52 protein-coding genes, 1 tRNA gene, 1 pseudogene and 1 riboswitch (1 of these 55 cut by a window edge) are annotated in these 56,599 nt (G+C 73.8%); of the genes and pseudogenes, 17 read left to right on the top strand and 37 right to left on the bottom strand.

The window, feature by feature from the left end; translation table 11 throughout:
* From groL to JT721_RS13870, 5 genes are all read right to left on the bottom strand, one after another.
* Positions 1–1,275, bottom strand: the 5' portion of a protein-coding gene (gene groL, locus JT721_RS13890; RefSeq protein ID WP_205473826.1) for a chaperonin GroEL. 357 nt of this gene lie to the left of the window's left edge; the window shows 1,275 of its 1,632 coding nt (coding positions 1–1,275); its start codon is at positions 1,273–1,275; its stop codon lies off the left edge, out of view.
* 204 nt (positions 1,276–1,479) lie between these two features.
* On the bottom strand, positions 1,480–2,631 hold the full coding sequence (locus JT721_RS13885) for a hypothetical protein (protein WP_205473823.1): 1,152 nt from the start codon (positions 2,629–2,631) through the stop codon (positions 1,480–1,482).
* A complete protein-coding gene (locus JT721_RS13880; protein WP_205473821.1) occupies positions 2,628–3,140 on the bottom strand; it encodes a SigE family RNA polymerase sigma factor in 513 nt (170 codons plus the stop codon). The genes JT721_RS13885 and JT721_RS13880 overlap by 4 nt, the downstream gene beginning before the upstream one ends.
* A 39-nt stretch (positions 3,141–3,179) precedes the next feature.
* The gene (locus JT721_RS13875; RefSeq protein ID WP_205473819.1) at positions 3,180–4,037 is read right to left on the bottom strand and encodes a hypothetical protein; all 858 of its coding nucleotides are present in this window, start codon (positions 4,035–4,037) and stop codon (positions 3,180–3,182) included.
* A 17-nt stretch (positions 4,038–4,054) separates the two neighbouring features.
* Positions 4,055–4,879 (bottom strand): SGNH/GDSL hydrolase family protein, encoded by an 825-nt coding sequence (locus JT721_RS13870; protein ID WP_205473816.1) that lies wholly within the window; start codon positions 4,877–4,879, stop codon positions 4,055–4,057.
* Positions 4,880–5,067: 188 nt separating this feature from the next.
* On the opposite strand from JT721_RS13870, the gene JT721_RS13865 reads away from it, so the two are divergent.
* Positions 5,068–5,421: a YciI family protein gene (locus JT721_RS13865; protein WP_307828056.1), complete on the top strand. Its 354-nt coding sequence runs from the start codon at positions 5,068–5,070 to the stop codon at positions 5,419–5,421.
* Positions 5,418–6,665: an RNA polymerase sigma factor gene (locus JT721_RS13860; RefSeq protein ID WP_205473813.1), complete on the top strand. Its 1,248-nt coding sequence runs from the start codon at positions 5,418–5,420 to the stop codon at positions 6,663–6,665. The genes JT721_RS13865 and JT721_RS13860 overlap by 4 nt, the downstream gene beginning before the upstream one ends.
* Here the strand turns inward: JT721_RS13860 and JT721_RS13855 are convergent.
* The 8 genes from JT721_RS13855 to JT721_RS13820 all read right to left on the bottom strand — a co-directional run bounded on the left by JT721_RS13855 (position 6,625) and on the right by JT721_RS13820 (position 14,580).
* The gene (locus tag JT721_RS13855) at positions 6,625–7,602 is read right to left on the bottom strand and encodes a glycosyltransferase domain-containing protein (RefSeq protein ID WP_205473811.1); all 978 of its coding nucleotides are present in this window, start codon (positions 7,600–7,602) and stop codon (positions 6,625–6,627) included. The two genes, JT721_RS13860 and JT721_RS13855, sit on opposite strands and share 41 nt — an antisense overlap.
* Before the next feature lie 4 nt (positions 7,603–7,606).
* Positions 7,607–8,413: an FkbM family methyltransferase gene (locus JT721_RS13850; RefSeq protein ID WP_205473808.1), complete on the bottom strand. Its 807-nt coding sequence runs from the start codon at positions 8,411–8,413 to the stop codon at positions 7,607–7,609.
* Between the two features lie 34 nt (positions 8,414–8,447).
* On the bottom strand, positions 8,448–8,723 hold the full coding sequence (locus JT721_RS13845; RefSeq protein WP_205473804.1) for a MoaD/ThiS family protein: 276 nt from the start codon (positions 8,721–8,723) through the stop codon (positions 8,448–8,450).
* A 44-nt stretch (positions 8,724–8,767) separates the two neighbouring features.
* Positions 8,768–10,003, bottom strand: a complete 1,236-nt coding sequence (thrC, locus tag JT721_RS13840; RefSeq protein ID WP_240340764.1) for a threonine synthase — start codon at positions 10,001–10,003, stop codon at positions 8,768–8,770.
* Between the two features lie 57 nt (positions 10,004–10,060).
* Positions 10,061–10,194, bottom strand: a riboswitch (SAM riboswitch).
* A 185-nt stretch (positions 10,195–10,379) separates the two neighbouring features.
* Positions 10,380–12,707, bottom strand: coding sequence for an endopeptidase La (lon, locus tag JT721_RS13835; RefSeq protein WP_205473798.1), 2,328 nt, complete (start codon positions 12,705–12,707; stop codon positions 10,380–10,382).
* 115 nt (positions 12,708–12,822) lie between these two features.
* Positions 12,823–13,668, bottom strand: a complete 846-nt coding sequence (otsB, locus tag JT721_RS13830) for a trehalose-phosphatase (RefSeq protein ID WP_205473795.1) — start codon at positions 13,666–13,668, stop codon at positions 12,823–12,825.
* A gap of 107 nt (positions 13,669–13,775) precedes the next feature.
* Positions 13,776–14,282 (bottom strand): LytR C-terminal domain-containing protein, encoded by a 507-nt coding sequence (locus JT721_RS13825; protein ID WP_307828055.1) that lies wholly within the window; start codon positions 14,280–14,282, stop codon positions 13,776–13,778.
* A gap of 1 nt (position 14,283) precedes the next feature.
* The gene (locus JT721_RS13820; protein WP_205473792.1) at positions 14,284–14,580 is read right to left on the bottom strand and encodes a DUF3263 domain-containing protein; all 297 of its coding nucleotides are present in this window, start codon (positions 14,578–14,580) and stop codon (positions 14,284–14,286) included.
* Positions 14,581–14,709: 129 nt separating this feature from the next.
* Between JT721_RS13820 and JT721_RS13815 the strand changes: the two genes are divergently transcribed.
* Positions 14,710–15,765, top strand: a complete 1,056-nt coding sequence (locus tag JT721_RS13815; RefSeq protein ID WP_205473790.1) for a Gfo/Idh/MocA family protein — start codon at positions 14,710–14,712, stop codon at positions 15,763–15,765.
* Here the strand turns inward: JT721_RS13815 and JT721_RS13810 are convergent.
* On the bottom strand, positions 15,738–16,388 hold the full coding sequence (locus tag JT721_RS13810) for a response regulator transcription factor (RefSeq protein WP_205474000.1): 651 nt from the start codon (positions 16,386–16,388) through the stop codon (positions 15,738–15,740). The genes JT721_RS13815 and JT721_RS13810 overlap by 28 nt on opposite strands.
* Before the next feature lie 11 nt (positions 16,389–16,399).
* Positions 16,400–17,713 (bottom strand): sensor histidine kinase, encoded by a 1,314-nt coding sequence (locus JT721_RS13805; protein ID WP_205473787.1) that lies wholly within the window; start codon positions 17,711–17,713, stop codon positions 16,400–16,402.
* Between the two features lie 152 nt (positions 17,714–17,865).
* On the opposite strand from JT721_RS13805, the gene JT721_RS13800 reads away from it, so the two are divergent.
* Genes JT721_RS13800 through JT721_RS13785 form a run of 4 tightly spaced genes read left to right on the top strand, consistent with a single transcriptional unit; the run spans position 17,866 to position 23,499 of the window.
* Positions 17,866–19,293 carry a trehalose-6-phosphate synthase gene (locus JT721_RS13800; RefSeq protein ID WP_205473785.1) on the top strand — a complete coding sequence of 476 codons (1,428 nt, stop codon included), beginning with the start codon at positions 17,866–17,868 and terminating at the stop codon, positions 19,291–19,293.
* Positions 19,294–19,344: 51 nt separating this feature from the next.
* Entirely contained in the window at positions 19,345–20,751 is a 1,407-nt protein-coding gene (locus JT721_RS13795) for an alpha/beta fold hydrolase (RefSeq protein ID WP_205473782.1), read from the top strand.
* 7 nt (positions 20,752–20,758) lie between these two features.
* A complete protein-coding gene (locus JT721_RS13790; protein ID WP_374220888.1) occupies positions 20,759–22,075 on the top strand; it encodes an MFS transporter in 1,317 nt (438 codons plus the stop codon).
* Positions 22,072–23,499: an aminotransferase class V-fold PLP-dependent enzyme gene (locus JT721_RS13785; RefSeq protein ID WP_205473780.1), complete on the top strand. Its 1,428-nt coding sequence runs from the start codon at positions 22,072–22,074 to the stop codon at positions 23,497–23,499. Before JT721_RS13790 ends, JT721_RS13785 begins: the two co-directional genes overlap by 4 nt.
* A gap of 93 nt (positions 23,500–23,592) precedes the next feature.
* On the opposite strand, the gene JT721_RS13780 is transcribed toward JT721_RS13785, so the two are convergent.
* From JT721_RS13780 to JT721_RS13770, 3 genes are read right to left on the bottom strand one after another with little or no spacing between them, the layout of a single operon-like run.
* On the bottom strand, positions 23,593–24,525 hold the full coding sequence (locus JT721_RS13780) for a carbohydrate kinase family protein (RefSeq protein ID WP_205473777.1): 933 nt from the start codon (positions 24,523–24,525) through the stop codon (positions 23,593–23,595).
* The gene (locus JT721_RS13775) at positions 24,522–25,193 is read right to left on the bottom strand and encodes a class II aldolase/adducin family protein (RefSeq protein ID WP_205473774.1); all 672 of its coding nucleotides are present in this window, start codon (positions 25,191–25,193) and stop codon (positions 24,522–24,524) included. The genes JT721_RS13780 and JT721_RS13775 overlap by 4 nt, the downstream gene beginning before the upstream one ends.
* Positions 25,190–25,810, bottom strand: coding sequence for a TetR/AcrR family transcriptional regulator (locus tag JT721_RS13770; protein WP_205473772.1), 621 nt, complete (start codon positions 25,808–25,810; stop codon positions 25,190–25,192). Before JT721_RS13770 ends, JT721_RS13775 begins: the two co-directional genes overlap by 4 nt.
* A gap of 69 nt (positions 25,811–25,879) precedes the next feature.
* On the opposite strand from JT721_RS13770, the gene JT721_RS13765 reads away from it, so the two are divergent.
* Genes JT721_RS13765 through JT721_RS13750 form a run of 4 tightly spaced genes read left to right on the top strand, consistent with a single transcriptional unit; the run spans position 25,880 to position 30,049 of the window.
* Entirely contained in the window at positions 25,880–27,424 is a 1,545-nt protein-coding gene (locus JT721_RS13765; RefSeq protein ID WP_205473769.1) for a flavin monoamine oxidase family protein, read from the top strand.
* Entirely contained in the window at positions 27,421–28,503 is a 1,083-nt protein-coding gene (locus JT721_RS13760; RefSeq protein ID WP_205473766.1) for an SMP-30/gluconolactonase/LRE family protein, read from the top strand. The genes JT721_RS13765 and JT721_RS13760 overlap by 4 nt, the downstream gene beginning before the upstream one ends.
* A 33-nt stretch (positions 28,504–28,536) precedes the next feature.
* Positions 28,537–29,253: a uracil-DNA glycosylase gene (locus JT721_RS13755; RefSeq protein ID WP_205473764.1), complete on the top strand. Its 717-nt coding sequence runs from the start codon at positions 28,537–28,539 to the stop codon at positions 29,251–29,253.
* Between the two features lie 22 nt (positions 29,254–29,275).
* Positions 29,276–30,049, top strand: coding sequence for a dioxygenase (locus tag JT721_RS13750; RefSeq protein ID WP_205473761.1), 774 nt, complete (start codon positions 29,276–29,278; stop codon positions 30,047–30,049).
* Between the two features lie 14 nt (positions 30,050–30,063).
* Here the strand turns inward: JT721_RS13750 and JT721_RS13745 are convergent, their stop codons facing one another.
* The 3 genes from JT721_RS13745 to JT721_RS13735 are packed head-to-tail and all read right to left on the bottom strand — an operon-like array spanning position 30,064 to position 33,821.
* Complete coding sequence (locus tag JT721_RS13745) at positions 30,064–30,552, bottom strand: cupin domain-containing protein (RefSeq protein ID WP_205473759.1); 489 nt, start codon at positions 30,550–30,552, stop codon at positions 30,064–30,066.
* 46 nt (positions 30,553–30,598) lie between these two features.
* Positions 30,599–32,173: a succinic semialdehyde dehydrogenase gene (locus tag JT721_RS13740; protein WP_205473756.1), complete on the bottom strand. Its 1,575-nt coding sequence runs from the start codon at positions 32,171–32,173 to the stop codon at positions 30,599–30,601.
* A gap of 1 nt (position 32,174) precedes the next feature.
* Entirely contained in the window at positions 32,175–33,821 is a 1,647-nt protein-coding gene (locus tag JT721_RS13735) for a GMC family oxidoreductase N-terminal domain-containing protein (protein ID WP_307828053.1), read from the bottom strand.
* 274 nt (positions 33,822–34,095) lie between these two features.
* Between JT721_RS13735 and pdxY the strand changes: the two genes are divergently transcribed.
* A complete protein-coding gene (gene pdxY, locus JT721_RS13730; RefSeq protein ID WP_205473754.1) occupies positions 34,096–34,947 on the top strand; it encodes a pyridoxal kinase PdxY in 852 nt (283 codons plus the stop codon).
* A gap of 21 nt (positions 34,948–34,968) precedes the next feature.
* Here pdxY and JT721_RS13725 read toward each other — a convergent pair.
* Together JT721_RS13725 and JT721_RS13720 are read right to left on the bottom strand one after the other, a co-directional pair.
* Positions 34,969–35,044, bottom strand: a tRNA-Thr gene (locus JT721_RS13725).
* A 160-nt stretch (positions 35,045–35,204) separates the two neighbouring features.
* The gene (locus JT721_RS13720) at positions 35,205–35,930 is read right to left on the bottom strand and encodes an SDR family NAD(P)-dependent oxidoreductase (protein ID WP_205473751.1); all 726 of its coding nucleotides are present in this window, start codon (positions 35,928–35,930) and stop codon (positions 35,205–35,207) included.
* 103 nt (positions 35,931–36,033) lie between these two features.
* Between JT721_RS13720 and soxR the strand changes: the two genes are divergently transcribed.
* The gene (soxR, locus tag JT721_RS13715; protein ID WP_205473749.1) at positions 36,034–36,477 is read left to right on the top strand and encodes a redox-sensitive transcriptional activator SoxR; all 444 of its coding nucleotides are present in this window, start codon (positions 36,034–36,036) and stop codon (positions 36,475–36,477) included.
* The gene (locus JT721_RS13710; protein ID WP_205473745.1) at positions 36,474–38,333 is read left to right on the top strand and encodes a glycoside hydrolase family 13 protein; all 1,860 of its coding nucleotides are present in this window, start codon (positions 36,474–36,476) and stop codon (positions 38,331–38,333) included. The genes soxR and JT721_RS13710 overlap by 4 nt, the downstream gene beginning before the upstream one ends.
* 135 nt (positions 38,334–38,468) lie before the next feature.
* Here the strand turns inward: JT721_RS13710 and JT721_RS13705 are convergent, their stop codons facing one another.
* The 11 genes from JT721_RS13705 to JT721_RS13655 form a co-directional block, all read right to left on the bottom strand.
* Positions 38,469–39,029, bottom strand: coding sequence for a hypothetical protein (locus tag JT721_RS13705; RefSeq protein ID WP_205473742.1), 561 nt, complete (start codon positions 39,027–39,029; stop codon positions 38,469–38,471).
* Complete coding sequence (locus JT721_RS13700) at positions 39,029–40,816, bottom strand: choice-of-anchor P family protein (RefSeq protein WP_205473740.1); 1,788 nt, start codon at positions 40,814–40,816, stop codon at positions 39,029–39,031. Before JT721_RS13700 ends, JT721_RS13705 begins: the two co-directional genes overlap by 1 nt.
* Positions 40,813–41,523 (bottom strand): ABC transporter ATP-binding protein, encoded by a 711-nt coding sequence (locus JT721_RS13695; RefSeq protein WP_205473738.1) that lies wholly within the window; start codon positions 41,521–41,523, stop codon positions 40,813–40,815. The genes JT721_RS13700 and JT721_RS13695 overlap by 4 nt, the downstream gene beginning before the upstream one ends.
* A complete protein-coding gene (locus JT721_RS13690) occupies positions 41,520–42,368 on the bottom strand; it encodes an ABC transporter ATP-binding protein (RefSeq protein ID WP_205473736.1) in 849 nt (282 codons plus the stop codon). The genes JT721_RS13695 and JT721_RS13690 overlap by 4 nt, the downstream gene beginning before the upstream one ends.
* Positions 42,349–44,376 (bottom strand): ABC transporter permease, encoded by a 2,028-nt coding sequence (locus JT721_RS13685; protein ID WP_205473733.1) that lies wholly within the window; start codon positions 44,374–44,376, stop codon positions 42,349–42,351. Before JT721_RS13685 ends, JT721_RS13690 begins: the two co-directional genes overlap by 20 nt.
* A gap of 1 nt (position 44,377) precedes the next feature.
* Complete coding sequence (locus JT721_RS13680) at positions 44,378–45,868, bottom strand: ABC transporter substrate-binding protein (RefSeq protein ID WP_205473731.1); 1,491 nt, start codon at positions 45,866–45,868, stop codon at positions 44,378–44,380.
* 92 nt (positions 45,869–45,960) lie between these two features.
* A complete protein-coding gene (locus JT721_RS13675; protein WP_205473729.1) occupies positions 45,961–47,463 on the bottom strand; it encodes an ABC transporter substrate-binding protein in 1,503 nt (500 codons plus the stop codon).
* Between the two features lie 111 nt (positions 47,464–47,574).
* The gene (locus JT721_RS13670) at positions 47,575–49,098 is read right to left on the bottom strand and encodes a metallophosphoesterase (protein ID WP_307828050.1); all 1,524 of its coding nucleotides are present in this window, start codon (positions 49,096–49,098) and stop codon (positions 47,575–47,577) included.
* On the bottom strand, positions 49,095–50,042 hold the full coding sequence (gene rlmB, locus JT721_RS13665; RefSeq protein WP_205473726.1) for a 23S rRNA (guanosine(2251)-2'-O)-methyltransferase RlmB: 948 nt from the start codon (positions 50,040–50,042) through the stop codon (positions 49,095–49,097). The genes JT721_RS13670 and rlmB overlap by 4 nt, the downstream gene beginning before the upstream one ends.
* Entirely contained in the window at positions 50,042–51,439 is a 1,398-nt protein-coding gene (gene cysS / locus JT721_RS13660; protein WP_205473723.1) for a cysteine--tRNA ligase, read from the bottom strand. The genes rlmB and cysS overlap by 1 nt, the downstream gene beginning before the upstream one ends.
* A 26-nt stretch (positions 51,440–51,465) precedes the next feature.
* On the bottom strand, positions 51,466–53,058 hold the full coding sequence (locus JT721_RS13655) for a molybdopterin-dependent oxidoreductase (protein WP_205473721.1): 1,593 nt from the start codon (positions 53,056–53,058) through the stop codon (positions 51,466–51,468).
* A 47-nt stretch (positions 53,059–53,105) separates the two neighbouring features.
* Between JT721_RS13655 and ispF the strand changes: the two genes are divergently transcribed.
* A complete protein-coding gene (gene ispF / locus JT721_RS13650) occupies positions 53,106–53,612 on the top strand; it encodes a 2-C-methyl-D-erythritol 2,4-cyclodiphosphate synthase (protein WP_205473996.1) in 507 nt (168 codons plus the stop codon).
* A 1-nt stretch (position 53,613) separates the two neighbouring features.
* On the opposite strand, the gene nirD is transcribed toward ispF, so the two are convergent.
* Positions 53,614–53,976: a nitrite reductase small subunit NirD gene (gene nirD, locus JT721_RS13645; protein ID WP_205473718.1), complete on the bottom strand. Its 363-nt coding sequence runs from the start codon at positions 53,974–53,976 to the stop codon at positions 53,614–53,616.
* A gap of 181 nt (positions 53,977–54,157) precedes the next feature.
* Between nirD and JT721_RS13640 the strand changes: the two genes are divergently transcribed.
* Positions 54,158–54,832, top strand: coding sequence for a 2-C-methyl-D-erythritol 4-phosphate cytidylyltransferase (locus tag JT721_RS13640; protein ID WP_205473715.1), 675 nt, complete (start codon positions 54,158–54,160; stop codon positions 54,830–54,832).
* Between the two features lie 6 nt (positions 54,833–54,838).
* Here JT721_RS13640 and JT721_RS13635 read toward each other — a convergent pair whose 3' ends face one another.
* Together JT721_RS13635 and JT721_RS13630 are read right to left on the bottom strand one after the other, a co-directional pair.
* Positions 54,839–55,417, bottom strand: a complete 579-nt coding sequence (locus tag JT721_RS13635) for a 2-C-methyl-D-erythritol 4-phosphate cytidylyltransferase (RefSeq protein WP_205473713.1) — start codon at positions 55,415–55,417, stop codon at positions 54,839–54,841.
* Between the two features lie 97 nt (positions 55,418–55,514).
* A complete protein-coding gene (locus tag JT721_RS13630; protein ID WP_205473710.1) occupies positions 55,515–56,000 on the bottom strand; it encodes a CarD family transcriptional regulator in 486 nt (161 codons plus the stop codon).
* A 223-nt stretch (positions 56,001–56,223) separates the two neighbouring features.
* On the opposite strand from JT721_RS13630, the pseudogene JT721_RS13625 reads away from it, so the two are divergent.
* Positions 56,224–56,599, top strand: a pseudogene (locus JT721_RS13625) (hypothetical protein); the annotation flags it as partial.

Raw genomic sequence — 56,599 nt, 5'->3', positions numbered from 1 at the left:
CGCGGTGGCCGCGGCCTGCACCAGGGCGACGCCGCCGCCGGCGACGATGCCCTCCTCGACGGCCGCCTTGGCGTTGCGCACGGCGTCCTCGATGCGGTGCTTGCGCTCCTTGAGCTCGACCTCGGTCGCCGCGCCGACCTTGATGACGGCCACGCCGCCGGCCAGCTTGGCGAGGCGCTCCTGGAGCTTCTCGCGGTCGTAGTCGGAGTCGGACTTCTCGATCTCGGCGCGGATCTGGTTGACCCGGCCCTCGATCTGGGCGCCGTCGCCGGCACCCTCGACGATCGTGGTCTCGTCCTTGGTGATGACGACCTTGCGGGCCTGGCCGAGCAGCTCGATGCCGGTCGACTCGAGCTTGAGGCCGACCTCCTCGGAGATGACCTGGCCACCGGTCAGGATCGCGATGTCCTGCAGCATGGCCTTGCGGCGGTCGCCGAAGCCCGGGGCCTTGACGGCGACGGACTTGAAGGTGCCACGGATCTTGTTGACCACCAGGGTCGACAGCGCCTCGCCGTCGACGTCCTCGGCGATGATCAGCAGCGGCTTGCCGGACTGCATAACCTTCTCCAGCAGCGGGAGCAGGTCCTTGACAGACGAGATCTTCTGGTTGGCGACCAGGATGTAGGGGTCCTCGAGGACCGTCTCCATCCGCTCGGGGTCGGTGACGAAGTAGGCCGAGATGTAGCCCTTGTCGAACCGCATACCCTCGGTCAGCTCGAGGTCGATGCCGAAGGTGTTCGACTCCTCGACCGTGATCACGCCCTCCTTGCCGACCTTGTCCATCGCCTCGGCGATGGCGTCGCCGACGGTGGTGTCGCCACCGGCGGAGATGGTCGCGGTGGCCGCGATCTGCTCACGGGTCTCGACGTCCTTGGCCATGCCGAGCAGCTGCTCGGACACGGCGGAGACGGCGGCCTCGATGCCGCGCTTGAGACCCATCGGGTTGGCGCCGGCAGCGACGTTGCGCAGGCCCTCGCGCACCATGGCCTGGGCCAGGACGGTGGCGGTGGTGGTGCCGTCGCCGGCGACGTCGTCGGTCTTCTTGGCGACCTCCTTGACGAGCTCGGCGCCGATCTTCTCGTAGGGGTCCTCGAGCTCGATCTCCTTGGCGATGCTCACACCGTCGTTGGTGATCGTGGGGGCACCCCACTTCTTCTCGAGCACGACGTTGCGGCCCTTGGGACCGAGGGTGACCTTGACGGCGTCGGCGAGCGTGTTCATGCCACGCTCGAGACCGCGCCGGGCCTCCTCGTTGAAAGCAATCAGCTTCGGCATAGCTCCTGCGATTCCTCACGCTTGGAGTTCTGGGAACCGGCTCGGTGGGTTGCCCGCGACGGACGACCCTGCTGACCCGGCGAACCCTTTCTCGCCGGCGCGGAGGGCCTCAACTGGCACCGGTCCGGTGGTGGCACTCTCCAGTCGAGAGTGCCAATCTCATGTTTAGCACTCGACCCTTGAGAGTGCAAGAAGCGGGGTCGGTCAGGAGAGCCGCGCGAAGCTGGCGACGTCGTAGGCGCCGACGATCTCGGCGACCCTCCGGAACCGGTCCGTGCCCACCTCCCAGGCGACGAGTGCCGGCTCGGTCTGCCGGGACTCGTAGACCAGGGTCCGGCCGTCGAGCCAGCCGGCGACGGGGCAGCAGTTCTTCCACCGGGAGTCGGCGGGGTCGGCACGATCGGGCGTGACCAGCAGCGCCTCCTGCTGGCCGGTGGTGACCGTCACGAACTCCGCCGGTCGCACGTACGACGCCGGGCCGGGCGGCAGCGGCACGGCCAGGCCCATCCCCCACGCCTGGGCCGCTGCCGAGCCGGAGCGCACGGTCTCGCCGTGGCGCTCGCTGGGTGCCACCGCGAACGACGGCCGCTGCACCTCGACGTCCGGGTGGCTCCCGGCAGCACCGGCACCCACGGCGAACTGGGGGCCGCCGCCCCCGTCCGGGCCCGCGGGCAGGGCCACGACGTCGTCGGCGACCCACTCGAACCAGTAGGTCTCGGCCTGCCCGGTGTCGACGGTGGACCACTCGTCGGTCGCGACGGAGTAGACGCTCAGCGTCCCGTCCTGGGGGAAGACGAGGAGGTCCCCGCCCGGCGAGAGCATCCGCGCGGTCGCGGGGACGAGGTCGTTGCCGCCGTCGAGGTAGGGCTCCAGGGCCGAGACGTCGACCGCCCGGGCGCCGCCCTCGGCGCCGTGCAGCCACACCGTGTCGCCGGCGGCGAACGCCGCGACCGCCCGGTCGCCGCGCAGGGTGGCGCTCATCGCGGCCAGCGCCAGTGGCCCGGTGCGCCCGCCGAGGACCGGGTCGGGGTCGAGCGGCAGCGACCGCTCCTCGACCTGGTCGGGCGCCCACCACACCGGCACGCCCTCGTAGGTCGCGTCCGCGGCCGACGCCGTGCTGGACGGCGCCGTGGTGGCCGGGGCGGGCGCCGGTCGGGTCCCGTCGCCCGGCGTCGGGCGCAGCGCCCAGGTCGTGCCCGACACGACGAGCACCGTCGCCACCGCACCCGCCACCCATCCCGTCGTACGACGCCGCCGGGCCCGGCGGCCGGCCCGCCAGGCGGCCGCGGAGAGGTCGGGCGCGGTCACGTCGTTGACCCGCTCGGCGAGCAGGTCGCGCAGGGTCCGGTCGGTCATCGCAGGTCCTCCAGCAGCTCGACGAGCTCGGGCGCGGCCTCCCGGAGGCGGCGCAGGGAGAGCGAGGTCTGGCTCTTGACGGTGCCGACGCCCACGCCGAGGAGCTCGGCGGTCTCGCGCTCGGACAGGTCGTCGTAGTAGCGCAGCACGACCACCGCGCGCTGCCGTGGCGTGAGCGCGGCGAGCGCCCGGTCGAGCAGCAGCCGGCGGTCGCTGGCGGCGTCGGAGGCGGCGACCACCCGGGCGTCGTCGCGCACCTCCACCACCGACTCGCGGCGGTGCTTGCGCCACCAGCTGATGTTGGCGCGCACGATCACCTGCCGCGCGTAGGCCTCGGGCCGCTGGTCGCGCAGCCGCCGCCAGCGCACGGCCACCTGGGTGAGGGCGTCCTGCACCAGGTCCTCGGCGCGGTGGTGGTCGCCGGTGAGCAGCACGGCCGTGCGCAGCAGCGCGAGCTGGCGCTCACCCGCCCAGCGGGTGAACGACTCCTCGTCGCCCTCGGTCACCATGCCCTTTCCAACGCAGCAGGCGGCCGGCAGGTTGGAGGGTCAGCCGGCCTGCGGCAGCAGATCGGCGACCAGGTCGGCGAAGCGGGCGGCGTTGGCGGGGTCGATGTCGAGGTAGAGGCCGGGCTCGATGAGCTCCAGCTCCGAGACCGCCCACCGGTCCTCCCAGACCATCATGTCCACCCGGGCGTACGCCGGCGGCGCCACCAGGTGGCGCCCGGCGGCCGCGACGGCGGCCTCGGCGAGCGCGGCCTGCTCGCCCCCGAGGTCGACGGCGGCGCTGCTGCCGCCGTAGAGCTCGTGCACCCGGATCTCCTCACCCGCGGGGCGCTTGTCGACCTGGGACGCGGCGGTGCCGCCGAACACGTAGACCGAGGTCTCGCCGCGGGTGCGCACCGACTCCACGAGCGGCTGCACGACCCATGGCGCCGCGACCAGGCCCTCGAGGCGGGGGTCGCGGGTGCTGCTGGCGACGACCACCCCGACCCCGCCCGCACCGGTGCGGGGCTTGATCACCGCGGTACCCCAGCGCGCGGTCGCCGCCTCGAGCCCCGAGACGAGCGTGCGCTCGTCGAGCAGCTCGGTCGGCACGGTCGGCACGTCGGCGGCCAGCTCGGTGAGGTAGGCCTTGTCGGCGTTCCAGACGAACGTGTCCGCGCCGTTGAGCAGCGTGGTCGCGTGGTCGACGGCGCGGGCCCAGGCGAGGAACTCCGCGCAGCGCCGCTGGTAGTCCCAGGTGGAGCGCACCGCCACCACCCGCGCCGCGCCCCAGTCGACGTCCGGGTCGTCCCACACCGCCCAGGCGGCCTCGACGCCCCGATCGGCCAGGGCGGCGGTGACCAGCTCACCCCCCGTCTCGCCGTCGGGCAGCAGCGACGCGGTGGCGAGGAGGACGTCCATGGCTGCAGGGTAGGGGCTCAGCCGGTGGCGGGAAGCGCGTGCCCGAACGGCACCTCCTCGCTGAGGCCGAGCGCGGCCAGCACCGACGGCAGCACCGCCTTGGCCGTGCGGCGGTAGCCCGCGGCGCTGGGGTGGAACCGGTCGAGGGCGAACATCTCGTCGGGGTTGGTCACGAAGAACGGCCCGACCACGTGAGCCAGGGAGACCACGTGGGCTCCAGCCGCGAGCGCCGCCTCGCGCTGCGCGGCGGCCAGCTGGCGCGAGGCCCGGGCCCCCAGCGCCCGCAGCGGCTGGGGCACCGCGGTCAGCGCACCCAGGTCGGGGCAGGTGCCGACCACGACGGCCGCACCGAGCGCACGCAGCCGCTCGACGGCCTCGGTCAGGTGGCGCACAGACTCGGCCACCGGCACCCGGTGGGTCACGTCGTTCCCGCCCACCACGACCACCGCGACGTCCGGGCGGTACGCCGCCGGCAGCCCGTCGAGCTGGGCGGCCAGCACCGACGACTCCGCCCCCACCACCGCCCGCCCGGTCAGCCGCACCGACCGCCGGGTGCGCTTGGCCAGGCGGACCGCCAGCCGGGCCCCGAAGGTTTCCTCGGGTCGCTCCGCGCCCAGGCCCGCCGCGATCGAGTCGCCGAGCACCAGCAGCTCGATCGGGTCGCCGTACTTCTTCTTCCAGGTGCGGTCGGCGTCGAGCGCCTGCTCGCCGAGCGGCTTGCCGATGGCCAGGCGGGCGGCGGCCGCCTGGCGGCGCAGCACCTCCCGCCCCGCCCAGGCGCCGGCCAGGGCGCTGGTGGCGGCCAGGGCCACCCCGGCCAGGACGGGTCTGGTGCGACTCACCCCCCAGTGGTGCCACACCCACCTGAACGGCGGGCGACGAACTCGTGCCGCGGACGTGTCGATCCGCGCCCGGCCCGACCGTCATCCCGGTGACACACTCGACCCGACGAGAGGACGACCATGACCCACCCGCCGACCACCGACCAGGCCTCCGCCGTCCGGCCCGCCCCCCTGCTCGGGGAGGCGTCGTGAAGTTCCTGCTGCTGATGGCCGAGGCCGAGCACTTCGAGCGCTGGGACGCCGCCGACGACGAGGCACGGGAACGGACCTTCGCCGCGTTCGCCGCCTTCGACGAGGCCGTCGAGCAGCGCGGCAGCATCGTCGGGGGCGAGGCCCTCGACCGACCGGCGACGGCCCGGACGGTGCGCCCGGGCACCCCGCGGCACGTGACCGCCGGCCCGTTCGCCGAGACCGTCGAGCAGACCGGCGGCTTCTACGTCATCGACGTGCCGAGCCTGGACGACGCGGTGGAGCTGGCCGGGCTGCTGCCCGCGGAGTACACGATCGAGGTCCGGCCCTGCGTGGCGGCACCCGAGGGGTGAGCGCGCTCGAGCGCGCGCTGCGCGAGGAGTGGGGCCGGCTGCTGGCCCTGCTCGTCGCGCAGTACCGCCGGGTCGACCTGGCCGAGGACGGACTCGCCGACGCCTTCGAGGCGGCGGCCCGCACCTGGGGCGACCGGCCTCCGGCCAGCCCGGCCGCCTGGCTGCTCACGGCGGCGCGGCGCCGGGTGGTCGACCGGCTGCGCGCCGAGTCGGTGGCGGCCCGGCGGCTCCCCGAGCTCGTGGTGGCGGCGGAGCTCACCGAGGCGGCGCAGCGGACGATGGCCGACGCGGGCGAGACCGTGGTCGACGAGCGGCTGCGGCTGGTGCTGCTCTGCGCCCACCCGTCGCTGCCGCGCGAGGCCGCCGCCGCACTGACGCTGCGGCTGGTGATGGGCGTCAGCACCGCCGACCTGGCCCGGCTGTTCCTGGTGCGGACGTCGACGATGGCCGCGCGGCTGACCCGGGCCCGGCAGTCGCTCGCCGGCGAGATCTTCGCGGTGTCCTCGGGTCCGGTGCTCGCCGAGCGGGTCGCCGCGGTGGCCGACGTGGCGTACCTGGCGTTCACGGCCGGCTACGCGCCGGGGTCGGGGGTGGACGTGCTGCGACCCGACGTCTCGGCCGAGGCGATCCGCCTGGTGCGGGTGCTGCGGGAGGTGCTGCCGACGGGCACCGACCTCGCCGAGCTCGACGCCCTGCTGGCCCTGATGCTCCTGCAGCACTCGCGCCGCGACGCCCGGGTCGAGGACGGCCGGTTGGTGCTGCTCCCCGAGCAGGACCGCTCCCGGTGGCACCTCGACGAGGTGGCCGAGGCCCTGGACCTCCTCACCCCGCTCGCGACCGCGCCACCGGCGCCGTTCCTCCTGCAGGCGCTGGTGGCCGCCGAGCACGCGCTGTCGGCGACCGGTGGCGGCACCGACTGGTCGCGGGTCGTGGCTCGCTACGACGAGCTGCTCGCCCTCGGCGACTCCCCCGTCGTCCGGCTCAACCGGGCCGTGGCGGTGGCGGAGGTCGACGGCCCCCTCGCCGGGCTGGACGCGCTGTCGGGGCTCACGGACGCCGACCTGCCCGACCACCGGCTGCCTGCCGCCCGGGCCGAGCTGCTCGGCCGCGCCGGGCTGGTGGCGCAGGCGCGGACGGCGTACGACGACGCCGTGGCCCGCTGCGGCAACGAGGCCGAGCGGGCCCACCTGGCGGCGCGGCGGCTCAGCCTCGACGCAGGAACCGACGACGGCCGGAGCGGGTGAGCGCCCGCAGCTCGTCGAGCCGGGCCTCCGCCTCCCGGGTGTCGGCGCGGGCCGCGGTGAGGCGACCCCGCACCCGGGCGAGCCGCTCGCGGGTGCGGGTCAGCTGGCCCTCGCGCTGGGCCAGACGCGCCTCGAGCCGGCGGAGCTGCTGCTCGCGCTCCTCCACGGCCTCGGCCAGCTCGACGGTCTTGCGCTCGAGCTGGCCGCGCAGCTCGCCCACGAGCGCCACCGGCGGCTGGAGCGTGTCGGCCACCCGGAACACGTTGGGTCGGGTGGGCCGGCCGCGCCCCGCGAGCCAGGTGTGCACCGGGGACTCGTGGTTGGGCAGGTCGACCAGCCGCGGCGCCAGGTCGGCGCGGTGGAGCGCGTGGACGACCGAGAGCTGGTCGCGGCGCGAGTAGCGCAGCAGCTGCCACCACCACTCGCGCATCGCGGTTTCCACGGCGTCGGTGTGGCGACGGGCCAGGATCGCCGTCCACGGCACCGGCGCCTGCAGCAGCTCGGGCGCCTGGGCGGCGTAGTGGGTCAGCTGCTCGTAGAGCCGGCTGTGGTCGTCGAAGCCGGCCAGCAGCACGGCCTCGAACTCCGCCACCACGTCGGCGCGGTAGGAGTGCCGCGGCAGCGCGAGGTCGGCCCCGTCGAGCCAGGTGTCGAGCAGCTCGCCTGGGTCGCCGTCGAGCCGCACCCGCGCATCGACCCACAGCGTCTCGTCGTACGCCGCGAGGTCGGGGTGGCCGAGCAGCTTGAGCGCCCGGGCGCTGCGCACCGGGTCCATCGCCAGCGCCGGCTCGACCACGCGCACGTCCCAGCTGTCACTCGTCAGCCCCGGGTCGTCGGTGAAGCAGATCCACGGCAGGTCCGACGAGGCGGCGAGGGGCTGCTCGGCGAGCTCCTCGTAGCCGCCCACGAGCGCGGTGTAGACGGCGCGGGCAGGCACCTCGTCACCCTAGCCGCGAGGTGGCGGCGTCGAGCAGCCAGGCGGCGCCCGTCGCGCCGGCCACCAGGCAGTCCTGCCCGTAGAGCCAGCGGCCGTCGCGGAGCCGGCGCACCAGCTCGGCGTTGCCGCCCGGCACCTGCACCAGGCCCCCGGTGCGCTCGTCGAGCAGCAGCACGGTGTGGCGCAGCGCCAGGTCGGCGACGTACGACGCGGGCAGGTGGAGCACCTCGATCATCAGCACCCAGCGGTCGGTGCGCGCCAGCGCGGCCGCGCCCCCGGCGAGCACGTCGGCCTCGAAGCCCTCGACGTCGACCTTGACGCAGAACGAGCCGGCGCCGTCGAGCTCGTCGCCGAGCAGCTGGTCCAGGGTGGTGGCCGGCACGGTGGCGAGGCCGTAGCGCTCGGGGTGGTCGCCGTCGCCGGGCGCGGCGATGGCCGACTGCCCCGACCAGGCCAGGTCGACGGCGAACGACGCCGTGCCCGCCTCCCGGGCCAGCACCTCGGGCCGGACCTCGACGTCGAGGTCGTTGTCGACCAGCGTGCGCTCGAGGAGGCCGCGCACCACCGGCTGCGGCTCGAAGGCGACCACCCGGGCGGCGGGCGGCAGGTCGACGCCGACCAGCATCTCGCCGTAGTTGGCGCCGACGTCGACGACGAGGTCCCAGGCGTGGGCGGCCAGGGCGCGCTGCCAGAGCCGGCGCGACCCGGGGTTGAGGTCGCCGTTCGCGGCGACCAGCCGGCGGCCGCGCTCGTCGGCGGGGTCGACGTGGATGACGCGGCCGGACGCCGTGGTCGCGCTCAGCTCGGGCACCCGCCCACCCTAGGCGCGGGCGGCACGCGGCCGGTCAGCCGCCGGCGACGGCCGGGATGACCGAGACCTGGGTACCGTCGGGCGTGGGGGTCTGCAGCTCGGAGAGGAAGCGGACGTCCTCGTCGCCGACGTAGACGTTGACGAAGCGGCGCAGGGCGCCGTTGTCGTCGAGGATCCGGCCCTTGATGCCGGCGTAGCTGCCGTCGAGGTCGTCGAGCACCTCGGCCAGGGTCGCGCCGGTGGCGGTGACCTCGGACTCGCCGTCCGTGTAGGTGCGCAGGATGGTGGGGATGCGGACGGAGACGCTCACGTTGCTCCTCGGCTGGGGCTGGGCTGGATCGGGGTGGCGGTCGGTCAGACGATGCCGGCGTCGGTGAACGCGGCGTACGACGGGGCGATGGTCGCGACCGGGCCGACCCGGTCGGAGATCGCGTCGAGCGTCTTCAGGCCGTGGCCGGTGTTGATGACCACGGTCTCGAGCTCGGGGTCGAGCTGGCCGGTCTCGACCAGCTTGCGCAGCACCGCCACGGTGGTGCCGCCCGCGGTCTCGGTGAAGACGCCCTCGGTGCGGGCGAGCAGCACGATGGCGTCGCGGACCTGGTCGTCGGTGACGTCCTCCACCGCACCGCCGGTCTGGCGGCAGATGTCGAGCACGTAGATGCCGTCGGCGGGGTTGCCGATCGCCAGGCTCTTGGCGATGGTGTCGGGCTTGACCGGGCGGATCGCGTCGACGCCGGCCTTGTAGGCCACCGAGACCGGCGAGCAGCCCTCGGCCTGGGCGCCGAACACCTTGTAGGGCTTGTCCTCGACCAGCCCGAGCCGCACCAGCTCCTGGAACGCCTTGTGCACCTTGGTGAGCTGGGAGCCGGAGGCGACCGGGATGACGATCTGGTCGGGGAGCCGCCAGCCGAGCTGCTCGGCGATCTCGTAGCCCAGGGTCTTGGAGCCCTCGGCGTAGTAGGGGCGGACGTTGACGTTGACGAACGCCCAGCCGTCCTCCTCGCCGGCGATCTCGGAGGCGAGCTTGTTGACGTCGTCGTAGTTGCCGTCGACGGCGACGAGCGAGTCGGTGTAGACCGCGGAGTTGACCTGCTTGGGCTGCTCGAGGTTGCTCGGGATGAACACCACCGTGCGGATGCCGGCGCGGGCGCCGGCGGCGGCCACGGCGTTCGCGAGGTTGCCGGTGCTGGGACAGGCGAAGACCTTCGCGCCGAGCTCGCGGGCGGCGCTGAGCGCGCAGGCGACGACCCGGTCCTTGAAGGAGTTGGTGGGGTTGGTGCTGTCGTCCTTGACCCACAGGGTGGCGATGCCGAGCTCGCGGCCGAGGTTGTCGGCCCGGAGCAGCCGGGTGAAGCCGGGCTCCATGTTGGGGCTCTGCTCGATGTCGGTCGGCACCGGCAGCAGCGCCTTGTAGCGCCAGATGTTGCGGGGACCGGCCTCGATCTCCTCGCGGGTGATCCGCGGGAAGTCGTAGGCGATCTCGAGCGGCCCGAAGCACTCCGGACAGGCGTAGAACGGGCCCAGCGCGACCTGCTGGCCGCACTCGCGGCAGGCCAGGGCCGTGGCGTTGCCGAACGCGCCCTCGCGCAGCCCGGCCCGGGGGTTGGTGGTGTCGGTCTCGACGACGACGACGCTCACTGATCCTCCTCCTCATCTTCCCCGGGGCGACTCTCGCACCGGGCCGGAATTGGCACCGTCTCCACGACTGCCTGGTCGGCAGGGGGCACGTGGCGGTTGCCGGGACTTCTTCGGGCCGTTCCCTCAGTCCCTCGTGATGAGCAAGCAGAACCTTACGGACGCCGCCGCCCCGACCCCACTCGACGTCCGGGATGTGGACCGTCATACCGGGATGTGGACGCAGGGGGGCGGTAGTCCGTGACGTTTCGGCCCTCGGCGCCCGGTAGTCCGTGACGTTCGGGCCCTCCGGAGCCGCCGGGGCGGACCCAAACGTCACAAACTATCGCGGTCAGGCCGCCGCCGAAGCAGCCTCCTCGACGGGCGTGAGCGCACCGCGGACCACGTCGAGGACGTCGCCGACCACGTGGACGGTCAGCGCGTCGCGCACCTCGGCCGGGACGTCGTCGAGGTCGGGCTCGTTGCGCAGCGGCACGAACACCTCGGTCAGGCCGGCGCGCTGGGCGGCGAGCAGCTTCTGCTTCAGGCCGCCGATCGGCAGCACCCGGCCGTTGAGGGTGACCTCGCCGGTCATGCCGACCTCCGAGCGCACCGGGCGGCCGGTGGCCAGCGAGGTGAGGGCGGTGACCATGGTGATGCCGGCCGAGGGGCCGTCCTTGGGCGTCGCGCCCGCGGGGACGTGCACGTGGATCGCCCGGTCGAAGAACGCCGGGTCGACGCCCAGCTCCTCGGCGTGCGAGCGCACGAACGACAGCGCGATCTGGGCCGACTCCTTCATCACGTCGCCGAGCTGGCCGGTCAGGGTCAGGCCGGCGCCCCCCTTCTCACCCGGGTCGTGCGCGGAGGCCTCGATGAAGAGCACGTCGCCACCCAGGCCCGTGACGGCCAGACCGGTCGCGACGCCCGGCACCGCCGTGCGCTCGGCCGACTCGGGGGTGAACCGAGGCCGCCCGAGCAGCTCGGTGAGGTCGGGCTCGTCGACGTCGACGCGGGTCTCGCCGGTCGCGAGCCGGGTCGCGGCCTTGCGCAGCGCCTTGGCCAGCAGCCGCTCCATCTGCCGCACGCCGGCCTCGCGGGTGTAGTTGGCCGCGAGCTCGCGCAGCGCGGCGTCGCTGATCGAGAACTCCTCGTCGGTCAGCGCGGCCCGCTCGAGCTGGCGCGGGAGCAGGAAGTCGCGGGCGATCGCGACCTTGTCGTCCTCGGTGTAGCCGTCGATGGTCACCAGCTCCATCCGGTCGAGCAACGCGCTCGGGATCTGCTCCACGACGTTCGCGGTCGCGATGAACAGCACGTCGGACAGGTCGAGGTCGAGCTCGAGGTAGTGGTCGCGGAAGGTGTGGTTCTGCGCCGGGTCGAGCACCTCGAGCAGCGCCGCCGCCGGGTCGCCGCGGTAGTCGGCGCCGACCTTGTCGACCTCGTCGAGCAGGACGACCGGGTTGATCGAGCCGGCCTCCTTGATCGCCCGGACGATCCGGCCGGGCAGCGCGCCGACGTAGGTGCGGCGGTGGCCGCGGATCTCGGCCTCGTCGCGCACGCCGCCGAGGGCGACGCGCACGAACGTGCGGCCCAGCGCGCGGGCCACCGACTCGCCCAGCGAGGTCTTGCCGACACCGGGAGGCCCGGCCAGCAGCACCACGGCGCCGGAGCCGCGGCCGCCGACGACCTCCAGGCCGCGCTCGGCGCGACGGGCGCGCACGGCGAGGTACTCCACTATCCGGTCCTTGACCTCCTCGAGGCCGTGGTGGTCGGCGTCGAGGACGGCGCGGGCCGCGACGACGTCGTTGCTGTCGTCGGTGCGGACCAGCCAGGGCAGCTCGAGCACGGTGTCGAGCCAGGTGCGGATCCAGCCGGTCTCGGGGCTCTGGTCGCTGGAGCGCTCGAGCTTGTCAACCTCGCGCAGCGCGGCCTCGCGGACGGCGTCGGGCAGGTCGGCGGCCTCGACCCGGGTGCGGTAGTCGTCGGCACCCTCGGGCTCGCCCTCGCCGAGCTCCTTGCGGATCGCGGCGAGCTGCTGGCGCAGCAGGAACTCGCGCTGGTTCTTCTCCAGCGACTCGCGCACGTCCTCGCTGATCTTGTCGCTCACCTCGGTCTCGGCGAGGTGGTCGCGGGTCCAGGCGATGAGCGTCTCGAGCCGCTCCTCGACGTCGGGGGTCTCCAGCAGCTGCCGCTTCTGCTCGTCGCCCAGCCACGGCGCGTAGCCGGCGGCGTCGGCGAGCTGGCCGGGGTCGGCCATCCGGTTCACGGTGTCGATGACCTGCCACGCCTCGCGACGCTGGAGCAGGGCGACCACCAGCCGCTTGTACTCCTCGGCCAGCTCGTGGGCGCGCTCGGTGGGCTCGTCGTCGACGGTCTCGACCTCGACCCAGAGCGCGGCGCCGGGGCCGGTGACGCCGGAGCCGATCCGGGCCCGCTCTCCGGCGTTGAGCACCGCGGCCTTGCCGCCGCCGGAGAACCGGCCGACCCGGTCGATGGTGGCCACGACGCCGAACGACGCGTAGCGGTCCTCGAGCCGCGGGGCGACCAGGAGGCGGGAGTCGCTGCCGGCCCGGGCGGCGTCGACCGCGGCCTGCGCGGCCTCGTCGAGGGCGATGGGGACGACCATGCCGGGCAGCACTACGAGGTCGGAGACGAAGAGCACGGGGAGCCTGGTGACGGACACTGGCGATCCCACCTTTCACAGGACTTGAGTGGTGTCGGCTCAACTCCCGGGGCAACCGGAGTGTTCCTCCGTTCGCCCTGAGCGAACTCGCTCCTGCTGGGATGCCGGGTGGGGCTCAGGCCCGGGCGGCGCCGGCGTCGTGCGCCAGCCGGCGCAGCAGCGCGAGCACGCCCTCCGGCCCGTCGACCACCACGTCGGCGAGCGCGACCAGCGCGCCCTGCTCGTACGACGCCGAGCAGACCAGCAGGGTGGGCATCCCGGCGCGGGCGTGGGCCGCGACCGCCTCGAACGCCTCCACGTCGCCCAGGTCGTCGCCGGCGAACAGGAAGCCGCCCGCGTCGAGGTCGGCGACCAGCTTGTCCACGGCCCGACCCTTGTGCATGCCCGACGACCGCACCTCGATCACGGCCCGGCCCGGCTCGAGCACCAGGTCGTGGCGCTCGGCCAGCTCGCGCAGCACCGGCACCAGCCGCTCGTACGCCGCGGTGGCGTCGGGCAGTCGCCGGGTGTGGACCGCGACCGCGAGGCCCTTCTCCTCGACGTAGGCGTCGGCGGCGTCGACCGAGCGCAGCGCGCGGGGCAGGTCGCGCAGGAAGGTGGCCAGCCCCTGCGGCGGCCGCGGGCCGACCACCCGCCGGTTGGTCGAGCTCCACTGCTCGTTGCCGTACTGGCCGAAGAGGTGCAGCTCCTTGCCGACCTTCTCGATGTCGTGGCCGACGTCCTCCAGCCCGCCGAGGTCGAGGGCCTGCCGGGCCGGGCGGCCGGTGATCACCGCGATCGCGCGCACCTGCTCGGCCAGCTCGACCAGCACCTCGCTGGCGTCGGGGTGGATGTGGGCCTGCTCGGGGTCGTCGACGATCGGCGAGAGGGTGCCGTCGAAGTCGAGGCCGACGACGGTCTCGGCCGCGGCGCGCACCAGCGCGGCGTACCGCTGCTCACCCTCGGGAGACGTGAACTCCACGGGTCCAGCCAACCATGCGCCACCGGCGCGGGGTGCGTCAGGCCGGTCAGGTCAACGCAGGCGGGTCAACGCAGGCGGGTCAACGCAGCCCGGTCAACGCAGCCGGGTCAACGCAGCGGGCCGGTGAGGATCAGCGTGAGCCGGTCGCCGCGCATCGGGTCGACGGCGGGGGCGGTGCGCTTGACGCCGAGGTCGAGGGCGAGCTGCTTGGCGGCCGCCTTGAGCCGGGGCGGGAAGTAGACCGTGGTGTCGGGGATGGTGCCGTACCAGTTGTCGGTGCCGACCACCTGCCAGCCTGCGGCCTTGACCCGGGTGGCGACCTGGCCGGCGAGACCGGTGACGCCGGAGTTGTTGTAGACCTCGACGTAGACCTTGCCGCGTACGACGGCGGGCGGCTCGGGCTTCGCCGGCCGGCTCGGCTCGGCCGAGGGGCTGGCCGGGGCGGAGCTGCTGGGGCTGTCGGCCGCCGGGGTGATCTCGCGCTCCTCGGGGGCGCCGCCCCGGGTCGCGAACCAGGCGAGCGCGGCCATCGCGACCGCGACCACGCTGAGGATGACGACCGGCGAGGGCGCAACCGCGCCGCGCTGGGACCGCCGGGTCGCCCGCCGGGTCACCTCAGACCTCGAAGCCGAGGCGGCGGGCGGAGCGCTGGCGCTGCCGGGCGGCACGCAGCCGGCGCAGCCGACGCACCAGCAGCGGGTCGGCCTCGAGCGCCTCGGGACGGTCGATGAGCGCGTTGAGGACCTGGTAGTAGCGGGTCGAGGACATGTCGAACTGCTCGCGGACGGCGGTCTCCTTGGCCCCGGCGTACTTCCACCAGTGCCGCTCGAACTCGAGGATCTCGCGGTCGCGGTCGCTCAGCGCGGGCCTGTCCGTGGTCCCCTCGCCGGGGACGACGTTCGCGGCGTCCATGTGATCACTCCCGATGTCTCGCGTCGGCTGGGTCCGACAGGTGTCCACGAGCCACTCTAGGCGAGTAATCACAACGATGTCATTCGCCTCCGGGGGCGAGTCGGCGGAGGCTGGCGTAGGTTCGCCGCCATGCCCGATCCCGCCACGCCCGAGCCCGCCGCGCCCCGGCCCACCACCGACGACCCCGTCCGCTGGGGCGTGCTGGCCCCGGGCGGCATCGCCGCGACCTTCGCGCGCGACCTCGCGCTGGTGCCGGAGGCCACGCTGGTGGCCGCCGGCTCGCGCACCCTCGCCTCCGCCGAGGCCTTCGTCGCCGAGCACGGCGGCCGCGCCCACGGGTCCTACGCCGACCTGGTCGCCGACCCCGACGTCGAGGTCGTCTACGTCGCCTCCCCCCACGCGTTCCACCTCGAGCACGCCCGGCTGGCCCTCGAGGCCGGCAAGCACGTGCTCTGCGAGAAGCCGGTCGCCCTCAACGCCGCCGAGGCCGAGGAGATGGTCGCCGCCGCGCGGGCCGCCGACCGGTTCCTCATGGAGGGCATGTGGACGGCGTGCAACCCGGTGGTGCGCGAGCTGGCGGCCGGGCTGCGCTCGGGTCGGTGGGGCACCCCGCGGCGGCTGCACGCCGAGCTCGGGTTCGTCGTGCCCCGCGACCCCGGTCACCGGCTGGTCGACCCCGCCCTGGGCGGCGGTGCGCTGCTCGACATCGGCGTCTACCCCGTGACCTTCGCCCACCTGCTGCTCGGCGAGGCGGAGTCGCTGTGGCCGGTCGGCGACCTGTCCGACCGCGGCGTCGACACCGACGTCGTGATCGCCGGGAGCTACCCCGGCGGCGTGCTGGTCACGCTCAGCGCCTCGATCACGTCGTGGTCGTCGAAGCGAGCCGAGATCGCCACCGACACCGGCCGGATCGTCGTCGAGCAGTTCCTCCACCCCACCGCCGCGACCTACACGCCGTACGACGACGAGCGGCCCGCGGGCGAGCCCGAGACCATCACCGGCACCGAGCCGCTCGTCGGCCGGGGCTTCGGCAACGAGATCGCCGAGGTGGGCCGGTGCGTGCGGGCCGGGCTGCGCGAGAGCCCGCTGGTGCCGCACGAGCAGACGCTGACGGTGATGCGCCAGCTCGACTCGGTGCGCGCCACGCTCGGGGTGCACTACCCCGGCGAGCCGGACCTCAGGTAGCGCACCACCGCCTGGACGCGGCGGTGGTTGGTGTCGTCCTGGTGGAGGTCGAGCTTGGTGAAGATCCGCTGGATGTGCTTCTCCACCGCCCCCGGCGTCACCACCAGCGCCGCCGCGATCGCGCCGTTCGACCGGCCCTCGGCCATCAGCGCCAGCACGTCGCGCTCGCGCGGGGTCAGCGCCGCCACCGGGTCGCGGCGCCGGCCCATGAGCTGCTGCACCACCAGCGGGTCGAGCACCGTGCCACCGTCGGCCACGTCGGACAGACCGTCGAGGAAGTCGTCGACCTCGCTCACCCGGTCCTTGAGCAGGTAGCCCACCCCGCCGTCGCCGGAGGCGAGCAGCTCGTCGGCGTAGGACACCTCGACGTACTGCGAGAGCACCATCAGCCGGGCCCCGGGCCAGGCCCGGCGCACCTCGGCGGCCGCGCGAAGACCCTCGTCGGTGTGGCTCGGCGGCATGCGCACGTCGACGACGCTGACGTCGGGGCGGTGCGCGAGCGCGGCCTCGACGTACGCCGTGCCGTCGCCCACGCCGGCCACCACCTCGTGGCCGGCCTCCGCGAGCAGCAGCTGCAGCCCCTCGCGCAGCAGCACCGAGTCGTCGGCCACGACCACCCGCAGCGACCGCCGGCTCACGACGCGCCCCGGCCGGGCCCCAGCGGGATCCGCGCCACGAGCGCGGTCGGGCCACCCACGGGCGAGTCGAGCAGCAGGGTGCCGTCGACGCCGGTGAGCCGCTGGCGCAGCCCGGCCAGGCCCAGGCCCTTGCCCTCGTGGGCCCCGCCGAGGCCGTCGTCCTCCACCAGCACCAGCAGCTCGTCGCCGTCGGGCCGGGCGGTGACGACCGCGCGAGCGGCGCCGGCGTGCTTGGCGACGTTGGTCAACGCCTCGGCGACCACGAAGTAGACGGCCGTCTCGACGTGGGGCGGCAGGTCGGCGGGCAGGTCGAGCCGGGTCTCCACCGGCACCGGGCTGCGGAGCACCATCTCCTCCAGCGCGACCGCGAGGCCGCGGTCGACCAGCAGCGGCGGGGCGATGCCGCGCGAGAGCGCGCGCAGCTCCTCCACGGTCTCGCGGGCCTGCACCAGGGCCGCGTCGATCGTCGCGCCCGCCTGCTCGGGGTCGGTGCCGAGCTGCTTGCGGGCCCGGCCGAGGTCCATGCTCAACCGGACCAGCCGCTGCTGCGGCCCGTCGTGGATGTCGCGCTCGAGCCGGCGCAGCGAGGAGGCCTCGGCCTGCCGGGCCGCGTCGCGGCCGGTCTCGACCCGCTGCACCTCCTGCTGGAGCTCGGCACGGCTGCACAGCAGGGTGGTGGCCAGGCCGGCGTGGGTGGCGGTGACGGCGCGCACCACAGGCACCAGGGTGAGCAGCAGCACCGCGCCGATCGCGAGGTGGAGCAGGCTCTCGGCGTCGCGGCCCTCGCCCAGCCCCAGGAGCTCGGCCAGTCCCTCGTTGCTCTCCGGCAGCCAGCGCGACCAGAACCAGTAGGTGAGCCCGCCGAGGATGCCGCCCCACCAGGCGACGACGATGCTGAACGCGATGGTGCCGGTCACCAGGCTCACCAGGCCCCACACCACGTCGAGCCAGGTCTGCGGGTCTCGGTACGGCTCCACGGCCCGCCGCCACCACACGCTGCTGACCGGCGGTCGGGCCGGCGACGGCGCCCGGCGGCCGAGCAGCGAGCGCAGCCGCAGCCGCTCGAGGCCGGCGAGGCCGCGGGCCACCTGGGCGGTGACGCCGAGCACGACCACGCCGACCGGCAGCACCACCAGGGTCGCGAGGCCCAGCGACAGCCCGGTCACGGTCAGCACGAACGCCACCACCGCCACCGGCAGCGCGCTCACGGCGTACGTCGTGTCGAGGACCAGGCGGCGGACGCCGCGGGGTGCGTCGCGGTGCGGCGCTGCGGTCTCGACGGGCTGGCTCATGGTCAGGGTCTCGGTCATGGCTCCATGCTCGGGCGCGGGACGGCCCGGGCTCGATCCTGCCAGCACCCCGACCCGGTGTCGGGTTGTCCCGACACCCGCCCGGAGGCCGGGTCACGAGGAGGCGGGTCGCGGGAGGCGGGTCCGACCGCGGACCGCATAGGGTGACGACCATGGCCTGGGACCTCGTCGTCGTCGCGAACCGACTGCCGGTCGACCGGGTGCAGCTGCCCGACGGCACGGCGGGCTGGCGCCGCTCCCCCGGCGGTCTGGTCAGCGCGATCGAGCCGGTGATGCGGGCCCACGACGGGTGCTGGGTCGGCTGGCCGGGCGGCACCGACCAGGACCTCGAGCCGTTCGAGGACGACGGCATGACCCTGGTGCCGATGACGATGACCCGCGACGACATCGAGGGCCACTATGAGGGGTTCTCCAACGGCACCCTGTGGCCGCTCTACCACGACCTCGTGGCCAAGCCGGAGTTCCACCGCGAGTGGTGGGACTCCTACACCCAGGTCAACCAGCGCTTCGCCGAGAAGGCCGCCGAGCTGGCCGAGGAGAACGCCACGGTCTGGATCCACGACTACCAGCTCCAGCTGGTGCCGCGGATGCTGCGCGAGCTCCGCCCCGACCTGCGGATCGGCTTCTACCTCCACATCCCGTTCCCGCCCGCCGAGCTGTTCCAGCAGCTGCCCTGGCGCCGCCAGCTCCTCGAGGGCCTGCTCGGCGCCGACCTCGTGGGCTTCCAGCTGCCGGGCGCAGCCCAGAACTTCATCCGCCTGGTGCGCCAGCGGGTCGGGCACAAGACCCACCGCGACCTGGTCTACCTGCCGGACGGGCGCACCGTGCGGGCGGCGGCGTTCCCGATCTCGATCGACGCCGCCGGCTTCGAGGCGCTGGCGACCTCCCCGGCCGTGGCCGAGCGCGCCCAGGAGATCCGCGACGCCCTCGGCAGCCCGCGCAAGGTCTTCCTCGGCATCGACCGGCTCGACTACACCAAGGGCATCTACGCGCGACTGCGCGCGTTCAGCGAGCTGATCAAGGACGGCCATCTCGACGTCGAGGACGCCGTGTTCGTGCAGATCGCCGTGCCGTCGCGCGAGCAGGTGGAGCAGTACCGCATCCTCCGCGACGAGATCGACCGCCTGGTGGGCCGGATCAACGGCGACCTGGGCCGGATCGGCCGCCCGGCGATCAGCTACCTCCACTCCTCCTACCCCCGCGAGGAGATGGCGGCGCTCTACCGGATGGCCGACATCATGGTCGTCACGCCCTACCGCGACGGCATGAACCTGGTCGCCAAGGAGTACGTCGCCTGCCGGTTCGAGGACGACGGCGCGCTGGTGCTCTCGGAGTTCGCGGGCGCGGCCGACGAGCTGCGCCAGGCCTGGCTGGTCAACCCCTACGACATCAACGGCATGAAGGCCGCCCTGCTCGAGGCCTACCAGGCCGAGGACAAGGAGCTGACCCGCCGGATGAAGGCGATGCGCAAGACGATCAAGCAGCACGACGTCGTCGCCTGGGCGCAGGGGTTCATGTCCGAGCTGTCCGACGTGCGCAACCCGCACAGCAAGCCGGTCCGGCCCGCCCGCCGGTCGTGACCCGCACGGACGCCGCCCGCTGAGCCCGCGGCTCGGGGTACCTTGCTCGGCATGGCCCCCGGCATCCCTCTGGTCCCCCAGCCGGACCAGGTCGTCTCGGCCGCGAGCAACGTCGCGCACAAGCTGCTCTACGGCGGCCTGGCCGACCTGCGCCGGATGCCGCGCACGCTGATCGACGACGGGCCGCTGCGCGAGGTCTACCACTACCGGCCGGCCACGGTCGTCGAGCGCGGCGACCCGGTGCTGCTGGTGACGCCGCTGGCCGCCCCGGCGACCTGCTACGACCTGCGCCGCGGCTGCTCGCTGGTCGAGCACCTGGTGGCCGAGGGCCGCCCCACCTACCTGGTGGAGTACGGCGAGGTGTCGTTCCGCGACCGCAACCTCGGCATGGAGCACTGGATCGACGAGGTGGTGCCCACCGCCGTCCGCGAGGTCTCCGCGCACGCCGGCGGCCGGCCCGTGCACGTGGTGGGCTGGAGCCTCGGCGGCATCTTCACCCTGCTCGCCGCCGCCGACCAGCCCGACCTGCCGATCGCCTCGCTGACCGCGGTGGGCTCGCCGTTCGACGTCGCACAGGTGCCGCTGGTCGCGCCGTTCCGGCCACTGCTCAACCTCGGCACCGGTCGGGGCCCGATCACCCAGGCCTACCAGCTCATGGGCGGCGCCCCGAAGCCGTTGGTGCGCTGGGCGTTCCAGCTCTCGTCGTTCCAGAAGCTGGTGACCAAGCCGATCGCGCTGGCCACCCACCTCGACGACACCGACTTCCTCGCCCAGGTCGAGGCGGTCGACGACTTCACCGCCCACATGCACGCCTACCCCGGCCGCACCTTCGGCCAGCTCTACCACCGCTTCGTCAAGGGCAACGCGCTCGTCACCGGCTCGATGGAGCTCGACGGCCGGACCATCTCGGTGGCCGACATCCAAGCCCCGGTGCTGGTCTTCGCGGGCGCCACCGACGGCATCGCGCCGGTGCCGGCGGTCAAGGCGCTGGTGCCGCTGCTGTCGGGATCGCGCGAGGTGCGCTTCGAGATCGTGCCCGGCGGACACCTCGGGATGCTCACCGGGCGGGCCGCGCGCACCTCGACCTGGCGGGTGCTCGACGAGTGGATCTCGCAGTGGTCGACGCCGGTCGAGGAGGCCCCGGCGAGGAGGGCGCCCGCCAAGAAGGCCGCGGTGAGGAAGGCTGCGGCCAAGAAGACCGCTGCCAAGAAGTCCGCGACCAAGAACGCAGCGCCGAGGAAGACCGCCACCAAGAAGACCGCTGCCAAGAAGACCGCTGCCAAGAAGACCGCCACCAAGAAGACCGCCACCAAGAAGACCGCTGCCAAGAAGTCCCCGGGCAGGAAGGCCACCACCAGGAAGGCCGCTGCCGAGAAGGCCACGCCGGAGGCCGGCAGCATCGGCGCCAACCCCCGCCGCCGCTACGGCTCGGGCGGCTCGCGCGGGCTGGCGCGCTGACCCGACCGTGACGGATCGGCTGGGCCGCGGCGTGCGGCTGGGGTACGGGTCGGGCTCGGTGGCGACCGGGGCGTTCGGCACCGTGCCGGGGCTGATGCTGCTGCCCTACCTGACCGACACCCTGGGGATCGCGGCACTGGCGGCCGGGTTCATCGTCTTCGCGCCCAAGGCCTGGGACGTGTTCCTCAACCCGGTGGCGGGCCGGATCAGCGACCGCACCGTCGACCCGCGCGGCCCGCGCCGGCCCTGGCTGCTGCGAGCCGGGATCGCGCTGGCGGTCTGCTTCGGGCTGCTGTTCGCCGGCCCCGACCTGGGCTCGCGGAGCGCCGACGCGGCCTGGGTGCTGGTGCTGTTCCTGGCCTGCGCGACGGCGTACGCGTTCTTCCAGGTGCCCTACGTCGCGATGCCGGCCGAGCTCACCGACTCCTACGCCGAGCGCACCCGGCTGATGACCTGGCGGGTGGCGATCCTGGCGTTCACGATCATGCTCGCCGGCGCTAGCGCACCGGCGATCCGCGACGCCGTGGGCGGGCGCGACGGCTACCGGGTGATGGGGCTGGCGATGGCGGCGGTGATCCTGGTGGGCGTGGTGGCGGCCTACGCCGGCACCCGGTCCGCGCCGGTGCGCGCGGTCGAGCCCGGGCCGGGGTCGCTGCGCGACCAGCTGCGGGTCGTGGCTGGGGCTCGCGACTTCCGGCTGCTGCTCACGACCTTCGTGATCCAGGCGCTGGCGACCGGCAGCATGCTGGCCGGCGTCGACTACGTCGCCGGCGACGTCCTCGACCGCGACGGCGCGGCCACCATCCTGTTCGTCTGCTTCGTCGGCCCGGCGCTGCTGCTCACCCCGGCCTGGTCGGCGCTGGGCGCCCGGATCGGCAAGAAGCGCGGCTACCTGGCCAGCTCGCTGGTGCTCGCGGCCGGCGCGCTGCTCGCCGTGCTCGCCCGGACCGAGCAGGCCGCGCCCGTCTACGCAGCCACGGCGCTCGTGGGCGTCGGCTACGCCGGCTGCCAGGTCTTCCCGCTCGCGATGCTCCCCGACGCCGCCGCGGTCGACGCCCGCCGCACCGGCAGCAACCGGGTGGGCGTCTACACCGGCGTGTGGACCGCGGGCGAGACGCTCGGCCTCGCGCTCGGGCCGGGCGTCTTCGCGCTGTGGCTGGCGATCGGCGGCTACGTCTCCAGCACCGACGGCGACGTGACCCAGCCCGGCTCGGCGGTCACCGCGATCACGCTCGGGTTCTCCGTCGTGCCCGCGGTGCTCACCCTGGCCAGCCTGTGGTGGCTGGCCCGCTACTCCCTGACCCGCGAGGAGGTCGACGCATGAGCCCCGCACCCGACGTGCTGGCCCGGCTGCGCGAGCGGCAGGCCGCCGACCTGCCGGTGCACGGCGGCCGCACGCTGGCCTACGTCTACGACTCCGGCCTCGCCGAGGTCGACCGGGTCGGGCGCGAGGCGGTGGCGGCCTACGCCGGCAGCAACGGCCTCGACCCGACGGCGTTCCCGAGCCTGCTGACGATGGAGAACGAGCTGGTGGGCTTCGCACTGCGCCTGCTCGACGGGCCCGACGGCGCGGTGGGCACGGTGACCTCGGGCGGCACCGAGTCGGTGCTGCTGGCCGTGCAGGCCGCCCGCGATGCCCGCCCCGACGTGGCGCGGCCCCGGATGGTGCTGCCCTCGACCGCGCACGCGGCGTTCCACAAGGCCGCGCACTACTTCGGGGTCGAGCCGGTGCTGGTGCCGGTCGGGCCCGACTTCCGCGCCGACGTCGCCGCGACCGAGGCCGCGCTCGACGACTCGACGGTGCTGGTGGTGGCGAGCGCGCCGTCGTACGCCCACGGGGTGGTCGACCCGGTCACCGAGCTCGCCGCGCTGGCGGCCGCGCGCGGGGTGCGCTGCCACGTCGACGCGTGCATCGGCGGCTGGGTGCTGCCGTGGGCGGCGCGGCTGGGGAGGGCGGTGCCGCCGTGGACGTTCGCGGTCGAGGGCGTCACGTCGGTCTCGGTCGACCTGCACAAGTACGGCTACGCCCCCAAGGGCACCTCGCTGCTGCTGCACCGCACGGCCGAGCTGCGCCGACCGCAGTTCTTCGCCTCGGCGGCGTGGCCGGGCTACACGATGCTCAACTCCACGATGCAGTCGACGAAGTCGGGCGGGCCGCTCGCGGGTGCGTGGGCGGTGCTGCAGGCGCTCGGCGACGCCGGCTACGAGCGGCTGACCGCCGACGTGCTCAGCGCCGTCGACGCGATCGTCGCGGGCGTGGCGACGGTGCCGGAGCTGCGGGTGGTCGCGCCGCCGGACTCCACGCTCGTCGCGCTGGCCACCGACGCGAGGTGCGACGCGTTCACGGTGTGCGACGAGATGGCCGCGCGCGGCTGGTACGTGCAGCCGCAGATGTCGCACGCCGGCGAGCCGCCCACCATTCACCTGTCGGTCTCGGCCGCCACTCTGCCGCACGTCGACGAGCTGCTCTCCGCGCTGCGCGCCTCGGTGGCCGCCGCCGTCGCCGCCGGCCCGGTCGCCGTCGACCCCGGCGTCGTCGACTTCATCCGGGCCCTCGACCCTGCAACGCTCAGCGACGCGGACTTCGACGGGCTGCTGGCGGCGTCGGGCCTGGTGGGCGAGGCGTCGGAGGGGCTGGCCCTGCCCGAGCGGATGGCGGAGGTCAACGCACTGCTCGACCTGGCCTCGCCGCCGATGCGCGAGGCCCTGCTGGTGGCGTTCCTCGACCGGCTGTCGCGGCCCGCCTAGCCCGGACTTGTCGGGCGCTTCTCGGTGTTGTCGGGCATTGCATTGCCCGACAACATGGGGGATCCCCGGTCGACCGGGGATTCCGATCCCGCCTCAGGCCGGCCCACCCAGCTCCAGCCCCGCCAGCTCCAGCACGGCATCGAGGTCGTAGGAGCCGGCGTCGCTGCCGAGCCCCTGGGCGACGTGGGCCGCGGTGGCGCAGCCGAGCCGGGCGGCGTCGCCGGGCGGGAGGTCGAGGTTCAGCCCGCGGATGTAGCCGGAGCTGAACGCGTCGCCGCAGCCGGTGGTGTCGACGACCTCGACCGGGTGGGCCGGCACCCGGTCGACCCCGGACGCCGTGACGACGAGGGCGCCCTCCCCGCCGGCGGTCACCGCCACGCAGCCGACGCCCCGGTCGACCAGCGCGCGTGCGCCGTCGGCGAGGGAGGCCGCGCCGGTGAAGCCCAGCACCTGCTCGTCGTTGGGCAGCAGGTGGTCGGTGTGGGGCAGCGCGTCGGCGATCCACTCCAGCAGCCCGGGGTCGCCGGGGGCCAGCACGTCGAGCGAGGTGGTGGCACCCGCCTCGCGGGCGCGGGCGAGCAGCCGCCCGGCGGCCTCGCCGCCGAGGAACTCGGGGCCGCCCAGGTGCACGTGGTCGACGCCGTCGAGGGCGTCGTCCGGCAGGTCGTCGAGCGTGAACGCGCCGTTGGCCCCGATGCAGTGCCAGGCCGGCCGGTCGCCGTTGTCGCGCACCGGGATCACCGACGCGGAGGTCTGGTGGCCCTCGCGCACGACCAGGCCGGCGGTGTCGACGCCCTCGGCCTCGAGCAGCGCCCGCAGCGTCGTGCCGGCCGGGTCGGCCCCGACTGCGCCGTACGACGACACCAGGGCGCCCAGCCGGGCCAGCACCACCGCGGTGCCGCCGGCGGTGCCGGCCGGCGACATCCGGATCGCCTCGACCAGCTGCCCCTCCGAGCCGGGCGGGATCGACCGGATGCCGATGACGTGGGTGTCGAGCACGTGCACGCCGATGCAGGCGACCTTCACTGGTCCTCCTCGGGGTGGTGGGGTCGGGGTTCCGCCGGCTGCGGGGTGCCGTAGCTGCGCGCGATCGCGGCCGCCACGACGGCCTCCTGCTCGGCGCCGGTGAGCGCCCGGGGGGCGCCGAGCGCAGCGGCTCGGTGGTGCAGCGCGGCCAGCCACTCCAGCAGCACCGCGTGCTCGACCGCCTGGTCCAGCGTCGCGCCGACCGCCACCGAGCCGTGGTTGGCCATCAGCGCCGCCTGCCGGCCGCGCAGCGCGGTGCGCACGTGGGCGGCCAGCTCGGGCGAGCCGAACGTCGCGTACGGCGCCACCGCGACCGGTCCACCCAGCAGCAGCTGCTGGTAGTGCAGCACCGGCAGCTCGTCGAGCACGCAGGCCACTGCGGTCGACCACGGCGCATGGGTGTGCACGACTGCGACGGACGCGCCGTCGGCGTGGATGCCGAGGTGGAGGTCGATCTCGGAGGTGGGCCGCAGCTCGCCCTCGACCAGGGACCCGTCGAGCGCGACGACCGTGACGTCCTCGGGCCGGCAGGTAGCCAGCACCACGCCGCTGGCGGTCACCGCGACCAGGTCGCCGTCGCGGGCGGAGACGTTGCCGGCGGTGCCGACGACCAGGCCCTCGTCGGCGAGCCGACGCGCGGCGGCGGCGACGTCGTCGCGCAGGCTCACGCGGCGTACCGCTCGAGGTAGGCGGTCATCATCGCGATGCCCTCCTCCAGGATCAGCGGGTCGCCGTCGTCGTCGCGCTCGAAGGCGAGCTGGAAGAGGCGGTCGGTGACCTCGACGGCGAGCAGGGCGACCGGAGCCGTCAGCCCGGGTCCGGCCAGCCCGGTGTCGCGAGCGTAGGCCAGCAGGGTCTCGGCGATCCGCCGGTTGTGCTCGCGGCCGAACTCGTGGACGGCGACGTTCGTGCGCCCGCGCAGGTAGATCTGCACGAACGCCCGGCGCCGGTGGTAGACGGTGACGAAAGCCAGCACCGCGGTGCGCACCACCTCGGGCACGCCGGGCGCGGTGAGCCCGGCGAGGTCGTCGGCGAGCTGGCGGTCCATCTCCTCCATGTCGCGCGCCGCTAGGGCGAGGAGCACGGCCTCCTTGTCGGCGAAGTACTGGTAGAGCGAGGCCACCGGCACCTCCGCGGCCCGGGCGATCTCGCGGGTCGTCAGGGCCTCGACCCCGTGGCCGACGACCAGTCGCTCGGCGGCGTCGAGGATCTGCTCGACCCGGCGCCGGTTCCGCTCCTGGCTGGGCACCCGCCGCGACGACGGTTCGGCCCGTGCGGTCGACATGGGCTGGAGTGTAGGGTACGGACCCGAACCTGACACATGTTCAGGTTCTGGCCGTCGTCAGGAGCCGCCATGACCTCGTCCCCGGACCCGTTCCAGCCTCGCCCGGACTCCGCGCTCACCCGGCGCGGCGCGCTGGAGGCCGGCCTCCTCGGGATCGGCGGCGCCGCCGCCCTCGGCACCGGCGCCCTCTCCGGCGACGCGGTCGCCGCACCGGGCGGTCGCCAGGGCGGCCTGCCCCGCAAGGTCGACGTCGTCGTGGTCGGTGCCGGAATCGCCGGCCTGGTCGCCGCCCGCCAGGTGGCCCGTCGCGGCCACTCGGTGCTGGTGCTGGAGGCGCGCAAGCGGGTCGGCGGCCGGGTGCTCAACCACAAGCTGGCCGGCGGCGACGTGATCGAGTCGGGCGGCGCGTTCATCGGCCCCACCCAGGACCACATCGCCGCCCTGGCCCGCGAGCTCGGGGTGCCGACGTTCCTCGAGCACAACACCGGCAAGAACGTCTACGTCTCCTCCACGACCGGCCGCACGCTCTACACCGGCACCGTGCCGCCCGACCCCACGATCCTGCTCGACGCCGCCCTGCTGCTGGGCAAGATCGACGGCATGGCCGCCGAGATCGCGGTCGACGCACCGTGGACCCACCCGCGCGCCGCGCAGTGGGACGCGATGACCCTCGGCGAGTGGATCCGCCGCAACGCGCTCAACGCGCGCGGCCTCGAGAACCTCATCCGGTCCTGGACCCAGCCCACCTTCGGTGCCGACCCCGACGAGCTCTCGCTGCTCTTCGCACTCTGGTACGTCGCCTGCTCGGGCAACGAGCGCACGGTCGGCACCTTCGCCCGCAACTCCGACACCGCCAACGGCGCGCAGGAGCGCCGGTTCGTGGGCGGCTCCCAGCTGATCCCGCGGCGGCTGGCCCGCCAGCTCGGCGACATCGTGGCCCTGGCCGCGCCGGTGACCAAGATCGTGCAGAAGGACCACCGCGCGGTCGTGCACACCAAGCGGGGCACCGTGATCGCCAAGCGGGTCATCGTGGCCGCGCCGCCGCCCACCGTGCTCGACATCCGGTTCTTCCCGCGGCTGCCCGCGCGGCGCACCCAGCTGCTGCGCCACCTCGACATGGGCCAGCTGATGAAGTGCGACGCCGTCTACCCCACGCCGTTCTGGCGCGAGGCCGGGCTCACCGGGTTCGGCGTCAACGACGCCGGTGCGGCCCGCGTGGTCTTCGACAACTCGCCGCCCGACGGTCGGCCCGGCGTGCTGCTGGCCTTCGTCGGCGGGTCGACCTGGCGCCGCTACGGCCTGCTCACCAAGGCCCAGCGCCGCCAGCACGTGCTCGAGGGGTTCGCCCAGCTGTTCGGCGAGCGCGCGCTGCGCCCGACCGACTACGTCGAGCACGACTGGACCAAGGAGCGCTGGACCGGCGGTGGCCCCACGGCCATCCACGCCCCCGGCAGCCTCGTGGAGTTCGGCTCGGCGATCCGGCGCCCGCACGGCCGGGTGCACTGGGCCGGCACCGAGACCTCGACCTACTGGTCGGGCTACATGGACGGCGCCGTGCGCTCCGGCAAGCGCGCCGCCGTGGAGGTGCTCGACCACCTGGAGCGGCGCCGGTGAGCCGGTCGACGACGACCGTCCGGCTGCTGACGCTGGCGTTCGTCCTCCTGCTCGGCGTCCTGGCGCCGACCAGCCCGGCCCCTGCCGCCACAGAAGCCGCCACCGAAGTCGCCTTCGGGCCGGCCCGCTGGGAGACCTCGGTCTTCGCCCGGGTGCCGGCGCCCGGCTACCCGGCGTACACGTTCGTCCACCGCAACGGCCGGGTCTACGCCGGCAGCTACGTCAACCCTCGGGCCCAGGGCCAGCGCTCGCGGGTGTTCGAGTGGGACGCCGACGGCACCCTGCTGCGCTCCTGGACCGTGCCGGGCCAGGTGCTCGGCCAGCACGGCGTGCAGGTCGCGAACCAGACCCGCGACGGCCGGCTGGTGCTGCTCGAGACCTCCACCGCGACCGTGCGCACCCTCGACCTGCGCACCGGCGCCTTCCGCACCGTGGCGAGGTTCCCGAAGGGCGTGGTGCCCAACTACGCCACCTGGGGCCCGCGCGGCTGGCTCTACGTCACCGACTACGCCCACGGCGACCTGTGGCGGGTGCCGCCGGGCCGCGCGCCGCGCAAGTGGTTCAGCTCACGCCACCTCCAGGGCATCAAGTTCGGCACCACCGGCATCGACTTCCGGCCCGCCACCCGCGAGTTCCTGATCACCCAGCAGACCACGCTGGGCGGGTCGACGCTGCCCACCAACGGCGCGCTGTTCGCGCTGCCCCTCCGACCCGACGGCCGGCCCGGCACGCTGCGCACGTTGTGGCGCTCACGCCCCGCCGAGCTGCCCGACGGCTTCGGGATCGGTCGCTCGGGCCGGATCTACGTCTCGCTGGCCGGCCCGGCCGCCCAGCTCGTCGAGCTGACGCCGCAGGGCAAGGAGGTCGGGCGCTTCCCGAAGGTCCCGCTGCTGGGCGACAACGGCTCACCGATCCCCTTCGACACCCCGTGCAGCGCGACCTTCCTCGGCACCACGGTGCTGGTGGCCAACCAGTCGGCGATCGCGGGCAAGGCCGCCCACCAGGCGATCCTGGCCGTCGAGGTCGGCGAGACCGGCCGGCGGCCCTGGCTGCCGAAGCGGGCCCGGTTCCCGCGCTGACCGACTTGTCCCTGGCCCGCTAGCCTCGGCGCCATGTCAGCGCTGGCCGGGCTCGTGGCGAAGGGCCTGATGGCCCCCGACTGGGCCGAGGCGCTCGCGCCGGTGGACGACCGGGTCGCGGCCATGGGGCGATTCCTGCGCGACGAGCTCGCCGCCGGGCGTGCGTACCTGCCGGCCGGGGCACACGTGTTCCGCGCGTTCCAGCGTCCCCTGGCCGAGGTGCGGGTGCTGGTCGTCGGCCAGGACCCCTACCCGACGCCCGGCCACCCGATCGGGCTGAGCTTCGCCGTCGACGCCCGGGTGCGGCCGGTGCCGCGCAGCCTGGCCAACATCTACGCCGAGCTCGGCAGCGACGTCGGCTGCCCGCCCGTGCCGCACGGCGACCTCACCGCCTGGGCCGACCAGGGCGTGATGCTCCTCAACCGGGTGCTGACGGTGCGGCCGGGTGAGTCGGCGTCGCACCGCGGCCGCGGCTGGGAGGAGGTCACCGAGCGCGCGATCCACGCCCTGGTCGCGCGCGGGGGCCCGCTCGCGGCGATCCTGTGGGGCCGCGACGCGCAGTCGCTCAAGCCGTGGCTCGGGCCGGTGCCGTACGTCGAGTCGGCCCACCCCTCGCCACTGTCGGCCTCGCGCGGGTTCTTCGGGTCGCGCCCGTTCTCGCGGGTCAACCGGCTGCTCGAGGAGCAGGGCGCGACGCCCGTGGACTGGACGCTCCCACCGTCGGCACCCGCAGGTGTGGAACAAAGTTGAAGATTGAACCATGATGGGTGGCATGACCACCCGGATGCCCGCCCTCTACCTCGGCCACGGCGCGCCGCCCCTCCTCGACGACCCGGTGTGGTCGGGCCAGCTGGCGGCGTGGGCCGGTGACCTGCCGCGTCCGCAGGCGATCCTGATCGTCAGCGCCCACTGGGAGTCGGCGCCGGTGATGCTCAGCGCCGACCGGGCGCCGCTGGTCTACGACTTCGGCGGCTTCGACCCGAAGTACTACCGGATGACCTACGAGACCCCGAGCGCGGCCGCGCTCGCGCGCCGGGTCGCGGCGATGATGCCCGCAGGCGAGCCGGTGCACCAGCACACCAGCCGCGGCCTCGACCACGGCGCCTGGGTGCCGCTCACGATCATGTACCCCGAGGCCGACGTGCCGGTGCTGCAGATGTCGCTGCCGACCCACGACCCGGTGCGGCTGATGGAGCTCGGCCACCGGCTGCAGCCGCTGCGCGACGAGGGGGTGCTGATCGTCGGCTCCGGTTTCCTCACCCACGGGCTGCCCTACCTCACCGACTGGAGCATCGACGCCGCGGCGCCCGGCTGGTCATCCGACTTCGACGCCTGGGCGGGCGAGGCGCTGGCCCGCGGCGACGTCGACGCGCTCGCGGCGTACCGCGACCGGGCGCCGGGCATGCCCTACGCCCACCCCACCGTGGAGCACTACACGCCGTTATTCGTCACCCTCGGCGCGGCGACCACGCCCGACGAGCCCGGCACCCAGGTGATCGACGGCTTCTGGATGGGGCTGTCGAAGCGCTCGCTCCAGGTCGCCTGACGCCCCTGCGGTCCTCAGACCCAGTAGGTGTCGTGGCGGACCATGAACTCCGCGCGCTGCTCCTCGGTCATCTCCTCGCCCCGGGCCAGGGTCTCGAAGTAGTCCTCGCGCGGTCCGCCCGGCGCGAACATCAGCAGCATCGAGGCGCCGCCCCCGCCGCGGAACCCGTGCCGGCCGCCCTCGGGGACGTAGAGGAAGTCGCCCGGCCGCGCGGTGACCCAGCCGGCGCCGTCGTAGAGCCGGACCTCGCCGGACAGGACGTAGAACTGCTCGGAGATCGAGCGGTGGAAGTGCGGGGCGGGGCCGGTCTCCTCGTCGCCGAAGGTCCAGCGGTAGAGGCCGAAGCGGCCCTCGGTGCGGTCACCGGTCGCGAGGTACTCGCAGGTGCCGCCGGAGCGGTAGGTGACGTCGGCCGGCTCCCCGGAGGAGCGCAGCCACGCGCTCACCTCCCCCGTCTCGCCGTGGTAGGTGTCGGGCGGGTACGGCCGGTGCAGCAGCGACATGCGCCCACCCTGCCACCTACCGGCGCCGCCGGTCAGGAGCTGCCGGTCAGCGGATCCGGGTGCGCCGCATCATCCGCAGCCCGCCGAGCATCCCCTTGACGTAGGCGTCGTAGTCCTGGCCCGGGCGGGCGCCCATCACCTGTTTCTTGAGCACTGCGAGGTTCTGCACGTCGGTGTACTTGAGCAGCCCCTGGTCGCCGTGGCGGGCCCCGACGCCGGACTGCTTGACCCCACCGGACGGCGTGCCCTTGGAGGCGAAGGCCGTGGCCAGGATGTCGTTGATGTTGACGTTGCCCGACTCGATCCGTCGACCCACGGCCGCGGCGGCCTCGACGTCGCCGCCCCAGACCGAGGCGTTGAGGCCGTAGTCGGTGTCGTTGGCCAGCGCCACCGCCTCGTCGACGGTGCGGTAGGGGTGCAGCGCCACCACCGGCCCGAACGTCTCGGTGACGCCGCAGAGCATCTCGGTGGTGACCCCCTCGAGGATGGTGGGCTCGAAGAACGCCGGGCCGAGGTCGGGACGGGGCCGACCGCCGGTGAGCACGGTCGCGCCCTTGGCGACGGCGTCGTCGACGTGCGCCTTGACCCGCTCCACGTGGTCGGGCGAGACCAGCGACCCGAGGTCGGGCCCGAAGTCGTACGCCGCCCGCACGTCGAGCGCCTCGGTGGCCGCCACGAACTTCGCCTTGAACTCCTCGTAGCGCGACTCGGGGAGGTACATCCGCTCGATGTGCATGCAGATCTGACCGGTGTTGCCGAACGCGCCGAAGATCGCGCCCTGCACGACGTCGTCGAGGTCGGCGTCCTCGAGCACGAGCATCGGGTTCTTGCCACCCAGCTCGAGGCAGCAGCCGATCAGGTTGCGCCCGGCCCGCTCGCCGATCACCCGGCCGGTGGCCGTCGAGCCGGTGAACATGACGTAGTTGGCGTTGTCGATCAGCGTCGGGCCGACGTCCGGGCCCTCGCCGCAGACGACCTGGAACAGTCCCTTCGGCAGCCCCGCCTCCTCGAGCATCGCGATGCCGTGCAGCGGCGAGAGTGCGGTCTTGTTGTCGGGCTTGAGCACGATCGCGTTGCCGGCCATCAGCGCCGAGATCGCGTCGGAGATGCCGGTCGCGAACGGGAAGTTCCACGGCGCGATGATCGCGACCACGCCCTTGGGCTGGCGGATCTCGGTGGAGGTGGTGAGGAACGGCACCGGCCCGCCGCGCTTGACCGGGGCCAGCAGCTTGGGTGCCCGCTTGAGGTAGTGGCTCATCACCATCACCGGGTCGCAGGTCTCCTCGATCGCCATCCGGCGGTTCTTGCCGCTCTCGACCTGGATCAGGTCGGTGGTGAGGTGAGCGTTGTCGAGGAAGATCGTGTGCGCCCGCTTGAACACCTCCAGCCGGGCCCTGAGCGGGCGCGCCGCCCACTCGACCTGCGCCGCCCGGGCCGCCGCGAAAGCCCGCTCGATGTCGGTGGGCGTCGACTGCGGCAGGTCGACCAGGACCTCGCCGGTGTAGACCTCGGTGAGCGGCCAGGGCGGGGCGGCCGAGCCCTGCACCCGGGACACGAGCCCCTGGAGGAACCGGTCGGTGATCGAGGCGGGGCGGGCCAGCCGCTGCGGGGCGATCGTCATGTCAGCCCCTCCCGAGGATCAGGTCGGCCGCGCGCTCGCCGATCATGATCGCCGGCGCGTTGGTGTTGCCGCCGGTGATCGACGGCATGATCGAGGCGTCGGCGACCCGCAGCCCCTCGACGCCGCGGACCTTGAGCTCGGGGGTGACGACCGCCAGCTCGTCGACGCCCATCCGGCAGGTGCCGACGCCGTGGTAGACCGACGTGGCCCGGTTGAGGATCGCCTGGCGCAGCTCGCTGCCTCGCAGCTGGTTGCCGGGGTGGATCTCGCCCTTGACCGCGCCCTTGAACGCCGAGCCGGCGAAGATCTCGCGGACCAGCTCGGAGCCCTCGACGAGCAGGTCGAGGTCGGCCGACTCGGCGAGGTACTGGTAGTCGATGAGCGGTGCCGCCGTGGGGTCGGCCGACGACAGCCGCAGGGTGCCGCGGCTCTTGGGGTAGATCAGCGTCGTCAGCACGGTGAGGGCCGGGCGCGGGTCGACCTCGTGGCGGATCGGCTCGTCCTGGTTGGGAGAGACGTACGACCACGGCAGCAGGTGCAGCTGGAGGTCGGGCACGTTGTTGGTGGCCTGCGAGGTCTTGAGGAACGCCAGCACCTCGAAGACCGAGTTGGCCAGGAAGGTCCGGCCCGGGCGCACCACCTCCTTCGCCACCCCCTTGGCGAAGAAGAAGGCGTTGCCGCGCATCTGCGACGAGGTCGCGTGGAAGGTCAGCGCGTGGAACATGTGGTCGTGGAGGTTGTCGCCGACCGGCAGGTCGGCCAGCACCTGGATGCCGTGGTCCTTGAGGTGCTGGGCGTGGCCGACCCCGGAGAGCATCAGCAGCTGGGCGGAGCCCACGAAGCCGGCGGACAGGATGACCTCCTTGCCCGCGCGGACGGTCCGGGTGGTGCCGTCCTTGTCGGTGACCTGCACGCCGGTGGCGCGACCGTTCTCGATGTTGACCTTGGTGACCAGCACCTGGGTCTGCACCTCGAGGCTCTGCGGCGCGAGGTGGTGGATGTAGCCGCGCGAGGCGCTGTAGCGCAGGCCGTCGGCGGCGTTCTGCTGCATCCGGCTGACGCCCTCCTGGGACGCGCCGTTGTAGTCGTCGAGGATCTCGCAGCCGGTGACGTCGGCGGTCGCCTGCAGGAACTGCAGCGAGCCCTCCTGCGGCGTCTTGTTGCGGGTGATCCGGATCGGACCGCCGGCGCCGCGGTACTCGTTGGCGCCGTCCTCGAAGTCCTCCATCTTGCGGTAGGCCCCGTTGACGCTGTCGGCGTCCCACCCGGTGTTGCCCTCGGCCGCCCAGGAGTCGTAGTTGGCGCGGTTGCCGCGGACGTAGACCATGCCGTTGACCGAGCTCGAGCCGCCGAGCACCTTGCCGCGGGGCGTGGGCATCTTGCGGTCGAGGAGGTGCTTCTGCGGCACCGAGTAGTAGCCCCAGTCGTTGAGCGCCTTGATCTTGGGCTCGGCGTGCATCGGCCCGATCATCCCGGGCTTCTTCACCAGGAACTGGTTGTCGGACTTGCCGGCCTCGAGCACGATCACGCTCGCCCCCGACTCCGCCAGCCGGCCGGCGACCGCCGCACCGGAGCTGCCCGAGCCCACGACCACGTAGTCCGCCTCGGTGCTGTACTTCTTGGCCATTCGCCGTCCTCGCTCGCTCACATACCGGTGGAATGTGTCCCCAGCCACAGATCGCCGTAACTGTAACGTGTTCTAGTTGTCCGAGCCAGTGACTGCTCCGAGCTTGCGAGGAGCGGTCACTGACCAGCGAGGAGGTCGAGGGCGTCGGCGGACGCCGGAGCGGAGCGACGGCGACCGCGACGCGTCACGAGGGCGTCGGCGGACGCCGGAGCGGAGCGACGGCGACCGCGACGTGTCACGAGACCAGAGCCAGTGACTGCTCCGAGCTGGCGGCGAGGCCTGCGAGGATGGGGCCGTGCAGATCCTCTCCATCCAGTCGTCGGTGGCCTACGGCCACGTGGGCAACTCCGCGGCGGTCTTCCCCCTCCAGCGGCTCGGCCACGAGGTGTGGCCGGTGATCACCGTCCACTTCTCCAACCACACCGGCTACGGCGCCTGGCGCGGCCCGCTGCTCGCGCCCGCCGACGTGGCCGACGTGATCGCTGGCATCGAGGACCGCGGCGTGCTCGGCCAGGCCGACGCCGTGCTCTCGGGCTACCAGGGCGACCCCGCGGTGGGCGCGGTCGTGCTCGACGCGGTCGCGAAGGTCAAGGCCGCCAACCCCGACGCCGTCTACTGCTGCGACCCGGTGATGGGCGACGTGGGGCGCGGCATGTTCGTGCGGCCGGGCATCCCCGAGTTCATGCGCGACACCGTCGTCCCCGCGGCCGACGTCGTGACCCCCAACCACTTCGAGCTCGACTTCCTCGCCGGCACCGAGACGCGCACGGTGGCCGAGGTGCTGGCCGCGGTCGACGTCGTCCGCGACCGCGGGCCGCGGCAGGTGCTGGTGACCTCGGTGCTCCACGACGAGGTGCCCGAGGGCTCGCTGGAGGTCGTGGCCGTCTCCGACGAGGGCGCCTGGGCCGTGACCACCCCGCTGCTGCCGATCGCGCCCAACGGCTGCGGCGACGTCACCGCCGCGCTCTACCTCGCCCACCTGACCACCACCGGCTCCCCCGAGGCGGCCCTGGTGCGCACGACGTCGACGGTCTTCGCGATCCTCGAGGCCACCATCGCGGCCGGCACCCGCGAGATCCAGCTGGTCGCCGCCCAGGACGCCATCGCCGACCCGCCCGCCCGGTTCGAGGCGCGCCGGCTGCGCTGACGACTAGGCCGACGACTGGGCTGGAGCCGGTGACAGGAGTCGAACCCGCGACATCCTCTTTACAAGAGAGGCGCTCTACCAACTGAGCTACACCGGCCGGGTGCGCCCGTCATCCTAGGCGCGCGCGCCCTGGTCTCGCCGACCCGGCGCCTGTCGACGTCCGAGCACGCCGACCCGGCGCTTGCTGTCACCGTGCTACGCCGACCCGGCGTTGATTAACGACGGCTCGGCGAGGACTCGAGCCGCCGGGGCGGGCCTCAGCTCATGCCGCCGTCGAAGGCCAGCACGGCGCCGGTGATCATCCGGGCGGCCGGCGAGGCGAGGTAGACGATGGCCTGGCCGATCTCGGCGGGCGCGATGGCCGGGCCGGGGAGCATCATCATCAACCGGTCGGCGACGCGGGGGTCGAGGTCGGGCGGGAAGATGCTCGCGACGTGGGACACGATCGGGGTGTCGACGGTGCCGGGGCAGATCGCGTTGACCCGGATGTTCTCGGGCGAGAGCTCGAGCGCCAGCGCCTTGGTGAGCTGGGTCAGCCCACCCTTGGCGGCGGCGTACGCCGTGGCGTAGGGCTGGGCGACGTTGCCGGCGACCGACGAGACGTTGACGATGTTGCCGCCGGCCGCGCGGAGGTGGGGCAGCGCCGCCTGCATGGTGAGGAACGGGCCCTTGAGGTCGACGGCGTGCACGCGGTCGAACTCCGCCTCGCTGATCTGCTCGAAGCGCCCGAACTGCACGATGCCGGCGACGTTGGCCAGCACGTCGATCCGGCCACCCCCGGCGCAGCGGGCGATCGCGGCGTCCACCGACTCCTTGGACCCGACGTTGCACTCCACGTAGGTGACCCCGTCGGGAACGGTCGGCGCGATGTCGAGGCCGAAGACGGTAGCCCCCTCGTCGCGGAACAGCTCGGCGGTGGCGAACCCGATGCCCGAGGCGGCTCCGGTGACGACGACGACGCGGGGCGCGGTGGTGTCTGGCATGGCGGCAACCTACCGCACGACTAGAACGTGTTCTAGATGTGGTGCGCGTCGCAAAAGTCCACCCGACTTGAGGCCGTCCCCGCCGGTCGGTGAGGCTGGACGCATGCAGATCACCATCGGCCACCTGGCCGAGCGCTCCGGGGTGGCGCCGTCGGCGCTGCGGTTCTACGAGGACCGCGGCCTGATCTCCTCGGTGCGCACGGCGGGCAACCAGCGCCGCTACGAGCAGTCGACGCTGCGGCGGGTGGCGTTCATCCGCACCGCCCAGCAGGTCGGGCTGAGCCTGGAGGAGATCGGGGCGGCGCTCTCGACGCTGCCCGACGGCCGCACCCCTACCAAGAGCGACTGGCACCGGCTCAGCAAGGCCTGGCGGCCGCGGCTCGACGAGCAGATCCGGCGGATCGAGCTGCTGCGCGACCGGCTCGACGGGTGCATCGGCTGCGGCTGCCTGAGCCTGCGCAGCTGCGCGCTGCTCAACCCCGGCGACGTCGCCGCCGCCCAGGGACCCGGAGCGGTGCTGCTGCGACCCGAGGGCGCGACCCGATGACGGACCCCAGCGACCACCTGCTCCACCGGCCCCACCACGACGGCTCCCCGACGTACCTCCTCGAGGAGACGCCGCTGCTCGGCAGCGAGGTCGAGGTGCGGGTGCGCACCTGGCCCGGTGACCCCGTCGAGTCGGTGTGGATCCGCACGACGTACGACGCCGAGCCGGTGTTCCACCCGTGCGCGGTCGTGGAGCGCGACGACCACGCGGTGTGGTGGCTCGGCCGGCTGCCGGTGCACAACCCGGTCACCCACTACCGCTTCCTGGTCGCCTCGCCCGACGGCACCCAGCGCTGGCTGACCGCCGCCGGCGTGGTCGAGCACGACGGGCCGGACGCCTTCGACTTCCAGGTCACCACCTACGACCTCGCCCCCGACTGGGGGCGCGACGGCGTCGTCTACCAGGTCTTCCCCGACCGGTTCGCGCGCAGCGCGGCCGCCGCCGAGCGCGAGGTGCCGGGCTGGGCCACGCCGGCGGAGTGGGACGACCCCGTGGTCTTCGAGGGCTCCGACCCCGACACCCCGCTGCAGCTCTACGGCGGCGACCTCGACGGCGTCGTCGACCACCTCGACCACCTGGCCGAGGTGGGCGCTTCGATCGTGTACACGACGCCGGTCTTCCCGGGCGAGAGCAACCACCGCTACAACGCCTCCACCTTCGACGGCGTCGACCCGCTGCTCGGCGGCGACGAGGCGTACGCCCGGCTCAGCGCCGCGGTCCACGAGCGCGGCTGGCACCTGCTCGGCGACCTCACCACCAACCACACCGGCGACACCCACGAGTGGTTCGTGTCGGCGCAGGCCGACCCGGGCTCGCCGACCCGCTCCTGGTACTACTTCCGCCCCGACGGCACCTACGAGTGCTGGATGGGCCACGGCACCCTCCCGAAGCTCAACCACGCCGACCCCGCGCTGCGCGCCGCGATGGTCGAGGGCCCCGACAGCGTGGTCGCGCGGTGGTTGCGGCCGCCGTTCTCGGTGGACGGCTGGCGCATCGACGTCGCCAACATGACCGGGCGGCTCGGCGCGATCGACGTCAACCACGAGGTCGCCCGGGTCGTACGCCGCACCGCGGTCGCCGAGCGCGAGGACGCGCTGGTCATCGGCGAGCACAACCACGACGCCTCGCGCGACATCGACGGCGACGGCTGGCACGGCACCATGAACTACTCCGGGTTCTCCTGGCCGGTGTGGTCGTGGCTGCGCCACCCCGACTCCCCGGCCCGCCCGTTCGGACGCCCGCTCGCGGTGCCGCGCCGGTCGGGGCCGGCCACCCAGCGGGCGCTGGCGGAGTGGCAGGGCCGCTACGGCTGGCACTCGGCGTCGGCGTCGTGGAACATCCTGGGCTCCCACGACAGCGCCCGGATCCGCACCGTGGTGCTCGACCCGGCCGTCCACCGGGTCGCGGCCGGGCTCCAGTTCGGCCTGCCGGGCGTGCCGATGGTCTTCGCCGGCGACGAGATCGGCCTCGAGGGAGTGCTCGGCGAGGACTCCCGCCGCCCGATGCCGTGGGAGCACCCCGATCGCTGGGACCGCGAGACCCTGGCGACGTACGCCGCGCTGGCCGCGGCCCGTCGCGACCACCCGGCCCTGCGGCGCGGCGGGCTGCGCTGGGTGCACGTCGACGACGACGTGCTGGTGTGGCTGCGCGAGCACCCGTCGGGCTCGCTGCTGGCCGCGGCCCGGCGCGCGGCCGGCCCCGCGGTGCGGCTGCCCGCCGGCCCGCTCGGGTTCGCCGACGGGCGGCTGGTCCTCGCGACCGAGCCGAGCGCCGGCACCCCCGACCTGGTCGCCGACGACGGCGTCGTCACCCTCCCCGCCGCCGACTCCCCCGGGTTCTGGCTCTGGCACCTCTGACCCGGTCGCGGCGGGGGGGGGGGGGGGGGGGGGGGGGGGAAAGCCGCGGCGGGGGGGGGGGGGGGGGGGGGGGGCCCGCGGGCGGGGGGGGCGTCTTTCCCGGCGTGCCCGACCCCACGACTCGGCGGGGACGGATCAGGGGCGGCAGACCCGGCAGGGGGTGAGGCCGGCGCGGTCGGCGCCGGCGGGGGCGAGGTCGTCGCGGTGGGCGATGAGCGAGCAGTCGCGGCGGTGCACCGTGGTGCCACCGCCCGCGGTCACCGGCAGGGCGTCGGTGTCGACGCCCTGGTCGCTCAGCGCCGCGGCCCGCGAGGTCACGTCGGCGAGCACCAGCAGGGTGTCGGCCAGGCGCTTCGACGACTCGCGCTGGTCGGCGGCGATCCGGGCCAGCCAGGCCCCGAAGTAGAGGAAGCCACCGACGAAGGTCAGGCCGAGGCCGAGCAGGCCGCCGGAGACCAGGTAGGACAGCTGGTCGTACTGGTACGGCGTGTTCGCGGCGCCGTACCAGCCGAGCACGATGACGACCAACCCGAGCGGCAGCAGCACCGCGCCGGCCCAGAACAGCACCACCTGGAGCAGCTGGTAGTGGTTGTTCTTCAGGGGGGCCGCGCCCGAGGAGCGACCGGCACGCGGCAGCGACGCGGTGCCCGCGCCCATCCGGCTGCCGCTGGCGGGAGTGGTGGGGACGCTGGTCATCAGTCCACCTTTCGGAGGTCGGGGAGGCCGCTGTCGAGGCCGTGGGGACAGGCGCCGCCGGCGCCGAGGGCGAGCAGGCCCATCCGTCTCACGTAGCTGCCCACGAGCGCCGCGCCGGCGATCCCGCCGAACAGCAGCGCACCGGGGATCGAGAACAGCTCGGGCAGGCCCGGGCTGGCCGCCACCGGGGTGACGTCCTCGGAGACGCCGGTGTCACCTCCCGCGGTGCCGGTGCCGCCGTCGATGCCACCACTGGCCGGGGGCAGGCTGCCGGAGGTGCCGGTGCCGCTGCCGGCACCACCGCCGCCGGTGCCGCCGTCGCCCTCGCCGCCGTCGCCGCCGTCGCCGCCGGGCGTCCCGGGGTCGGTGGTCGGGGTCTCGGGCATCGGCAGCGCGTCGACGGTCTCGACCGAGGCCTTGGCGCCGCCGACCGTGATCACGATCCGCGGGGCCAGGTTGCCCAGCGCGCCGAGGGCCGACTTGATCGGGCCGAGGTCGTTGGGCAGCTGCTTGACGATCGGCGCCAGGATCTGGTTGAGCATCTGGGTGTTGAGCAGCTTGGTCAGCGGCGCGGTGTCGAGGTCGATGACCAGGCCCGCCACGGTGCTGGTGGCCTTGGCGCCGTCGACCTCGTAGACCGGCTTGGGCTGGGTGATCTTCAGCCCGAGCTTCTCCAGCGCCTTGAGCGGGGCGTCGGGCAGCCCCGGGATCGGGGCCGGCTTGCCGGCGAACTCGACGCCGTCGGGGCCGAAGCGGAACTTCTGGCCCGCGATCGTCATCGTGCCGTACGACGCCTTGCCCGACCCGGTCGCCTTCTCGCCGTCGCTGGTCGCGACCGCGGTGGAGTCGAAGCCGCTCAGGGTCACGATGCCGGCGAGCAGCCGGAGGTCACCCACCATCGCGCGGGACGAGGTGGTGACCGACTTCCCGTCGTTGACCGACTTCGACGTCGACACGTAGCCGTTGAGGTCGACGAGGGCACCCATCGGCAGCGGCACGCCCGGACCCTCGGCCTTGGCAGCGGCCTGGCCGGAGAGGCCGCCGAGCACCTGGCCGACCAGGTTGGTCACCGGGTTGGTCACCGGGTTGGTCACGGGGTTGGCCGCGGGACCGGAGGCCGAGCCGGCCGGCTTGTCCTTCCCACCCGCGGCGCCGCCGAGGCCGAGCCCGTCGAGCAGCTGCTGCACGGGGTTGCCGCCGCCGGCGGCAGCGCCCGGGCCCGCGACCTCCTCGTCGGAGGGCGGGACGTCGCTGTCGGGCGAGAAGCCGGTGGAGGCCACCGTCCTCCCCTCACCCGACTCGGTGCGCATCACCATGCCCGGGAGGTACTCCTGGTCGTCCTTCTCGGGACCGGCGGGGAAGGCGGAGTTGACCTGCACGGGGTAGCCGAACTGGCCGAGCGCGGCCGGGAGCCCGAGCTGCTCGATGAAGGTCTTGAGGCCCTCGCCCACCGGGTCGCCGGGCCACATCCACGAGGCCCGACCCTTGGTGCTCGAGCTGTCGGCCGTCACCCGGGAGTAGCCGAACATCAGCTCCAGCTGCGGGTTCGCCGGGATCGGGATCGTCGGCTCGTAGATCTCCACCTTGACCGGGGCGGAGGTCGCGGCGCCGCTGTAGCCGGCGTACGTCGAGGCCGCGGCCTCCTCGTCGGCGACGGCCGGGCCGGCGGCCGCGAACGGCAGCACCGAGGCCAGCAGGCCGGCGGCGAGGACGGGCGCGGTGCGCGCGAGGGGGCGCGCGAGGGGGCGCGCGAGGGGGCGCACGAGAGAGTGGTCAGGGCGCCTCATGCGGCACCTCCCAGGATCACGTCGGACATGGTTTCCATCACTTCCTCCGGCTCACCGGTGGCGACGACCCGGCCACCCGTCATCACGGCCGCGTAGTCGGAGACCCGCAGCGCGGTGCGGGCGAACTGCTCGATGCAGAGGATCGAGACACCCGACTCGGCGATCCGGGCCACGGTGTCGTAGAGCTCGTCGACGATCAGCGGGGCGAGGCCCATCGAGAGCTCGTCGAGGATCAGCAGCGCGGGGTCGGAGGTCAGCGCCCGCGACATCGCGAGCATCTGCTGCTCACCGCCCGACATGGTGCCGGCCAGCTGGTGGCGGCGCTCGGAGAGCCGCGGGAAGTAGGCGAACGCCGTCTCCTTGACCGCCTCGGCCGAGACCCCGGCGTAGGACATCAGCTGGAGGTTCTCCTCGACCGTGAGGTTGGGGAAGACCGAGCGGCCCTCGGGGATCGTGCACAGCCCGACCCGGGCGAGGTCCTCGGCACCGGCGCCGTGGACGTTGACCCCGCCGAGGTGGACGTCGCCCGAGGTCGGCTTCTTCTGCCCGGAGATGATCTTGGTCAGCGTGGACTTGCCGGCGCCGTTGGGCCCGAGCAGCGCCATCACCGCCCCCTTGGGGATGGTCAGGTCGACGCCGCGCAGCACCTCGATCCGCCCGTAGGCGGCGTGCACGTCGCAGACCTCCAGGATCGGGACCCCGCTCATGGCCGGGCCTCCCCGCTCGTGGGCACCATCGGCACCTGCTGGGTCTGCTCGACCGCCGGCAGGTCGACGTGGGTCTGCTCGGCCGACGACCCGGACGCTCCGTGGTGGACGTCGTCGTCGAGGTCGGAGTAGCCCAGGTAGGCCTTCTGCACGGCCGGGTCGTTGCGCACCAGCTGCGGGCCGCCGGAGGCGATCACCGAGCCGAAGTCGAGCACGTGGATCTCGTCGCAGACGCTCATCACCAGGTCCATGTCGTGCTCGACCATCAGGATCGCGCGCCCCTCGGCGGCGAGCTCCTTGAGGAGGTCGCCGAAGACGTCGGTCTCGGTCTCGTCGAGGCCCGAGGACGGCTCGTCGAGCAGCAGCAGCTTGGGGTCCCCGGCCAGGCAGCGGGCCAGCTCGAGCAGCCGGGCGGTGCCGGTGGGGATCGAGTCGGCGCGCTCGTCGGCGTACGCCGTGATGCCGACCCGCTCGAGCAGCGCGTCGACGTCGCCCTTGCTGGGCCGCACCAGCCCGAGCACGCCCTGGGCGATGTCGTGCGCCACCCGGACGTTCTCGCGCACGGTCAACGAGCCGAACGCCTCGAGGCGCTGGAAGGTGCGGCCGATACCGCGCTTGGAGCGCCGGTGCACCGGCATGCTGGAGACGTTGCGGCCGTCGAACCGCACCTTGCCGCGAGTGGGCTTCTGCAGTCCGCTGATCACGTTGAAGCACGTGGTCTTGCCGGCGCCGTTGGGGCCGATCAGGCCGGTCACCCGGCCCTCCTCGGCCGTGAAGCAGGCCTCGTTGACGGCGGTGACGCCGCCGAACTGCACGACGACGTGGTCAACCTCGAGGAGCGACATGTGTCGCCACCTCCTCCACGTCGGGTCCCCGGCCTGGTGCCGCGGACGTGTCCCCTGTCACATCAACGAGCGAGTCGTCGTCCCGTGACGCGGAACCGGCGGTCGGATCCAGGCCGTCGGCCCGGCCGCTGCTCGGCAGCGCCGGCAGGCTGGCCATGATCCGGGGACCGAACCGGTCCGCGAGCAGCCGGCCGACCCGGAACAGCTGGTTGGCCAGGCCGTTGGGGTCCTTGGCCAGCAGCACCGCGCCGAAGCCGATGATCACGAAGATGATCGGGGCCAGGTCGGGGTTGTTGTTGAGCAGCATCAGGCCCACCCCGCCCAGCAGCGCCCCGCTCACCGAGGTGACGCCGAAGACCACCGCGAGCAGCAGCAGCGGCAGGCTGTTGAAGAACTGGAAGTCCGAGGCGCCGATGGTGCCGCGGAGCCCGGCGAACAGGCCGCCGGCCACGCCCGCAATGCCGGCCGACATCGCGAACAGCCCCACCCGGAACCACCGCATGTCGAGGCCGAGGGTGCCGCAGGCGGCCGGGCTGTCGCGCATCGCGATCAGGATCCGGCCGAGCGAGCCGCGGCGCAGCGCGAGCAGGCCCCAGCCCATCACCACGAAGAACAGCACCATCACCACGACGTACTTGCCGGTGGTGGAGATGTCGAGGCCGAGCAGCGAGAGGCGCTCGGCGGTGAGGGCGCCGTTGAACCCGAACGCCCGCTCGTCCTGGAAGACCAGCTTGTCCATGATGTTGGCGAACGCCAGCGTGGCCAGGGCGAGGTAGAGGCCGGTGAGCCGCAGCACCGGGAGCGCGACCAGGGCGCCGACCCCGGCGGCCACCAGCCCGGCCAGCACCAGGCCGACCAGGTTGGGCTGGTCGAGCTTGGCGTAGGCGAGCGCGCCGACGCCCGCGAAGGTGAACTGGGCCAGCGACACGTGGCCGCCGTAGCCGGTGAGCAGCACCAGGCTCAGCATCACCATCGCGTAGGTCGCGGCGGTGCCGACCAGCAGCAGGTTGGCCTCCGAGAAGGCGCCGGCGAGCAGTGCGGTGAGGACCAGCAGGCCGAGGCCGGACCCCGCGGCCTTCTCGAACGACGGCAGCGGCGCCGAGACCATGCCCTTGACCTGGCCGATGCGCAGCTGGGCCTGGGGCATAGCGATCATCACGACGAAGAGGAACAGGGCGGGCACGATGCCGCCCACCTTGCTGAGCACGCCGTCGGTGGGCAAGTAGCCCACGGCGTACGACGACAGCAGGCCCAGGCCCATCCCGCCGGCGAAGGTCAGCGGCAGGCTCTTGAGCCGGCCGAGCATCGCAGCGGCGTAGGCGTTGACCACCAGCAGCGTCAGCGCGTAGTAGTCGAGACCGACCACCGAGACCAGCAGGATGCCGCCGAGGGCGGCCAGCGACATGCCGATCGCCCAGGCGAGCGCGGCCACCTGGTCGGGCTTGCCACCGAAGAGCTTGAGCAGGTCGGGGTTGTCGACCGAGGCCCGCATCGCGGTGCCGATCCGGGTGCGGTTGAGCAGCACGTAGAGGCCGGCGGCCACCGCGACCGAGGCCAGGATCGTGATCAGCTGGTGGTAGGTCACCGAGGCCTCGCCGATCTCGATCGGCTTCGAGTCGGCGAAGAACGGCGGCACCGTGCGCGCCTCGGGCTTGTAGACCTGGGTCGCGAACCCGATGCACCCGACCAGCAGGCCGACGGTGACGACCAGCGAGACGCTGACCGGTCCCTCGCCGAGACCCCGCGCGATGAAGCGCTGGATCGCCCAGCCCACCGCGGGTGCCACCACGAGCACGACGAGGGCCAGGGAGAGCCACTCGTTGATGCCCTGGCGGACGCTGAAGTCCCAGAAGAAGAACGAGAAGACCATCCCGAACGCACCGTGGGCGATGTTGAACACCCGGGTGGTCGAGTAGGTCAGGACGAGGCCGCTGGCGGCGATGGCGTACGCCGCCCCCGAGAACAGGCCGGGGATGGTGAACGCCAGGAACTTGCCCAGGTCGAACACGTCAGCCTCCTGCGTTGATGAGTTGACCGCACATGTAGCCGCCCGGGGAGACCTTGGACCACTTGCCGTTGTTGAGGCGGATGATCGCCGCGCAGTTGTAGGTCGTCTTCGCCCCCACCTGCTGGGGGACGTGCAGACCGTTGCTCGTCCAGCCCTTCACGCCCTTGAGGGCGTTGACCATGGCGGCGCGGTTGAGCTTGCCACCGAGCTTCAGCGCGGTCTCGACGAAGAGCCGCGCCGCCGACCACGCGTAGAGGCCGTAGTAGTTCGGCACCGCCCCGGGCTTCACCTGGTTGAGCCAGGACCGGTAGAGCGCCATCTCCTTGTTGCCGGCGTTGTCGAACAGGTCGGTGGAGGAGTAGACGAACGTGCCGTTGCCGAGGCTGCCGGCCTGCTCGACGTAGCCGGCGTCGTAGATCGTGGCGTCCTGGAAGTAGACCTCGGGCTTGAAGCTCTGCTGCTGCATCGCCTGCTGGAACTTGACGGTGTTCTGGTAGGGACCGAGGTAGGTCACCAGCTTGATGCCCTTCTCCTTCATCTGCTGCACGAAGGGCGCGAAGTTGAACTCCGAGACGTCGATGCCCTGGAAGATGTCGATCTTCCAGCCGGCCTTGGTCCAGGCGGTGCGGAACCGCTCGGCGTTGGGCGGCGACGCGCCGGCCTTGATGTAGAAGAGCGCGGCGTGCTGGGTGGCGTCCTTGTAGTTCTTGGTGAAGTAGTCGGGCACCACCTTCGGGACCAGGCTGTTGTTGACCGCCTGGGTGCTGAAGCAGGTCGAGCACTGCGCCCGCTCGGGGTTGACCGAGGTGGACCGGAGGTCCGGCAGGCCGCAGCCGGACGCCGTCCGGGCGCCGCCGGAGTCGAAGGCCGACATCGAGCCGACCGCGGCGAAGGCGTCGGCGCAGGCCTTGCTGTAGGCCTGCTGGTCGGCGCCGGCGTCGGCCCGCGAGTCGAGGAGCTGCACCTCCAGCTTGCGGCCGCAGATGTCGCTGCTGGCGTTGAAGTACGCCGCGTAGGCGCGGGTCGCCTGCTGGGCCGACTCGAAGATGCCCGGCACCGGGCCGGAGATGTCGGAGACGTTGGCGATGACGATCTTGTCCTTGCTGATGCCGGGCTGCCCGTCCGCGAAGCCGTCGCAGCTCGCCGGCTTCACCCCGCCGCCCGCGGCGTTGTCGCCGCCGCCCTGCTCACCCCCGCCGCTGCCGGAGCCGGACCCCGAGTCGGACCCCGAGCCGCTGCCCGTCCCGGTGCCGCTGCCCGTCCCGGTGCCGCTGCCCGTGCCGGTGCCCGAACCGGTGTCGGCGCCCGTGACCGGGTCGACCCCCGGCACCTCGCCCCCCGGCAGGCCGTCGCCGCCCTCGGCGGTGGTGCCGGCGCCGGTGGTGCGGACGTCGGCGGGGTCGAGCTGCGAGCCGCAGGCCGCCAGCGTCAGCGCGAGAACGATGCCCCCCACCGACGACACCAGCCGTCCACGTCGTGCCAGGCGCCCCATGACCTGCCTCCGGTCAAAACTAGAACACGTTGCATTGATCACCTGAGCAAACCACATCTCCGTGATCTGGGCCACACCCTCGGTCCGAACCCCTAGACGGTGGTCGTGCCGTTGCAGGTGTAGTTCTTGCCGCCCACCGGGCTCCACTTGCCGCCCTGGAGCTTGATGAACCGCCAGCAGTCACCGGTGCGCTTGGGCCCGACGCGCTGGGGCGAGTGCAGTCCGTTGGCGGTCCACTTGTCGGTCTTCCTGATCGCGTCGACCATCGCGGCCCGCGTCAGCTTGCCGCCCAGCGCGATCGCCCTCTCGACGAAGAGCCGCGCGGCCGACCAGGCGAAGACCCCCATGAAGGTGGGCTTGGCGCCGGGTCGCACCTGCTGCAGCCAGCCGAGGTAGAGGCTGAGCTCCTTGTTGCTCGAGACCTCCTCGAACGGCACGAAGTTGGTGAAGACGACCGTGCCGTCGACGGCGCTGCCACCGCTCGACACGTACTCGGGGATGTAGTCGGTGGGGTCGCGCAGGTAGAGCTTCGGCTCGTAGCCCTGCTGCTGCATGGTCTGCCGCAGCCGCACCGACTGCTGGTAGGCGCCGGTCCAGAAGACCACCTCGATCTTCTTGTCCTTCAGCTGCTGCACGAACGGCGCGTAGTTGAACTCCGCGACGTCGATCGCCTGCACCACCGGGAACTTCATCCCGCGCTTCTCCATCGCCCGCGCCTGGGCGACGGCGTTCTGCGCGGCGGCGCCGGCGCCGATGTAGAGGAAGGCGGCCTTCTGGGCCGAGCTCTTGTAGTTCTTCAGCACGAAGTCGGCCACGGCGTTCTGGTGCTCGCCGGTCTTGACGGACTGGGCGCCGAAGCAGGTGTTGCAGTTGCTGCGCTCGACCGTGACCGAGGCGGTGCGGATGTCGGGCAGCCCGCAGCCCTGCGCCGTGGCCGCGCCGCCGGAGTCGAACGCCGACTGCGACCCGACCATCGCGAAGACCTCGTCGCAGCCGCGGGTGTAGGCCTGCTGGTCGGCCGAGGCGTCGGTCTTGGAGTCGTAGGTGTTGAGCTTGAGCTTGCGCCCGCAGATCTCGCTGGTCTGGTTGAAGTAGGCGACGTAGGCCTTCACCGCGTCCTGTGCGGCCTCGAAGAGGCCGGGCACCGGTCCGGCGATGTCGGAGGCGTTGCCGATGGTGATGAAGTCGTCGGTCACGCCGGTCTGGTTCTTGAAGCCTTCGCAGCTGCCGGGCTTGGTGCCGCCGCCGGCGGCGTTGTCGCCCCCGCCGCTGGTGCTGCCGCCCGAGCCGCCCGACGAGCCGCCGCTGCCGCCGGTGCTGCCGGTGCCTCCGGTGGTGCCGGTGCCGCCCGTCGTGCCGGTGCCGCCGGTGCCGGGGTCGACCGTGCCGGTGCCCGGGTCGGTGGTGCCGGTGCCGGGGTCGACGCCCGGGACCAGCCCGCCCTGCGAGCCCCCGGTGCCGCCGTTGGCACCGGCGATCGTGTCGGGGTCGAGCTGCGAGCCGCAGGCGGCGAGGACGAGCACCAGCCCCGCTGCGAGCAGGCCGGCACCGCGACGGGTGGCGCCCCGAGCGGGGCGGCGGGGCTGGGCGGGCACGAGCACGGAAGCCTCCGGAGCAGAAAACTAGAACGAGTACTAGTTCCAACGACGCCCCCATCGAAAGGTGACGGGCACCACAGCGTCAAGCCCCGGTCCCAGGGGCCCCGCTCAGTCGAGCGCGAGCGCGACGTACGGCTCGACCTCGAAGGCGCCGTTGGTCTGGAGGACGACCTCCTGCACGCCGGCCGGCCGGCCGTCGGCGTAGGTGACCAGGCTGATGGAGGCCGCGCGGCGCAGCTTGCTGCCGATCGCGATGGCGTACGCCGCCCCGCCGGTCGTTCCGGTGGTGTAGCTGTAGCCGGTGCGCCCGTTGGTGCCGACGACCGCCTCGGGGCCGGAGCGCACGTGGGTGTGGCCGCCCAGCACCAGGTCGGTGCAGCCGCGGGCCAGCGCCTCCTCGCCGAGGTTGGCGTCGTGGACCAGCAGGGTGCCGACGCGGTCGCCGTCCTCGTCGGCGGCGCAGGCGGCGTCGGCGAGCCGCTCGGCGACCTCGCCGAAGGTCAGGCCGGTCTCGTCGCGCCAGTTGCCCAGCCCGCTGGAGCGGGGGTCGGCGACGCCGAGCAGCCGGCTCTCGCCGGGGCCGTCGACCACCTCCCCGTCGAGCACCGTCCAGCCGCGGTCGGCCAGCCAGCTGCCCACGAAGTCGCCGTGGTCGTGGTTGCCCGGCACCGCCCAGCGGTTGCCGGCGTAGGGCTCGTCGCCGAAGGCGGCGTCGAGCGAGTCGAGCGAGAAGCCCTCCCAGGGCTTGCCGGTCGAGGTGTCGTCGCCGGCGTCGTAGACCGCGGTCGCGCCGGCGGCGTCGCCGACCGCCCGGGCCACGGCGTCCATGCCGATGTTGTCGTGGCGGTCGGAGACGAGCACCACGACGGTCTCGTCGTCGGCCGGCACGCGCAGCACCAGGTCGGCGGCCTCCTCGGCCGCGGTGGCGTAGAACTGCTTGCTCTTGTCGTAGGTGTCGATCGCGCTCTCGACCAGGCGGCGGGTCTGGGCGGTGGTGACGTCGCCGCGCACCTCGACCCCGTCGAGGCCCGCGGGCAGCGGGACGGCCGGCCCGAGGAACTCGCCCAGCGACATCCAGTCGCGGCCCTCGTCGACCTTGGGGTCGCTCGGCGCCCACGGCGCCCACAGGCCGACCCCGACGACCAGCACCAGCAGCACGACGCCGGCCCCCTGCGGGGTCGCGACCCCCACGAGCAGCTCCCGGCGCCGGCGCCGTCCGACCAGCACCCAGAGCAGCACCGGCACCAGGCCGAGCGCGGCCCCGCGCACCAGCGCGTCGATCGCCATGTCGACCACCGCCGACGACAGCCGCTCCCGCACCGCCTCGGGCTGGCTGGCGATGAGGCCGTAGCGCTGGACCAGCGCGTTGGTCGACGCCGCGTCGGTCTTGTCGAGGCGCACGTCGACGCCGAACCGACTGCCGGTGCCGACCCGCAGGTCGGGCAGCACCGGACCGGTGTGCACCACCACCCGGCCGGTGAACGTCGGCCGGATCTCGGCGTCGTGGCTGGCGACGTTGATCGCGCGGCTGCTGCCGAGGAAGAGCACCATCGCGCACAGCAGGCTCACCGCGACCCACGAGACCGTGAGCAGGGTCAGTCGGCTGGTCAGGCGCAGCACCCGACGGGTCACCGCGCCGTCCGGGCCTGCGCGATCGCGTAGAGGGTGACGCTGGCGGCGACGCCGGCGTTCAGCGACTCCACCTGGTTGGCCATCGGGATGGAGACCAGCTGGTCGCAGGTGCTGGCCACCAGCCGGGAGAGGCCGTTGCCCTCGGAGCCGACGACCACGACCAGCGGGCCGTCGGCCAGGTCGAGGGCGGGCAGGTCGACCTCGCCGTCGGCGGCGAGCCCGATCACCATGCAGCCCGCGTCCTGGAGGTCCTTGAGCGCGCGCACCAGGTTGGTCACCTGGGCGACGGGGATCCGGGCGGCCGCGCCGGCGCTGGTCTTCCAGGCGGCGGCGGTCATCCCGGCGGCCCGACGCTCGGGCACGACCACCCCGTGGGCGCCGAACGCCGCGGCGCTGCGCACCGCCGCGCCGAGGTTGCGGGGGTCGGTGACCTGGTCGAGCGCGAGCAGCAGCGGCGGCTCGCCGAGCTCCTCGGCCCGCTCGAGCAGGTCGTCGGGGTGGGCGTACTCGTACGGCGGGACCTTGGCCGCCAGCCCCTGGTGGACGGCGCCGCTGGTCATCCGGTCGAGCTCGTGGCGGCCGACCTCGAGCAGGCTGACGCCCCTGTCGGCGGCGAGCTGGAACGCCTCGCGCAGCCGGCCGTCGCGCTCGGCGCCCTCGGCGACGTAGAGGGTCGTCACGGGGACGCCCTCGCGCAGCGCCTCGACCACCGAGTTCCGCCCGGCCACCCACTCGACGTCGCCGCCGGGGCGCTTGCGCGGGCGCGGCGCGCCGCCCCTCTCGGTGCGCTGCGCGGCCTTGTAGGCCTTGTGGTTGGGCCGGTCCTTGGCCTTGGGCGTGGGGCCCTTGCCCTCCAGGCCTCGCCGCACCCGCCCGCCGCTGCCCACGGTCGGCTTCTTGCTGCTCTTGCGGATCGAGCCCTTGCGCTGGCTGTTGCCTGGCATCAGGAGATGCTCCACTTCGGTCCGGTGGGGGTGTCCTCGATCTCGATCCCGGCGTCCTTGAGCCGGTCGCGGATGGCGTCGGCGGCCGCGAAGTCCTTCTCGGCGCGGGCCCGGGTGCGCTCCTCCAGCAGTCCGCCGACGAGCACGTCGACGGCCTGGGTCAGCCGGGCGTCGTCGCCGGAGCCGCTGCCGGGCCAGGCCGGGTCTGCGGGGTCGAGGCCGAGCACGTCGAGCATCGCCCGGACCTGCCCGGCCAGCGCGGCGGCGTCCTCGCCGGAGGCCAGCAGCCGGTTGCCCTCGCGCACGGCGTCGTAGACCACCGCGACCGCGGCCGGCGTGCCGAGGTCGTCGTCCATCGCGGCCACGAACGGCTCCGGCAGCTCGGCCGGGGCGTCGCCGGTCGCGCCGGCCCGGTCGAGAAAGTTCTCGATCCGGCGGAAGCCCTGGGCCGCCTCGTCGAGCGCCTCGAAGGAGAACTCGACGTGGCTGCGGTAGTGGGCGGCGACGACGTAGAAGCGCAGCTCGACGCCGCGGTAGCGCTGCAGCACGGCCGGGACGGTGAGGCTGTTGCCCAGCGACTTGCTCATCTTCTCGCCGGCGGTGGTGATCCACGCGTTGTGCATCCAGTACGACGCGAACGCGTGGCCGGCCGCGCGCGACTGGGCCTGCTCGTTCTCGTGGTGGGGGAAGCGCAGGTCGACGCCGCCGCCGTGGATGTCGAACGCGGTGCCGAGGTACTTGCCGGCCATCGCCGAGCACTCGATGTGCCAGCCCGGGCGGCCGCGGCCCCAGGGGCTGGGCCACGAGGCGCTCTCGGGCTCGGAGTCCTTGCGCCCCTTCCAGAGCGCGAAGTCGCGGGGGTCGCGCTTGCCGCGCGGGTCGGCGTCCTGGGCGGCCTCCATGTCGTCGATGCGCTGGGAGGTGAGCTCGCCGTAGGACGGCCAGGAGCGGACGTCGAAGTAGACGTCGCCGGAGCCGTCGTCGGCGGCGTAGGCGTGGCCGCGCTCGACCAGCCGCTCGATCAGCTCGACCATCTCGGGCACGTGCCCGGTGGCACCCGGCTCGTAGGTGGGCGGCGCGACGTTGAGCGCGGCGTAGGCCCGGTCGAGCTCGCGGTGCATCGCGTAGGCGAGGTTGTACCAGGGCCGGCCCTGCTCGGCGGCCTTGGCGAGGATCTTGTCGTCGATGTCGGTGACGTTGCGGATGAAGGTGACCTCGAGGCCGCGGTGGGTCAGCCAGCGGCGCAGCACGTCGAAGGCGACGCCGGAGCGGATGTGGCCCACGTGGGGCTCGGACTGCACGGTCAGGCCGCACACGTAGACACCCGCCCTGCCCTCCTCGAGGGGCACGAAGTCACGGACCTCGCGGGTCTGGGTGTCGTAGAGCCGGAACGTCACCGGTCCAGTCTATGGACGACCGGCCGCTACGCGTCTTCGGCGGTGAAGTCGGTGCTGTGCCAGCCGGTGGCGCCGTCGGGCAGGACGTCGCGCTCGACCCCGGTCTGCACGGTGCCGGTGCTGTCGACGGCGCGCACCTGCACCAGGTGGTCGCCGGGCTCGACGTCGGCGCGCGCGGTCCACTGCACCCAGGTGTCCTGGCTCGGCACCGCCGCCAGCTCGGCCGGCAGCCACTCGCCGCCGTCGACCGAGACCTCCACGCGCTCGATGCCGGTGTGCTGCGACCAGGCCACCCCGGCCAGCGTCACCTCGCCCGCCGGCACGCTGGCCCCGGAGCGCGGCACGTCGACCCGCGACGACATCTTCACCGGCCCCTGCTCGCCCCAGCCGCGCTCGGTCCAGTACGCCTCGACCCGGTCGAAGCGGGTCACCTCGAGGTCGACCAGCCACTTGGTCGCCGAGACGTAGCCGTAGAGGCCCGGCACCACCATCCGCACCGGGAAGCCGTGCTCGATCGGCAGCGGCTTGCCGTTCATCGCCACCGCCAGCATCGCGTCGCGGTCGTCGGTGAGCGCGGCCAGCGGCGTGGCGCAGGTCCACCCGTCGTCGGAGGTCTGCAGCACCGCGTCGGCGGACGGGTCGACGCCGACCTCGCGCAGCACGTCGGCGATCCGCACCCCGCTCCACCACGCGTTGCCGATGAGCGGGCCGCCCACGGGGTTGGAGACGCAGTTGAGCGTGATCCAGGCCTCGGTGAACCGGCGCGCGATCAGCTCGGGATAGGTGAGCGTGAGCTCGCGGTCGACCAGGCCGTGGATGCGCAGCGTCCAGTCGCTCGGCTCGATCGCGGGCTCCACGAGCGCGGTGTCGATCTGGTAGAAGTCCTCGTTCGGCGTCTGCCACGGCGGCAGGTCCCTCACCTCGAGCCGGGCGCCGGGCGGCACCGTCGGCTGGGTGACCTGGTCGAGCCGCAGCAGCCGCCGGGTCTGCTCGACGTGGCGGCGCCGGCCGCCGGCGTAGCGCCCGACCACGCCGGCCACGGCGGCGGCCGACGTGACCAGCCCGGCCCGCACCAGGAACGAGCGGCGGTCGTGCTCGGGGCCGGGCCGCACGGGCAGCGCGAAGTCCGGTACGTCGGGCGAGGCGTCGACCGGCTCGTCGCGACCGTCGGCGTCGGGGCCCGCCTCGCCGCGGCGCAGCGGCTCGGTGAGCAGCGCGAGCACCACCAGCCAGGTCACGAAGCCCAGCACCACCGGCACCGTGTCGACGGTGGTGGTGCCGCGGATCGTTACCACGGCCACGATCCCGACCACCGCCAGGGCGAGGTGCACCAGGGCGGGCGCCCACCAGCTGCGGCGGGCCAGCCGCCCGGTCCACGCCAGCACCCAGCCGGCGACCGCCAGGATGCCGACCACCAGCACCGGCTTGTCCCAGTGGCCGAGCACGTCGATGGCGGCCTCGGCGACGGGTCCGGGGGTGAGCCGGATGACGCCCTCCGCGACCGCCACGACGGGCGACTCCCGGATGCCCATCAGCGACGCGGTGGCGTAGCTGACCGCCACACCGGCGGCGCCGGAGAGCAGGCCGGCCAGCGACCACGCCCGCGGGGAGGGCTGCATACCTCGATTGTGACGCAGGCCGGGCCCGGCCCGCCCACTCGGGCATGATGCGGACCGTGACCATCCCCGCCTTCCGCGTCGGTGTCGGCACCGACGTGCACCGCCTCGTCGAGGGCCGCCCGATGTTCCTGGCCGGGCTGGCCTGGCCCGACGAGCCGGTGGGGCTGGCCGGCCACTCCGACGCCGACGTCGCCGCCCACGCCGCCTGCGACGCCCTGCTCTCGGCGGCGGGGCTGGGCGACCTCGGGTCGAACTTCGGCACCGACGACCCCGCCTGGGCGGGAGCGTCGGGGGCGGCCCTGCTGGCCGAGACCGCCGCGCGGGTGCGGGCCGCCGGCTTCGCAGTCGGCAACGTCGCGGTGCAGGTCGTCGGCACCCGCCCCCGGCTCGGCGGGCGCCGTGCCGAGGCGGAGGCCGCGCTCGGCGCCGCCGTCGGCGCGCCGGTGTCGGTGTCGGCCACCACCACCGACGGCCTCGGGCTGACCGGCCGCGGCGAGGGCGTCGCGGCGATCGCGACCGCCCTGGTGGTGGAGCAGGCGCCACAGGCCGGGTGACCTAGGCGGCCACGCTCTTGCGGTGGCCGACGAGCACGACGCCGTCGACCACCTTGACGTCGTAGGCCGGCACCGCGACGTGCACGTCGTCGAGGCAGCGCCCGGTGCGCAGGTCGAAGGCGTGCTTGTGAGCCGGCGAGGCCACGAACGGCACGTCGCCGCGGCGCCCCACGATCCCGCGCGCCAGCACCGAGGCCTTGGCGAACGGGTCGTGGTTGCCCAGCGCGTAGACGGCGTCGTCGAGCACCCGGAAGATCGCGATCGCCTGCCCGTGCACCAGCGCCGTCACGCCCCGCTCGACCTCGAGCTCGGCGAGCCGGCAGACCGCCTGCCACTCCTCGCGGGCCGGGTGCCGGCGCGTCACGGCGCCCGGTCCGGGCCGACCGGCGACGACAGCAGTGGCATCCGAGCCTCCTCTCGCTGCCGCAGACGCTAGGCAGCGCCTGTTCGGGGCGCGTTTCGCGGCCGGCCCGCCGTGTAACAGCCGTGAAAACGCTCCCTCACGGCCCGCCTCGTGGGCCGCGCGGCTCGGGTACGGTGCAGCGGTGCCCGCCGCGCTCGTGATCCTCGCCGCCGGCTCCGGCACCCGGGTCGGCGCCGAGGTCAACAAGGTGCTGCTGCCCGTCGGCACGACCTCGGTGCTCGCCCGGTCGCTGCGGGTCGCGCTGGCGGTGCCCGACGTGGCCGAGGTCGTCGTGGTCGCCCGGCCCGGCGAGGAGGACGCCGTCGCCGCCGACCTGGCCCCCCACCTCGGCGACCGCGAGCTGCTGCTGGTCGCCGGCGGCGCCACCCGCCACGCCTCCGAGCGCGCCGCCGTCGAGGCCCTCGCGCCGCGGATCGGCGCGGGCGAGGTCGACGTGGTCGCGATCCACGACGGGGCCCGGCCGCTGGCCGGCCCGGCGTCGTACGCCGCCACGATCGCGGCCGCCCGGGCCCACGGCGGCGCGATCCCCGCCGTACCGCTGACGGGGGTGGTGTGCGCCGACCTGACCGCGGCCCGGCCGGGGCTGGTCGCGGTGCAGACGCCGCAGGCGTTCCGGGCGGGTCCGCTCCTGGCCGCGCACCGCGCGGCGGCGCGCGACGGCTTCGAGGCCACCGACACCGCCGGCTGCCTGGCCCGCTACACCGACCTGCGCGTGGTCGCGGTGCCCGGCCACCCGGGCAACCTCAAGGTGACCTTCGCCGAGGACCTCGTCACCGCGCTGTCCCTGGCCGACTGAGCCGCCTCAGCGCGGGGGGCCGCCACCGGGCCGGGTCTGGGCCTCGAGCACCCGGACGTCGTCGACCGAGGTCACCCGGCGCGCCTCCGCCGGCGCCGGGACGGCCTCCACCGGGAACCGGGCGGCCAGCGCGGCCACCAGCACGGCGAAGTCGAGGGAGGGCAGGCCGTCGAGCGATGACACCACCGAGGCGGGCAGCACCACCGGCGAGGCGACCGCGGTGAGCGCGTCGCGGTCGACGGTCTCGCCGACCACCGGCGGGTCGCCGGGGCCGAGGAGCTTGACGGTGTCGGTCACCGGGCGCACGCCGACCACCACGACGTCGGCCGCGACCGCCCGCTCGACGCAGGCGGCGACGAAGCCGGCGGGGGTCATCGGGCACAGGGCGTCGTGGAGCACGAACGGCTCGCCGGCGGCCACCAGCGCGTCCCAGCCGGTGCCGAGGTCGACCGCCGTGACGCCGGCGTCGCCCAGCGCCCAGGCAGCGCAGGCCACCAGCGCCTCGCCGTGGACGAGCTCGAACGGCAGCGAGCCGCGCTCCTGCTCGACCACGGTGCCCAGCGCCGGGACCGTCTCGACGTCCATGACCTCAACCTAGGTGGGCCCCGGACGCACGAGACCCCCGGGGGTCGGCCCCCGGGGGTCTCGTCGGACCGGTCGGCTCAGCGACCGGTCGGGGTGTTCAGGAGGCGAGCACCTCGTCGAGGAGGGCCTCGGCCTTGTCCTCGTTGGTGCTCTCGGCCAGCGCCAGCTCGGAGACGAGGATCTGGCGCGCCTTCGCCAGCATCCGCTTCTCACCGGCCGACAGGCCCCGGTCGCGCTCGCGGCGCCACAGGTCGCGGACGACCTCGGCCACCTTCATCACGTCACCGCTGTGGAGCTTCTCGAGGTTCGCCTTGTAGCGACGCGACCAGTTGGTCGGCTCCTCGACGTGCGCGGCCCGGAGGACGTCGAACACGCGGTCGAGGCCCTCCTTGTCGACGACGTCGCGGACGCCCACCAGGTCGAGGTTGCAGGCCGGCACCCGGACCACGAGGTCCTGCTGGGCGACGATCCGCAGAACGAGGTACTGCCGGTCCTCTCCCTTGATGGTCCGCATCTCGATGTCCTCGATGACGGCGGCGCCGTGGTTCGGGTAAACGACCGTCTCGCCTACGGTGAAAGTCATATGTGAAGTTCCCCTTCCTAGACCACCATTCTAACACGCCTCTCAGGAAGCGGAATCGACGTTTTCGCAGGTCAGAGGCCGGTTCGGCACTTGACAACTCCGGATGCCGTGTGGTGGGCACCCTTCCGGGCGACCCTCCCGGCTGCCCGCTGCCACCCGGGAAACCGCAGGTGACGGCGCGGAATGGCACGCGGGTTCGACCCCGTGCCCGATACTGCGGGGCATGCCCTCGATGCGTCCCTGGCGCCGCAAGTCCGCCGCCGACGAGACCTCTGGCGCCCCACCAGCCCCGTCCGACACCCCGGCCCGCGGCGACCGGCCCACCGAGGCGGAGTGGGCCGCCGCCGTCCGCGGCGAACCGCTGCCCCGGCCGGACGGGGAGCCCGCCGAGGGGGCCGCACCGGCGACTCGGGAGGCTGCCGCAGAGCCTGCCGCCGAGCCTGCCGAGCGGCCGCAGAGCGCCGTCCCGCCCACCGAGGGCCCCGCCGACCCCCCGGCACCGGCCGCCCCTCCGGCGACCGCCCCGCCGCCGGACGCCGCCCAGTCGGCGGCGGCCGCCCGGGCCGCGCTCGAGGCCACCCGCAACATCGCCGGCCAGC

Source organism: Nocardioides sp. SYSU D00038, from assembly GCF_016924665.1.
Classification (GTDB): domain Bacteria; phylum Actinomycetota; class Actinomycetes; order Propionibacteriales; family Nocardioidaceae; genus Nocardioides.
Note: the sequence above shows the minus strand (reverse complement) of the source record. Positions and strands in the feature narration are given on the sequence as shown.

What these genes read in the sequence shown, in the direction of transcription:
- JT721_RS13885 (WP_205473823.1), bottom strand. Translation starts at nt 2,631, where the DNA reads ATGACCGACCGGACCCTGCGCGACCTGCTCGCCGAGCGGGTCAACGAC.
- JT721_RS13880 (WP_205473821.1), bottom strand. Translation starts at nt 3,140, where the DNA reads ATGGTGACCGAGGGCGACGAGGAGTCGTTCACCCGCTGGGCGGGTGAG.
- JT721_RS13875 (WP_205473819.1), bottom strand. Translation starts at nt 4,037, where the DNA reads ATGGACGTCCTCCTCGCCACCGCGTCGCTGCTGCCCGACGGCGAGACG.
- JT721_RS13820 (WP_205473792.1), bottom strand. Translation starts at nt 14,580, where the DNA reads ATGGACGCCGCGAACGTCGTCCCCGGCGAGGGGACCACGGACAGGCCC.
- JT721_RS13815 (WP_205473790.1), top strand. Translation starts at nt 14,710, where the DNA reads ATGCCCGATCCCGCCACGCCCGAGCCCGCCGCGCCCCGGCCCACCACC.
- JT721_RS13805 (WP_205473787.1), bottom strand. Translation starts at nt 17,713, where the DNA reads ATGACCGAGACCCTGACCATGAGCCAGCCCGTCGAGACCGCAGCGCCG.
- JT721_RS13800 (WP_205473785.1), top strand. Translation starts at nt 17,866, where the DNA reads ATGGCCTGGGACCTCGTCGTCGTCGCGAACCGACTGCCGGTCGACCGG.
- JT721_RS13795 (WP_205473782.1), top strand. Translation starts at nt 19,345, where the DNA reads ATGGCCCCCGGCATCCCTCTGGTCCCCCAGCCGGACCAGGTCGTCTCG.
- JT721_RS13785 (WP_205473780.1), top strand. Translation starts at nt 22,072, where the DNA reads ATGAGCCCCGCACCCGACGTGCTGGCCCGGCTGCGCGAGCGGCAGGCC.
- JT721_RS13770 (WP_205473772.1), bottom strand. Translation starts at nt 25,810, where the DNA reads ATGTCGACCGCACGGGCCGAACCGTCGTCGCGGCGGGTGCCCAGCCAG.
- JT721_RS13765 (WP_205473769.1), top strand. Translation starts at nt 25,880, where the DNA reads ATGACCTCGTCCCCGGACCCGTTCCAGCCTCGCCCGGACTCCGCGCTC.
- JT721_RS13755 (WP_205473764.1), top strand. Translation starts at nt 28,537, where the DNA reads ATGTCAGCGCTGGCCGGGCTCGTGGCGAAGGGCCTGATGGCCCCCGAC.
- JT721_RS13750 (WP_205473761.1), top strand. Translation starts at nt 29,276, where the DNA reads ATGACCACCCGGATGCCCGCCCTCTACCTCGGCCACGGCGCGCCGCCC.
- JT721_RS13745 (WP_205473759.1), bottom strand. Translation starts at nt 30,552, where the DNA reads ATGTCGCTGCTGCACCGGCCGTACCCGCCCGACACCTACCACGGCGAG.
- JT721_RS13740 (WP_205473756.1), bottom strand. Translation starts at nt 32,173, where the DNA reads ATGACGATCGCCCCGCAGCGGCTGGCCCGCCCCGCCTCGATCACCGAC.
- JT721_RS13720 (WP_205473751.1), bottom strand. Translation starts at nt 35,930, where the DNA reads ATGCCAGACACCACCGCGCCCCGCGTCGTCGTCGTCACCGGAGCCGCC.
- soxR (WP_205473749.1), top strand. Translation starts at nt 36,034, where the DNA reads ATGCAGATCACCATCGGCCACCTGGCCGAGCGCTCCGGGGTGGCGCCG.
- JT721_RS13710 (WP_205473745.1), top strand. Translation starts at nt 36,474, where the DNA reads ATGACGGACCCCAGCGACCACCTGCTCCACCGGCCCCACCACGACGGC.
- JT721_RS13705 (WP_205473742.1), bottom strand. Translation starts at nt 39,029, where the DNA reads ATGACCAGCGTCCCCACCACTCCCGCCAGCGGCAGCCGGATGGGCGCG.
- JT721_RS13700 (WP_205473740.1), bottom strand. Translation starts at nt 40,816, where the DNA reads ATGAGGCGCCCTGACCACTCTCTCGTGCGCCCCCTCGCGCGCCCCCTC.
- JT721_RS13695 (WP_205473738.1), bottom strand. Translation starts at nt 41,523, where the DNA reads ATGAGCGGGGTCCCGATCCTGGAGGTCTGCGACGTGCACGCCGCCTAC.
- JT721_RS13690 (WP_205473736.1), bottom strand. Translation starts at nt 42,368, where the DNA reads ATGTCGCTCCTCGAGGTTGACCACGTCGTCGTGCAGTTCGGCGGCGTC.
- JT721_RS13680 (WP_205473731.1), bottom strand. Translation starts at nt 45,868, where the DNA reads ATGGGGCGCCTGGCACGACGTGGACGGCTGGTGTCGTCGGTGGGGGGC.
- rlmB (WP_205473726.1), bottom strand. Translation starts at nt 50,042, where the DNA reads ATGCCAGGCAACAGCCAGCGCAAGGGCTCGATCCGCAAGAGCAGCAAG.
- JT721_RS13655 (WP_205473721.1), bottom strand. Translation starts at nt 53,058, where the DNA reads ATGCAGCCCTCCCCGCGGGCGTGGTCGCTGGCCGGCCTGCTCTCCGGC.
- ispF (WP_205473996.1), top strand. Translation starts at nt 53,106, where the DNA reads ATGCGGACCGTGACCATCCCCGCCTTCCGCGTCGGTGTCGGCACCGAC.
- JT721_RS13635 (WP_205473713.1), bottom strand. Translation starts at nt 55,417, where the DNA reads ATGGACGTCGAGACGGTCCCGGCGCTGGGCACCGTGGTCGAGCAGGAG.
- JT721_RS13630 (WP_205473710.1), bottom strand. Translation starts at nt 56,000, where the DNA reads ATGACTTTCACCGTAGGCGAGACGGTCGTTTACCCGAACCACGGCGCC.